This is a genomic window from Variovorax paradoxus, assembly GCA_016806145.1.
Classification (GTDB): Bacteria; Pseudomonadota; Gammaproteobacteria; order Burkholderiales; family Burkholderiaceae_C; genus Variovorax.
Map to the genome: position 1 here is coordinate 2,830,569 of CP063166.1, position 56,426 is coordinate 2,886,994.

Genomic DNA, 56,426 nt, shown 5'->3' on the forward strand with positions numbered 1-56,426 from the left:
GAGGGCTCCACGGCCCCATTTTCCCTCGACAGAGGGGTGTCACATCGATGTCACACAAGCTTTCTAGAGTCCGTCGCAAGCCCGCAAGGGGACTACTTCTTACTTCTAAAGGAAGCTTCATGAAAACGACGTTCAAATTTGCAACCGCCGGCCTCGTCGCCGCGGTTTTCGCTCTTCCCGCGTTCGCCCAGGACGTGACCGGTGCCGGCGCCAGCTTCCCCGCACCGCTGTATGCCAAGTGGGCTTCGGACTTCAACAAGGCCACCGGCGTCAAGATCAACTACCAGTCGGTCGGTTCGGGCGCCGGCCTGAAGCAGATCGAAGCCAAGACCGTCGACTTCGGCGCGTCGGACGCTCCCCTGAAGGACGAGGAACTCCAGGCCAAGGGCCTGATGCAGTTCCCCACCGTCATCGGCGGCGTGATCCCGGTCGTGAACATCCAGGGCATCAAGCCCGGCGAACTCAAGCTCAGCGGCCAAGTGCTGGGCGACATCTACCTCGGCAAGATCACGAAGTGGAACGACCCCGCGATCAAGGCCCTGAACGGTTCGCTGAACCTGCCCGACGCCGCCATCGCCCCGGTTCGCCGCGCCGACGGTTCGGGCACCAGCTTCCTGTTCACCAACTACCTGTCGAAGGTCAACGCCGAGTGGAAGAGCAAGGTCGGCGAAGGCACGGCCGTGAACTGGCCCACCGGCGCGGGCGGCAAGGGCAATGAAGGCGTCGCCGCCTTCGTGGGCCGTCTGCCGAACTCGATCGGCTACGTGGAATACGCCTACGTCAAGCAGAACAAGATGACGTACGCCCAGCTGCAGAACGCCGCCGGCAACTTCGTCTCGCCCGACGACACCGCCTTCAAGGCCGCCGCCGCCGGTGCCGACTGGAACAAGAGCTTCTATCAAGTGCTGACGAACCAGTCGGACAAGGGTGCATGGCCGATCACCGGCGCCACCTTCATCCTGCTGCACAAGACGCAGGACAAGCCGGCCAACGCCACCACCGTGCTGAAGTTCTTCGACTGGGCCTACAAGAGCGGCGACAAGACGGCCGACGACCTGGACTACGTGCCGATGCCCGACGCCGTGAAGGCCACGATCGCCAAGGCCTGGGGTGAGGTGAAGGACGCTTCGGGCAAGCCCGTCGCCTTCAAGTAAGCCTTCTCCTTCCCGATCAGAAAAAGAAAACACGGCGCGTCCATGAGCAGCAATCCGCTCGATGGCGCGCCGCTTTCGTCCTTGCCGGAGCGACACGTGTCATCCACTTTCCCCGCCGCCGCCACCGCGCTCGATCTTTCCGCCGAGCAGGGCCGCACCACCGCACCGCCGCCGATGAAGGCATCGCGCTCCGGTCCCATGGTCGATCGCCTGTTCGGCCTGGCCGCCAAGGGTGCCGCGCTGCTGACGCTCGCGATGCTGATCGGCATCCTGCTGTCGCTGATCGTCGGTGCCTGGCCCGCCATCACCAAGTACGGCCTCGGCTTCCTCACGAGCAGCGTGTGGGACCCGGTCCAGAACGAATACGGTGGCCTCGTGATGATCTACGGCACGCTGGCCACCTCGGCCATCGCCCTGGTGATCGCGGTGCCCGTGAGCTTCGGCATCGCGCTCTTCCTCACCGAACTCTCGCCCGGCTGGCTCAAGCGCCCGCTGGGCACCGCCATCGAACTGCTGGCCGCCGTGCCCTCCATCGTGTACGGCATGTGGGGCCTGCTGGTGTTCGGCCCCATCCTCTCGACCTGGGTCCAGCAGCCGCTGCAGAAGCTGCTGGCCGGCGTGCCCTATCTCGGCGCGCTGGTGTCCGGTCCCCCGGTGGGCATCGGCATCCTCTCGGCCGGCATCATCCTCGCGATCATGATCATCCCGTTCATCGCCTCGGTGATGCGCGACGTGTTCGAGGTCACGCCCCCGCTGCTCAAGGAATCGGCCTACGGCCTCGGTTCCACCACCTGGGAGGTCGTCTCCAAGGTCGTGCTGCCCTACACCAAGGCCGGCGTCGTCGGCGGCATCATGCTCGGCCTGGGCCGCGCGCTCGGCGAGACCATGGCCGTCACCTTCGTGATCGGCAACATGAACCAGCTGAACTCGCTGTCGGTGTTCGAGGCGGCCAACAGCATCACCTCGGCGCTCGCCAACGAGTTCGCCGAAGCCGGCGCCGGCCTGCACCAGGCCGCGCTGATGTACCTGGGCCTCGTGCTGTTCTTCATCACCTTCGTCGTGCTGTCGCTGTCGAAGGTGCTGCTGGCGCAGATGAAGAAGAGCGAAGGAAAGAAGTCGTGAGCACAAGCCAATCCCTCATCAACGCCAAGACCCTGGCCGAAACCCGCCAGGCCCGGTTCGCTTCGCGCAACCGCGTCAACAAGATCGCCCTCACGCTGTCGCTCGCCGCGATGGTGTTCGGCGTGTTCTGGCTCGTCTGGATCCTCTGGGAGACGCTGCGCCTCGGCATCGGCGGCCTGTCGATCGCGGCCTTCACCGAGATGACCCCGCCGCCGAACGAAGCGGGCGGCATCCTGAACGCGATCTTCGGCTCCTTCGTGATGGTGCTGCTGGCGACCTTCGTCGGTACGCCGATCGGCATCATGGCCGGCATCTACCTGGCCGAGTACAACCCCAAGGGCATGCTGTCCTCGGTCACGCGCTTCGTCAACGACATCCTGCTGTCGGCGCCGTCGATCGTGATCGGCCTGTTCGTCTACGCGGTGGTCGTGGCCTACTTCAAGAACTTCTCGGGCCTGGCCGGTGCGCTGTCGCTCGCGCTGATCGTGATCCCGGTCGTGATCCGCACCACCGAGAACATGCTGCAGCTGGTGCCCCCGGGCCTGCGCGAAGCCGCCTACGCCCTCGGCACGCCGAAGTGGAAGGTGATCCTGAGCATCACGCTGCGCGCCGCGCGCGCCGGTGTCGTGACCGGCATCCTGCTGGCCGTGGCCCGCATCGCCGGCGAGACCGCGCCGCTGCTGTTCACCGCGCTGAACAACCAGTTCTGGACCGCCGACGTGACGCAGCCGATGGCCAGCCTGCCGGTGACGATCTTCAAGTTCGCCATGAGCCCCTACGAGAACTGGCAACAGCTCGCCTGGGCTGGCGTGTTCCTGATCACCGTCGCGGTGCTCGCCCTCAACATCCTGGCGCGGGTCCTCACGCGCTCCAAGCACTGAAGCCGACGCGGCTTTCATGCACACAGCACAGAACGAACAAGAGAAACGCAACATGGCACCCATCACCGCTCCCACCGTCGCCGCATCGCCCGCGAAGATCTCGGTCAAGAACCTGAACTTCTACTACGGCAAGTTCCACGCGCTCAAGGGCATCAACCTCGAGATCCCCGAGAACAAGGTCACGGCCTTCATCGGCCCCTCGGGCTGCGGCAAGTCGACCTTGCTGCGCACCTTCAACCGCATGTTCGAGCTCTATCCCGAGCAGCGCGCCGAAGGCGCCATCGAGCTCGACGGCGAGAACCTGCTGACCAGCAAGCAGGACGTGGCGCTGATCCGCGCCAAGGTCGGCATGGTGTTCCAGAAGCCGACGCCGTTCCCGATGTCGATCTACGACAACATCGCCTTCGGCGTGAAGCTGTTCGAGAACCTCTCGGCCAGCGACATGGACGACCGCGTCGAATGGGCGCTGAAGAAGGCGGCCCTGTGGACCGAGGTGCGCGACAAGCTGCAGCAGAGCGGCTCGGGCCTCTCGGGCGGCCAGCAACAGCGCCTGTGCATCGCGCGCGGCATCGCGATCAAGCCCGAAGTGCTGCTGCTCGACGAACCCTGCTCGGCCCTGGACCCGATCTCGACCGCCAAGATCGAGGAACTGATCGCCGAGCTGAAGAACGAATACACGGTGGTCATCGTGACCCACAACATGCAGCAGGCCGCCCGCTGCAGCGACTACACCGCCTACATGTACCTGGGCGACCTGATCGAGTTCGGCGCCACCGAGCAGATGTTCTTCAAGCCGCAGCGCAAGGAGACCGAGGACTACATCACCGGCCGCTTCGGCTGATGCAACAACGCAAAGAGGACGACACCATGACTGAAAAACACCTCTCCAGCCAGTTCGACAGCGAACTCAACGGCGTCTCGTCGCGCGTGATGGAACTCGGCGGCATGGTCGAGTCGCAGATCCACCAGGCGATCTACGCGCTGCTGCAGTTCGATTCGGACGCGGCCGACCGCGTGATGGAAACCGAGCACCGCGTGAATGCGATGGAGATCGAGATCGACCGCGAGCTGTCGTCGATCATCGCGCGTCGCCAGCCGACCGCGCGCGACCTGCGCCTCTTGATCGCGATCTCGAAGACCACCGCGAACCTCGAGCGCGTGGGCGACGAGGCCAACAAGATCGCGCGCATGGTCAAGTCGATCATCGAGAGCGGCGCGTCGCGCATGCTGCCGACCACCGAGCTGCGCATCGCGGCCGACCTGGCGTCGAACCTGCTGCGCACCGCGCTCGACGCGTTCGCGCGCCTCGACACCGCCGCGGCGCTGTCGATCCTCAAGGACGACGACCTGATCGACAAGGAGTTCGACGGCTTCGTGCGCAAGCTGGTCACCTACATGATGGAAGACCCGCGCACCATCTCCGCCAGCCTCGACCTGCTGTTCCTGGCCAAGGCCATCGAGCGCATCGGCGACCACGCCAAGAACATCGCCGAGTTCATCATCTACATCGTCAAGGGTGCCGATGTGCGGCACACTTCGATGCAGGAAATCGAGTCGGCGCTGCAGTAACGGCCAGTACGACTGCGGCAAGACTCCCAAGAAAGCATGAAAAAACCCCGAGTCCTGATCGTCGAAGACGAGTCCTCGATCGCCGAGCTGATCGCCGTCAACCTCCGCCACAACGGCTTCGAGCCGATCTGGTCGGAGGATGGCGCGGCCGCCCAGCGCGAGATCGATGCCTTCCTGCCGGACCTGATCCTGCTCGACTGGATGCTGCCGGGCCAGAGCGGCCTGCAGCTCGCGCGCCAGTGGCGCAAGGACCCCCGTACCAAGGCCGTCCCGATCCTGATGCTGACCGCGCGCGGCGACGAGCCCGACAAGGTGGCCGGCCTCGATGCCGGTGCCGACGACTACATCACCAAGCCGTTCTCCACCCAGGAGATGCTGGCGCGCATCCGCGCCGTGCTGCGCCGCCGCGCGCCCGAGGTGGTGACCGAGCGCGTCGAGATCGGCGAGCTCGCGCTCGACACCGCCACCCACCGCGTGACCTGGCAGGGCAATGCGCTGAAGGTCGGTCCGACCGAGTTCAAGCTGCTGGCCTACCTGATGCAGCACGCCGAGCGCGTCCATAGCCGGGCCCAGCTGCTCGACAAGGTGTGGGGCGACCACGTCTACATCGAGGAGCGCACGGTCGACGTGCACGTCAAGCGCCTGCGCGAATCATTGGGTGCGGCCTCGCCGATGGTCGAGACGGTGCGCGGCGCCGGCTACCGCCTGACGGCCCAAGCCACCGTTTGACCGCCGTGAGCGTCTCCGCCCGCGGGCGCGGATAATCGCCCGCCATGCCGTTTCGTATCGCTACATTTTTAATAGCGTCTCTCCTCGGCGGAGCGGGCGTTACAGCCTTTTTCGGCTGGAAACTCGGCTGGCTCGGCGCCTGGGCCGGCGCGGTGGTCTGGCTGGGCTTCGATGCCTGGCGCGCCAAGCGGCTGCTGCTGATCCTGCGCAACGACGCGGTGGGCCTGCCCAGCCGCGGCGTCGGCATGTGGGGCGAGCTGGCCGAGCGCATCCGCAAGCTGCTGCGCGACCGCGAGCAGCAGATCCGCCAGGCCGAGGACCGGCTGCATGAGTTCCTGGCCGCGATCCAGGCCTCGCCCAATGGCGTGGTGCTGCTCGACGAGCAGGGCCGCATCGAGTGGTGTAACCAGACCGCGGCGGCGCAGTTCGGCATCGATGCCGAGCGCGACCTGCTGCAGCACCTGGCCAACCTCGTGCGCGATCCGGCTTTCGTCGCCTACCTCGCGTCGTGGAACTACAGCCGCGACGTCGTCATCGACGGCCACGGCCTGGGCGCCCAGCGCAGCCATCCGGTGCGGCTGTCGGTGCAGGTGCATCCCTACGCGGGCAACCGCCGCATGCTGCTCACGCGCGACATCACCGCGCTCGAGCAGGCCGAGGCGATGCGGCGCGACTTCGTGGCCAACGTCTCGCACGAGATCCGCACGCCGCTCACGGTGCTGGCCGGCTTCGTCGAGACGCTGCAGAACCTGCCGCTCGATGCCGACGAGCGCGCGCGCTACCTCGGCCTGATGGGACAGCAGTCGCATCGCATGGAAACGCTGGTCAACGACCTGCTGACCCTGTCGCGGCTCGAGGGCAGCGCCGCGCCCGGCGGTACCCAGTGGACCCGCATCCGCGCCTTGCTCGCGCAGTGCGAGGACGAGGGCCGTGGCCTGTCGGGCCGGCTCTCGCCGCAGCTGGGCCACAAGCTGTCGTTCGCCATCGATGCCGATTCCGAGGTGTCGGGCGCAGCCACCGAGCTGCAGAGCGCGATGTCGAACCTGCTGAGCAACGCGATCCGCTACACGCCCGGCGGCGGCGAGGTGGCGGTGAGCTGGCGCGTGCTGCCCGACGGCCGCGGCGAGTACGCGGTGAAGGACACCGGCCCGGGCATCGCGGCCGAGCACATCCCGCGGCTGACCGAGCGCTTCTACCGCATCGACCGAAGCCGCTCGCGCGAGACCGGCGGCACCGGGCTCGGGCTGGCGATCGTCAAGCACATCGCCCAGCGCCATGGCGCGGAGCTGCGCATCGAGAGCACGGTGGGCAAGGGTTCGCGCTTCGCGCTGCTGTTCCCGGCCACGCGCGTGCGCGAGGCACGGGTGATGGCGCGGCAGCCGGCCTGAACGGCCGCGGCGCTTTCACCGTTCAGCCGCTCAGCCGCGCACGCGGTGCGCCATGGTCCAGCGCAGCAACGCGCCGAACAGCAGCGCCGTGACGGCCAGCGCCGCGGCGCCCATGATCCAGAACGCCAGCGGCGACTGCATGGCCGGCCAGGGGCCGAGCCCGCGGTAGGCCAGCAGGTAGCTGCCGCCCAGGCCCACGACCCACAGCAGCGTGCAGTAGATCGCCAGCGGCGCGAGCGTGACCCGGTAGCAGCGCAGCACGAACACGCACAGCGTCTGCAGCGCATCGGCGAAGTGGTAGAGCGCCACCACGAGCAGCAGAGCGCCCGCGAGCGCGATCACGGCCGGCTTGTCCGAGTACACGGCCGCGAGCTGGAAGCGCAGTCCCCACATGGCGAGCGCGAACAGCAGCGCGCACAGCACCGTCAGCTCGAAGCCGGTGCGGCAGGCGCGCCGCGCCAGCACCGGATCGCCGGCGCCGAGCCAGAAGCTCACGCGCGCGCTGGTGGCGATCGCGAGCGACAGCGGCACCATGTAGGCCACGGCCAGCAGGTTGGCGGCGATCTGGTGCGCGGCGGCCGCGGTGGTGCCCAGGCGCGCGATGAACAGCGCCATCAGCGTGAACGAGGTGACCTCGACCAGCACCGCGAGCCCGGCCGGCACGCCCAGGCGCGCAAACTGGCCGATCTGCGCCCAGTCGGGCTTCTCGATCGATTGCCAGAGCCGGTAGCCGCGGTAGAACGGACTGGTGCGCAGCAGCCACACGGCGCAGCCGAGCATCGCCCAGTTGACGACCAGCGTGGCCCAGCCGCAGCCGACCAGGCCCATGGCCGGCAGGCCCGCGCCGCCGAAGGTGAACCAGACCGACAGCGGCAGCTTGATCGCCAGCGAGCCCAGCTGCAGCCAGGTCACGAGCTGCGGCTTGCCCAGGCTCTGGCTCAGCGTGCTGAAGAGGCGGAACAGCAGCGCGGGTGCGAGCCCGAAGGCCAGCACCATCAGGTAGGCCTCGACCTCGCCGCGCATCGCGGGCGGCACCTGGGTCCATTGCAGCGCCGGGCCCGGCAGCAGCAGCAGCGCCATGCCCACCACGATCGCCAGCCCCGCGAGGTAGAGCGACTGCCGCACCGAGCGGCCCACTTCGGCGCCGCGGCCGCCACCGTGCAGCTCGGCCCACACCGGCAGCAGGGCCTGCAGCACGCCCATGAGCGAGACGTAGACGCTGACGAAGATGGCGGCGCCGACCGACAGGGCGGCCAGCGCGTCCTCGGAATAGCGGCCGGCCACGATGGTGTCGGTCACGCCGAAGGCCATCACGGCCAGCTGGCCGACCAGCACCGTGCCCGCGTGGCGGGCGATCAGTCCGCGTTCGCCCCTCACCGCGGCGCGATCTTCTCGTACAGCAGCAGGTCGTCGGAGGGACTGCTGGGGCGGCGCAGGGTCCCCGCGAAGCGCCATTGGTCGAGCGAGATGATGGTGTGCAGCCGCTCGATGGTCTCGGGGGCCACCAGCAGCCACGGGCAGTCGGTGCCCAGCAGCAGCGGCTGCAGGTCGAAGCGGCCGTGGTACTGCAGCGCCGCGATGTGGGCGCGGCTCAACGCCAGCTCGGCCACGCACTTGGGATGGCCCACGCGCTCGGTCACGGCGCGCACCTGCGGCGCGTAGCTGCGCGCGTAGTCGATCGGCGGCAGCCACAGCGTCATCAGCAGCATCCAGCACAGCGCGGTACCGCCAGCCGGCAGCACCAGCGTCTTCCAGAGCGCCGCGCGGTGGCGGCCGGTGCGCCAGCGCACCAGCCAGCACCAGGCGATGGTGGCGGCGAGCGCGAGCACGAAGGCGATCGGCGAGAACTCGGGCACGAAGCCCGGCACCAGCCGCGCCACGCTGGCCGCGGGCTTGGGCGGGTAGCCGGTCTGCATCGCGATCCAGTAGATCCAGCCCAGCAGCGCCAGGCCGCTGAAGAAGAGCAGGGTGAACCAGTCGACCAGCGCCGCCACGCTGCGCCGGAAGGTCGGCAGCGCGAAGGCCGCGAGCGTGGCCATCGCGGGCAGCGCCAGCATCAGCGAGCGGTCGGAGTAGTCGGTGGTCCAGGTGGCGGCCAGCGGCACCAGCGCGAACCAGAACGGCAGCGCCACGTGGCGCGCCGCGAGCTGGCGGCGCCAGCGCCACAGCGTCCACAGCGCGAGCGGCCAGGCCGGCCAGGTGAACCACAGCAGCAGCCGGGCCTGGCTGCGGATGTCGCTCGCGATCGAGGTGCCGGGATGGGCGCCGGGCAGGTCGATCTTCCATTGCAGCAGGCCGAGGCCGATCGCGAGCGCCGCGGCCAGCAGCGTCACGCCGGCCATGGTGAACAGCGCACCGCGCGTGTAGCCCGGGCCTTCGTCCTCGCCCATGCCCGACCAGCCGGTGCTCGCGGGCTCGGCGGCGCGGCGCATGCGGCGGCGCTCGTAGGCGATGAACAGCACGCTGCCGGTGGCCAGCGCCAGGCCGACGGTGGGGCCGCCGCTGAGCGTCATGCCCAGCGTGCCGACCACCAGCGCGATGACCGGCCCGGCGCGCCGGTAGGGCAGGGCCGCCACGCCGTAGAACAGGTGCGAGGCGAAGTAGAGCTGTGCCAGCGCGGGCGTGGTTTCATGGCCGAGCTGGGCCAGGCCCAGGCAGGCGATCAGCGCGAGCAGGGCGCCGTCGGCCATGGCGCGCGCGTAGTCGGTCGGCCGCGCCTCGCCGCCGAAGGCGAAGGCCACGGGCTGGGCGCGCGCGGTGCGCGCCAGGTAATAGACCGCGTACCAGGTCGCGGTGAAGGTGCCCCACAGCAGCAGCGCGAACACGATGCGCACCGCGAAGTCGGGATGCAGCCAGGCGGGCGCGATCTTGATCGCCAGCGCGCCGATCCAGTACGGCACCAGCGCGGGCGTTTCGGGCGCGATGCCCAGCAGCCGCGGATCGAACCAGCGCGCGATGCCCTCGGTGCTGCGCGCCAGCTCGGCCATGTAGCCGAAGGCCGTGATGTCGGCGCTCTTCCAGGGTCCCCGGCCGACCAGACCCGGCAGCAGGTAGGCGGCGCACAGCAGCAGCAGCGCGATGCGCGGCAGCCGGCGCACGGCATTCTGGGCAACGATCGCGGGCGTGGGCTGGTTCAAAGGGCGATGGACGGCGGCGGGTGGGGGAAAGAAAAAGGGCAGCGCGGTAAACCGGGCTGCCCTCGACGCCAGGCCTGAGCCTGGGTGCGTGCCTTACTTGGAGGCAGCGGCGCCGGTCGTCTTGCCGAAGCGGTTGCGGAACTTCTCGACGCGACCGCCCATGTTGTCGACCGACTTCTGGGTGCCGGTGTAGAACGGGTGCGATTCGCTGGTGGTGTCCAGCTTGAACAGGGGCAGCTCGCGGCCGTCGTCCGCCTTGGCGGTTTCCTTCGTGTTCACGCAGGAACGGGTCACGAACTTGAAGCCGTTCGACATGTCGACGAACAGGACTTCGCGGTAATTCGGGTGGATGCCTTCTTTTGCCATGGTCTTTCCTTGGGGGTCGATGCGAGAGCCACTGGCGGGCAGGACGCCGGCCGCACTTTTCGCGAAGCCGCCGATTATCGCATACTGGGCCGATGGCGGCCACTTCGGCCCGTCCCCAGCGAAACCAGCCCTCCCATGACCTCCAGAACCCTGCGCGCCGGCCTCGTCGGCTACGGCTTCGCCGGCCAGACCTTCCATGCCCCCGTGCTCTCGGCCGTGCCCGGGCTCGAACTGGCGGCCGTGGCCAGTTCCCAGCCGCACAAGGTGCATGCCGACTGGCCCGGCGTGGCCGTGGTGCCCGACACGGCGGCGCTGGTCGCGCGGCCGGACATCGACCTCGTCGTGGTCGCCACGCCGAATGCCCAGCACCATCCGGTCGCGAAAGCGGCGTTGCTGGCCGGCAAGCACGTGGTGGTCGACAAGCCCTTCACGCTCGATGCCGCCGAGGCGCGCGAGCTCCAGTCGTTGTCCGAGCGCAACAAGCTGGTGCTCGCGGTCTACCAGAACCGCCGTTTCGACGCCGATTTCCTGACCCTGAAGGAACTGCTGGCCAGCGGCGAGCTGGGCCGCCCGGTCTATTTCGAGTCGCATTTCGACCGCTACCGGCCCGAGGTGCGCGAGCGCTGGCGCGAGCAGAAGGTGCCGGGCGCGGGCATCTGGGTCGACCTGGGCGCGCACCTGGTCGACCAGGCGGTGCAACTGTTCGGCATGCCCGACACCCTGCAGCTCGACACCGCCGTGCTGCGCGACGGTGCCCAGGTCGAGGACTACTTCCACGCGGTGCTGCGCTACGAGTCGGGGCCGCGTGCGCCGCTGCGCGTGGTGCTGCACTCGACCACGCTCGCGGCCCACGCCGCGCCGCGCTACCTCGTGCACGGCACGCGCGGCAGCTACGTCAAGCACGGCGTCGATCCGCAGGAGGATGCGCTGCGCGCCGGCCGGCGGCCGCCGATGGCGGGGTGGGGCGCCGATCCGCTCGATGGCGAACTCGTGCTGCCCGCGGCCGACGGCATGGTGGCGAAGCGCGCCCGGCCCACGCGCGCGGGCGACTATGTCGCCTACTACGCGGCCGTGCGCGACGCGATCCTCGGCCAGGGCCCGAATCCCGTGCCGCCCGCGCAGGCGGTGGCGCTGATGGAACTGCTCGATCTCGGCCGGCGCAGCGCCGAGGAAGGCCGCGCGCTGCCGGTCGCGCGCCCATGAAAAAAGCGCGCTGCATCTTGCGATGCAACGCGCTTCTTGGGAGGCGAGCTTCGGTCGAAGACCGGCTCAACCCCCGCGACGCATCATGTCGAAGAACTCGACATTGGTCTTCGTCGCCTTCATGTTCTTGAGCATCAGCTCCATCGACTCGATCTCGTCCATGTTGTACATGAGCTGGCGCAGGATGCGGGTCTTCTGCAGGATCTCGGGCGCGAGCAGCAGCTCCTCGCGGCGCGTGCCGCTGCGGTTGAGCTGGATCGAGGGGAACACGCGCTTCTCGTAGAGGCGGCGGTCGAGGTGGATTTCGGAGTTGCCGGTGCCCTTGAACTCTTCGAAGATCACTTCGTCCATGCGGCTGCCGGTGTCGATCAGCGCGGTGCCGATGATGGTCAGCGAGCCGCCTTCCTCGACATTGCGCGCCGCGCCCAGGAAGCGCTTGGGACGCTGCAGTGCGTTGGCATCGACACCGCCGGTCAGCACCTTGCCCGACGAGGGCACGACGTTGTTGTAGGCGCGTGCGAGACGCGTGATCGAGTCGAGCAGGATCACCACGTCCTTCTTGAGCTCGACCAGGCGCTTGGCGCGCTCGATCACCATTTCGGCCACGTGCACGTGGCGCGCGGCAGGCTCGTCGAAGGTGGAGGCGATGACCTCGCCCTTCACCGTGCGCTGCATTTCGGTCACTTCTTCGGGGCGCTCGTCGACGAGCAGCACCATCATGTGGACCTCGGGGTAGTTGGCGCTGATCGCGTGCGCGATGTGCTGCATCATCACCGTCTTGCCGCTCTTGGGCGGCGCCACGAGCAGGGCGCGCTGGCCCTTGCCGATGGGCGCGATGATGTCGATCACGCGGCCGGTGATGTTCTCTTCGCCCTTGATGCCGTCGCGCTCGAGGCGCATCTGTTCCTTGGGGAACAGCGGCGTCAGGTTCTCGAACATCACCTTGTGCTTGTTCTGCTCGGGCGGTCCGCCGTTGACGGCGTCGAGCTTGGTCAGCGCGAAGTAGCGTTCGCCGTCCTTCGGAATGCGCACCTCGCCCTCGATCATGTCGCCGGTGTGCAGGTTGAAGCGGCGCACCTGGCTCGGGCTGATGTAGATGTCGTCGGTGCTGGCGGTGAAGCTGGTGTCCGGGCTGCGCAGGAAGCCGAAGCCGTCGGGCAGGATTTCGAGCACACCGTCGGCGAAGACCTGTTCGCCGGCCTTCGCGCGCTTCTTGATGATCGCGAACATCAGCTCCTGCTTGCGCATGCGGCCGACGTTTTCGATCTCAAGGGCTTCGGCCTGCTTGAGGACTTCAGACACGTGGAGTGCCTTGAGTTCGTTTAAGTGCATGGAACGACCCCTTGCGGGGGCAATCGAGGGGAAACGGAGAACAGGGGGGTGGTTCGATGTGAGACGAGAACTGCCTCACTGACCGGGGAACTCGAACCGGCTACCTGAAAGGGCCGGCGATCTGCTGGTGATTATGACAGGAAAAACGCGCCGGCCAACGCGTTGCGCGCTGGCCGGTTAGAAAGCACTCAGGCGAGTTGCTGGTCGATGAAGGCGGTGAGCTGGGCTTTGCTCATGGCGCCCACCTTGGTGGCAGCGAGCTGGCCGTCCTTGAACAGCATCAGCGTGGGGATGCCGCGAATGCCGAACTTGGCGGGGATGTCGCGGTTCTCGTCGACGTTGAGCTTGGCGATCTGCAGCTTGCCTTCGTAGGCGCTCGACACCTCGTCGAGGATCGGGGCGATCATCTTGCAGGGGCCGCACCATTCGGCCCAGTAGTCGACCAGCACGGGCTGGCTGGACTTGAGCACGTCGGCTTCGAAGGAGGAATCGGAGATGTGTTTGATCAGCTCGCTGGCCATGATGGAGTCCTTGTGCGCGGGGAGTTTCGGTGCAGCTACAGTGCGGGTCATTGTGACAGAAACCAAGGGGTGACGTGGCATGCACGAAGGCTATGGCGCCGATAGCCAGAGCCCTCGTCGCGACCCGCCCCCGCCACCGAATCCCCCGCGACAGAACATGAACGAAGGCCATCCCGTCCAGGCCCTGTGGTGCGACCCTGCCGATGGTGTGGTCGCGCGCATCGTGCGCGTGCTCGCCGAACGCCAGGCGCATGCGGCGCGCACGATGGTGCTGGTGCCCTATGCGCAGCTCATGGGCGTGGCGCAGGCCATGTGGGCGCGCTGCGGTTCGCCGGGCTTCGTGCCGCGCTTCGAGACCACGCGCAACTGGGCGCGCAGCGCGGGCGGCTTCGTGCCCTCGGACTACGACATCGCCTTCGACATGGCGCGCGACCTCGTGACCGCGCAGGGCCTGCTCTCGCAGACCGGCTTCGGCGCCGAACGCTTCGCGCTCGCGGGCCGCGTGGTCGAGCTGGCCTATCAGCTCGCGCCGCTCGCGGCCGCGGTCGCGCCCGAGGAACGCGGCAGCACCTGGGCCGAGCGCGCCGCGGGCGTGGCCGATGCGGGCAGCGAATCGGAGTGGTTCCGCATCGAGAGCGCACTGATCCGCATCGCGGTCGCCTGGGCCGCGAACGCGAGCTATGCCACCGACGTGCTGCTGCGCGAGCCCGCGCGCGCGCAGATCGACGTGCTGATCGTGCTCGAGGGCTTCCAGACCGATCCGCTGACGCAGACCCTGTGCGGCCTGTGGGGCGAGCGCGCCGTGCGCCTGTCGCTGGTGCCGGCCATCGCGCCGCGCGGGCAGTCCGCGGCCCATGTGGCCATCGATCCCGAGGACGAGGCCGAGCTCGCCGCGGCCTGCGCGCTGCGCCACCTGGCCGAGGGCCGCAGCCCGGTCGCGCTGGTCGCCACCGACCGCGCGCTCACGCGCCGCATCGGCGCGCGGCTCAAGGGGCAGGGCGTCACGGCGCAGGACGAGACCGGCTGGAAGCTCTCGACCACGCCGGCCGCCGCCATGCTGATGAGCGCGCTGCGCGCCTGCGCGCACGACGCCGGCAGCGACCAGGTGCTCGACTGGCTCAAGAGCGGCGACGACGGCGATGCGCTCGCGGTGCAGGGACTCGAGTCGCGGCTGCGGCGCGAGGGCGTGCGCGACTGGTCGGCCTGGTGCGCGCAGGCCGCGCGCAGCGAGAAGCCGCAGGACGTCGCGCTGATGCCCTTCACGAACGAGATCGAGGCCCGCCGCGCGCCGATGGCACGTGCGCGTCCGCTCGCCGAATGGCTGGTCGCGCTGCGCGCGCTGCTCGAGGCGGCCGGCCAGTGGGAGCCGCTCGAAGCGGACCTCGCGGGCGGCAAGGTGATCTCGGCGCTGTGGCTCGATGCCGGCGCGCACGGCGACGACGAGGCTTTTCCTGGAGGCCGCCACACGCTGTCCGAGTTCACGGCCTGGGTGCGCGACGTGCTCGAGGACGAGAGCTTCGTGCCGCCCGTCATGGGCGAGATACCGCAGGTGATCGTGCTGCCGCTGCACCAGCTGCTGGGCCGGGCCTTCGGCGCGATCGTGATCCCGGGCTGCGACGACCGCCGCCTGCCCGCATCGCCCGAGCCGCCCGGCAACTGGAGCGCCGCGCAGCGGCTCGAGCTCGGCCTGCCTTCGCGCGAGGCGCTCGAGGCGGCGCAGCGCGCGGCCTGGAACGCGGCCCTGTGCAATCCCTGGTGCGAACTGCTGTGGCGCAGCGCCGATGCCAGCGGCGAGCCCGTGCGGCCCAGCCCGCTGGTGCAGGGCCTCGAGCTCGACCACGCGCTCGCGTTCACCGACGATCCGCGCATGCGGCGCGAGGTGCCCGTGCGTCCCACCCTCTATCCGATGCCCTCGGGCGCGCTGCTGCCGCTGCGCAACGTGTCGACCAGCGTCTACGAGGACCTGCGCCGCTGTCCCTATCGCTTCTTCGCGCTGCGCCAGCTCGGCCTGCGCAGCGCCGACGAGCTCGATGCCGAGGTCGACAAGCGCGACTTCGGCAACTGGCTGCATGCGGTGCTCGGCCACTTCCACGAGACGCTGCAGCAGACGCCCACGCGCGACGCCGGCGAGCGCCTGCGCTTCATCGAGGACGCGGCCGTGCGCGCCACGCGCGAGTACGGCCTGTCGGACGCCGAGTTCCTGCCCTTCGCCGCGGCCTGGCCCGCGGTGCGCGACGGCTACCTCGACTGGCTCGCGGGCCACGAGGCCGCGGGCGCGGTCTTCGTCGAGTCCGAACCCTGGAAGGAGCAGCCGCTGGGCGCGTTGCAGCTGGTGGGGCGGCTCGACCGCATCGACCGCATGCCCGACGGCCAGCCCTTCGTGATCGACTACAAGACCGAGTCCTCGGCCGTGACCAAGGAGCGCGTGAAGGAGCCGACCGAGGACACGCAACTGGCCTTCTATGCCGCGCTGGTGGCCGACGACACGCTGCGCGCGGCCTACGTCAACGTGGGCGAGAAGTCCTCGGGCACGCAGACGGTGGAGCAGCCGGTGGTGGTGCAGGCGCGCGATGCGCTGGTGGCCGGCATCCTCGACGACTTCCGGCGCATCGCCGAAGGCACGCCGCTGCCGCCGCTGGGCGAGGGCACGGTGTGCGAGCACTGCACCGCGCGCGGCCTGTGCCGCAAGGATTTCTGGAGCGACGATGCCGGCGCCGCCGTGCTGCAGGGGAGCACGCCATGAACGGCGCCGCCTACGAACACAACGGCCAGCGCGTGCCGCGCGAGGCCTTCTACACCGTTGCCTGCGATCCGCGGCGCTCGGTGGCGGTCGAGGCCTGCGCGGGCGCGGGCAAGACCTGGATGCTGGTGTCGCGCATCGTGCGCGCGCTGCTCGACGACGGTGCCAACGCCTGCCAGCCGCACGAGATCCTCGCCATCACCTTCACCAAGAAGGCGGCCGGCGAGATGCGCGAGCGGCTCGACCAGTGGCTCGAGACCTTCGCCGAGCGCGAGCCCGAGAAGCTGGTCGAGGAACTCGTGATGCGCGGCATGCCGCCGGCCGAGGCGCTGGCCGCCGCGCCGCGTCTCAAGGGCCTGTATCGGCACCTGCTCGAAGGCGGCCGGCCGGTGCAGTTCCGCACCTTCCACGCCTGGTTCGCGGGCCTGCTGCGCAATGCGCCGCTGGCGGTGCTGCGCGAGCTCGGCCTGCCGTCGAACTACGAACTGCTCGAGGACGATGCCGAGGCGCGCTCGCGCACCTGGCGCCCCTTCTTCGAGGCCGTGACCGCCGACCCCGACGCGCTGGCCGACTACTACGCGGTGGTCGCCACCTACGGCCGCTCGCAGACCGCCAAGGCGCTCGGCGAGGCGCTCACGCGGCGCGTGGAGTTCTCGCTCGCCGAACCGGCCGATGCGGTGCGGCATTTCGCCGACCTGCATCCGGCGCTGGCCGGCTTCGACACGCCCACCGACGCGCTGCGCGGCGAGGCCGTGCGCCGGCGCTGGCTCGACCGCGCCGCCGCGCTGGGCCGCGAGACCAACAAGACGCCGCAGAAGGCGGCCGAGGCCGTCGTCGACATCTTCGGCATCGGCGAGCCGGCCGAGTCCGCGCTGCCGGCGGCGCTCGCGCTGCTGCGCAAGAGCTTCTTCGTCGCGACCGAAGACCGGCTCAACAAGAACCTGCAGAAGTACCCCGCTGCGCAGGAGGCCGAGGCCGAGCTGCAGCTGCTGTGCGCCGCGCAGGCCCAGCACGCGGCCTGGCTCTACCAGCAGCGCATGACGCGGCTCACGCGCCTGTTGATCGATGCCTTCGCGGGCGTCAAGCGCGCCCATGGCTGGGTCGACATGAACGACGTCGAGCAGGCCGCGCAACTGCTGCTGGGCCAGTCGGCGCTGTCGGGCTGGGTGCAGGAGCGGCTCGATGCGCGCATCGCGCACCTCTTGATCGATGAGTTCCAGGACACCAACCCGCTGCAGTGGCAGGCGCTCTATGGCTGGCTCAGTGCCTACGTGGGCGCGGGCGGCAGCGCGCCGCGCGTGTTCGTCGTGGGCGATCCGAAGCAGAGCATCTACCGCTTCCGCCGCGCCGAGCCGCAGGTCTTCATCGCCGCGAAGAAGTTCGTGCGCGAGGGTCTCGGCGGCGAGCTGCTCAACTGCGACCACACGCACCGCAATGCGCGCGCCGTCGTGGGCCTGGTCAACCAGGCGATGCTGGCCGCGCAGGAGGCCGGCGAGTTCGACGGCTTCCGTGCCCACACCACCGAGCGCAGCGACGAAGGCGCGTTGCTGAAGCTGCCGGCCATCGAGCGCGATGCCGCCGAGGCCGTGGCCGAAGCGGCACCGGCCGACGACGGCATGCTGCACTGGCGCGACAGCCTGGTCACGCCGCGCGTGCTGCCCGAGGAGCAATTGCTGCAGAAGGAATGCGAGCAGGCCGCGCGCTGGATCGCGCAGCTGATCGCCGACGGCACGCCGCCGCGCCAGATCATGGTGCTGTCGCGCCGCCGCAGCCGGCTCGCGGCCATGCAGGACGCGCTGCGCCAGCGCCACATCCCGGTGCAGCAGCCCGAGAAGAACGAGCTGCACGATGCGCCCGAGGTGCAGGACATGGTGGCGCTGATCGATGCGCTGGTCTCGCCCGCGCACGATCTCTCGCTGGCGCGCGCGCTCAAGTCGCCGCTGTTCGGCATCGGCGACGACGATCTGGTGCAACTGGCGCTGCGCCAGCGCGCGCTGCCGGGCTGGAGCTGGTTCCGGCTGCTGCAGACCGGCGAGGACCTGCCGGCCGCGCTGGCCGAGGCCGCGCCGCGTCTCAAGCGCTGGCAGCGCTGGCTGGCCACGCTGCCGCCGCACGATGCGCTCGACGCGATCTTCCATGAAGGCGACGTGCTCGCGAAGTTCGGCGCGGCCGTGCCCGCCGCGTTGCGCCAGGGCGCGCTGGCCAACCTGCGCGGGCTGCTGGCCGCGTCGCTCGATATCGATGGCGCGCGCTTCGTCACGCCCTATGCGCTGGTGCGCGCGCTGCGCGCCGGCGGCGTGCGCGCCCCGTCGGTGGCCGCGCCCGAGGCGGTGCAGTTGCTGACGGTGCACGGCGCCAAGGGGCTCGAGGCCGACACCGTGCTGATGCTCGACTGCGACTCGCCGCCGCCGCGCGCTCAGACCATGGGCGTGCTGGTCGAGTGGAAGGGCGGCGACCGCGTGCCGACGCGCTTCGTCTTCCTCGCGAGCGAGAAGACGCCGCCGGCCTGCGCGGCATCGCTGCTGCTCGACGAGCAGCGCGCGCGCCACCGCGAGGAACTCAACGGCCTCTATGTCGCGACCACGCGCGCCCGCGCGCGGCTGGTGCTGTCGTCGGTGCGCCCCGCGCGCGTCAACGAGGGCAGCTGGTGGGCGCGGCTGGCCGAGGCCTGCGAGACCGTCGATGCCGACGAGCCGCTGGTGGCCCCGCTCGCGGCGCAGGCGCATGCCGTGTTCGCGATCCACGAGCTGCCGCCGTTCGCTTCCGCGACGCCGCCGGTGCCCGTCGCGCGCAAGGAAAAGGCGGCCACCCTCGATGCGCGCGCCGCGGCCTTCGGCCAGGCGATGCACCGGCTGCTCGAATGGTCGGTGCCCGGCGAGCCCTTGGCCGCGGCCCATGTGCGCGCGGCGGCGCAGGAGTTCCTGCTCGACGCGCAGCAGGCGCGCGGCGCCGCGGCGCTGGCCGCGCGCATTCGCGCCGGCGCGGGTGCCTGGGCCTGGGACCTCGAGGCCATCGACTGGCACGGCAACGAGGTCACGCTGGTGCACGAAGGCGACACGCTGCGCATCGACCGGCTGGTGCGCGAGCGCGCCAGCGGCACCTGGTGGATCCTCGACTACAAATCGGCCGCAAGGCCCGAGCGCGATGCCGCGCTCATCGCACAGATGCAGCGCTACCGCGCCGCCGTGCAGCAGGCCCATCCCGGTGCCACGGTACGCGCCGCGTTCCTGACCGGGCAGGGCGAACTGGTGAACCTCGAATGACTTCTTCTTCCACCGTCGCCGTGATCGGCGGCGGCCCCGCCGGCCTGATGGCTGCGGAAATCCTCTCCGCGGCCGGTGCGAACGTGCACCTCTACGACGCCATGCCTTCGGTGGGGCGCAAGTTCCTGCTCGCGGGCCGCGGCGGGCTCAACCTCACGCACTCCGAGCCCTTCGAGGCCTTCGTGGGCCGCTTCGGCGAACGCCGCGCCGAACTCGAGCCGATGCTCGCGGCCTTCGGTCCCGCGCAACTGCGCGATTGGGCCGCGGGCCTGGGCATCGAGACCTTCGTCGGCAGCTCGGGCCGCGTGTTTCCCACCGACATGAAGGCCGCGCCGTTGCTGCGTGCCTGGCTGCACCGGCTGCGCGAGGCCGGCGTGCAGTTCCACATGCGGCATCGCTGGATCGGCGATGCCGCGGTGTCGCCCGGCGTATTGCGCTTCGAAACGCCCGCGGGCGAGGTCGAGGCCTCGGCCGATGCGGTGGTGCTCGCGCTCGGCGGCGCGAGCTGGGCGCGGCTCGGCTCCGACGGCGCCTGGGCGCCGCGGCTGCAGGCGCAGGGCGTGGCGGTGGCGGAGCTGCAGCCCGCCAACTGCGGCTTCGACGGCAGCGGCTGGAGCGCGCATTTCTCGGAACGCTTCGCGGGGCAGCCCTTCAAGTCGGTGGCCGTGTCGTTCACCGACAGCCGCGGCCGGCAGTTCGCGCGCAAGGGCGAGTTCGTCGCCACGGCCGGCGGCATCGAGGGCAGCCTCGTCTACGCCGTCTCGGCCCTGCTGCGCGACGAGATCGCCGCGAACGGCAGCGCCACATTGCTGCTCGACCTGCTGCCCGACCGCAGCGCCGAGCAGGTGCTGGCCGCAGTCAAGCATCCGCGCGGCGCGCGTTCGCTCGGCAGCCATCTCAAGAGCCGGCTCGGCCTCGAGGGCATCAAGGCCGGCGTGCTCTACGAGGTGCTGAGCCGCGAAGCGATGCACGATCCGCTGCAGCTCGCGCAGGCGATCAAGGCCGTGCCGCTGCGGCTGGTGGCCGCGCGCCCGGTCGACGAGGCGATCAGCACCGCGGGCGGCGTGCGCTTCGAGGCGCTCGATGCGCAGCTGATGGCGAGCGCGCTGCCCGGTGTGTTCGTGGCGGGGGAGATGCTCGACTGGGAAGCGCCGACCGGCGGCTACCTGCTCACGGCCTCGATGGCCAGCGGCGTCGCGGCCGCGCGTGGCGTGCTCGCGCGGCTGGGGCTGTCGTGAGGCTTTGGATTTTTGGCGCGGCTCCCGTTCCGGGGTGGAACGAGAGCGCCGAAGAAGTTGACGAGCCTTACCCCTGGCACTGACTACGCAGTTAGGGCTGCTTGGTTCCCCACCTGACCCGGTTGGCCACTTCACCATGCAGGGAGGCCCGTCAGCGGCGATTCTAACCTCGCTCGCGTTGCCCCCTTCGCCGGGGCGGTGAATCGATCGATGAGAAACATCGAGGAGGCGGACGCCGAAGGCCCCCTTCGCGGCTTTTAGAATGGGCGCAATGTCCTATATCGTGCTCGCCCGCAAGTTCCGTCCGAAAACCTTCGCTGAGATGGTCGGTCAGGGGCACGTGGTGCAGGCGCTCGAGAACGCGCTCACCACCCAGCGCCTGCATCACGCCTACCTGTTCACCGGCACGCGCGGCGTGGGCAAGACCACCGTCTCGCGCATCCTGGCCAAGTCGCTCAACTGCCAGGGCCCGGACGGGCAGGGCGGCATCACCGCCACGCCCTGCGGCGTGTGCCAGGCCTGCCGCGACATCGACGCCGGCCGCTTCGTCGACTACACCGAGCTCGACGCGGCCTCGAACCGCGGCGTGGACGAGGTGCAGTCGCTGCTCGAGCAGGCGGTCTACAAGCCGGTTCAGGGCCGCTTCAAGGTCTTCATGATCGACGAAGTGCACATGCTGACCAACACCGCGTTCAACGCGATGCTGAAGACGCTCGAGGAGCCGCCCGAGTACCTCAAGTTCGTGCTGGCCACCACCGATCCGCAGAAGGTGCCGGTCACGGTGCTGTCGCGCTGCCTGCAGTTCAACCTGCGCCCGATGGCGCCCGAGACGGTGCTCGAGCACCTGACCTCGGTGCTGCAGACCGAGCAGGTGCCGGCCGAGCCGCAGGCGCTGCGCCTGCTCGCGCGCGCGGCGCGCGGCTCGATGCGCGACGCGCTCTCGCTGACCGACCAGGCGATCGCCTTTGGCAACGGCGAGCTGGTCGAGGTCGGCGTGCGCCAGATGCTCGGCAGCGTCGATCGCGGCCATGTGTTCCGCCTGATCGAGGCGCTCGCGCAGGGCGACGGCAAGACCGTGGTCGAGACCTCCGAGGCGCTGCGCATCGACGGCATGTCGGCCGCTTCCACGCTCGAGGAGATGACCGCGGTGCTGCAGGCCATGGCGGTGCTGCAGGCCGTGCCTTCGCGCGCCGAGGCCGCCACGTCCGCCACGGATCCCGATGCGGCCGACACCGCGCGGCTCGCGCTGCTGATGCCGGCCGACGAAACGCAACTGCTCTACAGCCTGTGCCTGCACGGCCGCGGCGAGCTCGGCCTCGCGCCCGACGAATACGCCGCGCTCACGATGGTGCTGCTGCGGTTGCTGGCGTTCAAGCCTGCGCAGAACGCGGCCGGCTCGGCCTCCGCGGAAAAAAAAACTCTGAATGAAGCCCCGGCGGCGGCGCCGGCACCCGTTGCCGCCCCCGTGCAGCCGCCGCGGCCGATCCCGGTGCGCAGCATGTCGGCCGAAGTGCCGCGTCCGGCGCCCGTTGCCGTACCCGCGCAACCGTCGACCGCCGCCCCCGCGGGCCACCGCCTGCCGGTCGTCGACCAGCCCGTGCGCCGCTCCGAGGCGCGTCCGCCGGAGGACGTGCCCGAATCCGATCCCGCCCAGGTGGTCGCCGTGCCGATGCGCGTGCAGCCGCCGCCCGGCGCGCGCGACACGCCGCGCGATGGCGCCCAGGCCCCGGCCGCGCCGATCCCGCCGAGCGAGGAGGGCGACTTCTGGTTCGCCACCGTCACGCAGCTGATCGCGGCCGAGAGCATCGCCGCGCTCACGCGCGAACTCGCGCTGCAGTCGCAGCTGGTGGCGCGCGACACCGACCAGTGGCTGCTGCGCATCGAGCGCGAGTCGCTCAACCAGCCCTCGAGCCGCGAGAAGCTGATCGCCGCGCTGGCCGCCATCGGCCACGAGGTCAAGCTCGCGATCGAGGTCGGCGGCGTGGTCGACAGCCCGGCCCGCCGCAACAAGGCCGCTGCCGACGAGCGCCAGCGCATCGCCGAGGAGGCGATCCGCAGCGATCCCGAGATCCAGGCCCTGATGCGTGACTTCGACGCGAGGATCGTGCCGGGCTCGCTCAAACCGGCCTGAGCGGACGGGCCACGCGCAGCGGCGACAATCGGCCGTGGCCCTTGCGGCGGCGAGGCTTCGCCGCCCTCCGCGCTTCCATCTCTTATCCTTCCCCATCCACCCAACCGATCCACAGGACCAACGATGTTCAACAAAGGACAACTGGCCGGCCTCATGAAGCAGGCGCAGGCAATGCAGGACAACCTCAAGAAGGCCCAGGAAGAACTGGCCCACATCGAGGTCGAGGGCGAATCGGGCGCCGGCCTCGTCAAGGTCGTGATGACCTGCAAGCACGACGTCAAGCGCATCACCATCGACCCGAGCCTGCTGGCCGACGACAAGGACATGCTCGAGGACCTCGTGGCCGCCGCCTTCAATGCCGCCGTGCGCAAGGCCGAGGAGACCAGCGAGCAGAAGATGGGCAAGCTGACCGCCGGCATGCCGGGCCTGCCCCCGGGCATGAAGCTGCCGTTCTGATGCCGCCGCGCCACCAAGGCTGACGTGTCCGACGCCGGTTCCCTCGACGCGCTCGTCGATGCGCTGCGCCGCCTGCCGGGCGTGGGCGTCAAGTCGGCCTCGCGCATGGCCTTCCACCTGCTGCAGCACGACCGCGAGGGCGCGCAGCTGCTCGCGCGCGCCCTGCAGCAGGCGGCCGGGCAGGTGCGCCATTGCGAGCGCTGCAACACCTTCACCGAGATGCCGGTGTGCAACGTCTGCCTCGACGTGCGGCGCGACCCGACCAAGCTCTGCGTGGTCGAGACGCCGGCCGACCAGGCCGCGCTCGAACGCACCAACGCCTTCCGCGGCTACTACTTCGTGCTGATGGGCAAGCTCAGTCCGCTCGACGGCATCGGTCCCAAGGACCTGGGCCTGCAGAAGCTGTTCGAGCGCGCGCTCGACGGCACCGTGGCCGAGGTGATCCTCGCGACCAACTTCACGGCCGAGGGCGAGGCCACGGCGCATGTCATCGGCGATGCGCTGCGTCAGCGCGGCCTCACGGTCACGCGGCTCGCGCGCGGCGTGCCCGCGGGCAGCGAGCTCGAGTACGTGGACCTCGGCACCATCGCGCACGCGCTGGTCGACCGGCGCTGATCCCGCGGCGGCCACCGCCGCAGCGCGGCGCCCATACCGCGCCGCGCACCCAGGAGATTCCGGAGACACCATGACCCTGTCGCTGCTCACCGTCGCCCACTGGTGCGTCTTCATCGCCTGCGGCCTGCCGTACCTCGCGGCCTGGATCGCCAAGGCCGGCGCCTTCCGTCCCAGCGACAACGCGCAGCCGCGCGACTGGGCCGCGAAGCAGGCGGGCTGGCGCGCGCGCGCCAATGCCGCGCAGGCCAACAGCTTCGAAGGCCTGCCGTTCTTCATCGGCGCGGTGCTCATCGCGCACCAGCTCGGCGCCGCGCAACTGTGGATCGACCGCCTCGCGATCGCCTACGTGCTGCTGCGCGTGGCCTATCTCGCGCTCTACATCAAGGGCATCCCGGCGCTGCGCAGCGCGGTCTGGGCGGCTGCGTTCGTGGTCAACATCGCGATCCTGTTCCTCGCGAAGTAGCGCGGCCGAAGCAGGCCTTTTTCACTCTGTGAGAGGCCTTCATGCTTACGTGAAAACCCGCACGGGATGACCCCGATGCAGCGACCCTGCGCGCGCCCCTAAGCTCGATTCACTTTCGACGCACCCCAGAGCCACCCCAAGCCGCCGCAGGCCACGTTCCATGCTTCACCGCCGCACCCTCATCTCCGCCTCGGCCATCGCCGCCGCCACCATCGCGTTGCCGCGGGTGTTCGCGCAGCCGAAGCTGGAGAAAACGAAGATCTCGATCGCGGTCGGCGGCAAGGCGGCGTTCTACTACCTGCCGCTCACCATCTCCGAGCAGCTCGGCTACTTCAAGGCCGAGGGGCTCGACGTCGAGATCTCCGACTTCGCGGGCGGCGCGCGTGCTTTGCAGGCGGTGGTCGGCGGCTCGGCCGACGTGTGCTCGGGTGCCTACGAGCACACCATCAACCTGCAGGCCAAGAACCAGTTCTTCCAGGCCTTCGTGCTGCAGGGCCGCGCGCCGCAGATCGCGATGGGCGTGTCGACCAAGAACATGTCGAGCTACGCCGGCATCGCCGACCTCAAGGGCAAGAAGATCGGCGTCTCGGCGCCGGGCTCGTCGACCAACATGGTGGCCAACCTCGTGCTCTCGCGCGGCGGCCTCAAGGCCAGCGACGTGAGCTACATCGGCGTGGGCGTCGCCGCCGGCGCGCTCACCGCGCTGCGCTCGGGCCAGATCGACGCCATCAGCAACACCGACCCGGTGATGACCATGCTCGAGCAGAAGGGCGACGTGAAGATCATCAGCGACACCCGCACGCTCAAGGGCACGCAGCAGGTGTTCGGCGGGCCGATGCCGGCCGCCTGCCTCTATGCGCCGGTCGACTTCGTGCAGAAGAACCCCAACACCTGCCAGGCGCTGGCCAACGCGATCGTGCACGGCCTCAAGTGGCTGCAGACCGCGGGCCCGGGTGACATCATCAAGACCGTGCCCGAGACCTACCTGCTCGGCGACCGCGCGCTCTACCTCGCCTCGTTCGACAAGGTGCGCGAATCGATCGCGCCCGACGGCATCGTGCCGTCCGAGGGACCCAAGACCGCGCTGGCGGCGATCGCGAGCTTCGATACTTCCGTCAAGGCCGACAAGATCGACCTCGCGAAAACCTACACCAACGATTTCGCACGGCGAGCGAAGGACAGGTTCAAGGCCTGACCTCGATGTCCCGCGACCCGGCTTCGGCCGGGTTTTTTCTGGGGGACGCGCACCGCCAGCCATCCAGTTCCGCCATGTCCGACCACGCACTCGAACTCCTCTCGATCAGCTGCATCTTCCATTCGAAGGACGACCCCGGCCAGCGCTACACCGCGGTGGCCGACACCACCTTGCGCGTGCGCGCCGGCGAGTTCGTGTCGGTGGTCGGTCCCACGGGCTGCGGCAAGTCGACCCTGCTCAACATCGGCGCGGGGCTGCTGCAGCCTTCGTCCGGCACGGTCAAGGTGTTCGGCCAGCCGCTTTCGGGCATCAACGCGCGCGCGGGCTACATGTTCCAGACCGAGGCGCTGATGCCCTGGCGCAGCGCCATCGACAACGTGATGGTCGGGCTGCAGTACCGCGGCATGGCCGATGCGCAGGCGCGCCGCGAGGCCGAGGCCTGGCTCGCGCGCGTGGGCCTCTCGGGCTTCGGCGACCGCTATCCGCACCAGCTCTCGGGCGGCATGCGCAAGCGCGTGGCACTGGCGCAGACGCTGGTGCTCGACCCCGACATCATCCTGATGGACGAGCCGTTCAGCGCGCTCGACATCCAGACCCGCCAGCTGATGGAGAACGAGGTGCTCGACCTGTGGAGCGCGAAGAAGAAGGCCGTGCTGTTCATCACCCATGACCTCGACGAGGCGATCGCGATGAGCGACCGCGTGGTGGTGCTCTCGGCCGGGCCGGCCACCCATCCGATCGGCGAGTTCGAGATCGACCTGCCGCGTCCGCGCGACGTGGCCGAGGTGCGCACCCAGCCGCGCTTCGTCGAGCTGCACACCCAGATCTGGGAAGTGCTGCGCGACGAGGTGCTCAAGGGCTACGCGCAGCAACTGAAGAAGGCCGCATGATGTCGCGCCTGGCCCTCAACGAACGCAACGCGCGCTTCTGGCAACTGGTGCTGCTGGTGGTGATCCTCGTGGGCTGGCACCTGGCCTCGCGCAACCAGCAGGTGGCCTTCTTCCTCGGCGAGCCGATCCAGGTGGCCGGTCGCATCTGGAGCTGGTTCCTGCCCTTCGAGGTGCCGGCGAACCCGCTGTTCCCCGACGGGCTCAAGGGCAATGCCGACATCTACCTGCACCTGGGCACCACGCTGCTCGAGACCGTGCTGGCCTTCGGCATCGGCACCGTGCTGGGCCTGGGCTGCGGCCTGTGGCTGGCGCTCGCGCCCACCGCGAGCCTGATCCTCGATCCCTACATCAAGGCCGCCAACTCGATGCCGCGCGTGATCCTCGCGCCGATCTTCGCGCTGTGGTTCGGCCTCGGCATCTGGAGCAAGGTGGCGCTGGCGGTCACGCTGGTGTTCTTCATCGTGTTCTTCAACGTCTACCAGGGCGTGCGCGAGGTGAGCCCGGTGGTGCTGGCCAATGCGCGCATGCTGGGCGCCAACCAGCGCCAGCTGCTGCGCACCGTCTACCTGCCGAGCGCCACCAGCTGGGTGTTCTCGAGCCTGCACACCTCGGTGGGCCTGGCCTTCGTGGGCGCGGTGGTGGGCGAGTACCTGGGCTCGGCGCGCGGTGTCGGCTACCTGATCCTGCAGGCCGAGGGCACCTTCGACGTCAACACCGTGTTCGCGGGCATCGTGGTGCTGACGGCCTTCGCGCTCGCGCTCGACGCGCTGGTGGGCCTGATCGAGAAGCGGCTCATGAAGTGGCAGCCGCGCAGCGGCGAGACCGAGAAGCTCTGACCGCGCGGCGGCCCGAGAACGAGCTTGGGCGCCCTCAGGCGTTCTTGCCGTGCGTCTCGGCATTGACCTGCACCAGCGCGCGGCCCGCGAAGATGCCGCCGGCCATCTCGAGCACCACGCGCTCCGCGTCGCGCCGCCGCAGCTCGTCGATCACCTCGTCGGCCTCGGTGTCGGAGGCGCCGAGCGCCAGCACGCCCTGGCGGCCGAAGGCCATGGCCGATTCGAAGGTCTCGCGGATCTGGAAGTCGACGTTGAGCTTGCCGATCTCGAGCATGTGCTCGCGGTCGTAGGCGCGCACCAGCAGCTGCGCATGCGGGAACTCGGCCTTGAGCAGCTCGACGATGCGCGTGGTCGCGGCCTTGTCGTTCACGCACACCATGATGACGCGCGCGCCGTGGGCGCCGGCGGCATGCAGCACGTCGGCGCGCGAGCCGTCGCCGTAGTAGACCTTGAAGCCGAACAGGGCGGCGACGCGGATCGCCTCGGTGTCGGTGTCGATGATCGAGATCGACGCGCCGCGCGCCAGCGCGCCCTGCACCGCGATCTGGCCGAAGCGGCCGAAGCCGATCAACAGCACGTTGCCGACCAGGTCCTCGGCCTTGTCGATGCCGTCCATCGACGCGGCCGCGGCCGGCGCGAAGCGGCGGTGCGCGAGCACCACCAGCGGCGTGAGCGCCATCGAGAGCACCACCACCGCCGTCATGTTGGCGTTGACCACCGGGCTGATGACGCCCGCGGCGAGCGCGGAGGAGAACAGCACGAACGCGAACTCGCCGCCCTGGGCCATCAGCACCGCGCGGTCGAGCGCGTCGGCGCGCGAGCTCTTCGCGAGCCGCGCCACCGCGTAGATGCACAGCGACTTCACGACCATCATCGACAGCACGCCGGCCAGGATCAGCTGCCAGTTGCGCGCCACCACCGCGAGGTCGAGCGACATGCCCACGCCGATGAAGAACAGGCCGAGCAGCAGGCCGCGGAAGGGCTCGATGTCGGCCTCGAGCTGGTGGCGGAAGGTGGACTCGGACAGCAGCACGCCCGCGATGAAGGCGCCCATGGCCATCGAAAGGCCACCGAGTTGCATCAGGAGCGCCGCGCCCAGCACCACCAGCAGCGCGGCGGCGGTCATGACCTCGCGCGCCTTCGAGTTGGCGAGCACGCGGAACAGCGGGTTCAAGAGCCAGATGCCGGCCGCCACCAGCGCCGCGAGCGCGGCCAGCGCGATGCCCACGCCGACCCAGCGCGAGCCGGCCTCGACCGCGTGCTGCGTGGCGTCGGCCGGCGCGATGAAGGCCACGATGGCCAGCAGAGGCACGATCAGCAGGTCCTCGAACAGCAGCACGGCGACGATCTTCTGGCCGCGCGGCGCCGCGATGTCGCCGCGTTCGCCGAGCAGCTGCATCACGATGGCGGTGGAGGTCAGCACGAAGCCCATCGCGCAGACGAAGGACACGGCGAGCGGGAAGCCGAAGGCCATGCCCACGCCGGTCAGCAGCAGGCCGCAGACCACCACCTGCAGGCTGCCGAGGCCGAAGATGTCGCGCCGCATGCTCCACAGGTGCGAGGGCCGCATCTCGAGGCCGATCACGAACAGGAACATCACGACGCCGAGCTCGGCCGTGTGCAGGATGGTCTGGGGATCGGTGAAGAGGCCGAAGCCGAACGGGCCGATGGCCAGACCCGCGGCCAGGTAGCCGAGCACCGAGCCGAGCCCGATGCGCTTGAACAGCGGCACCGCGACCACCGCGGCCCCCAACAGCGTGACGACCTTGACGAGATCGCCCGCGCTTCCTTCCACTGCCATGTCGTGGCCCTCCTGATCTAGTTATCCATGACCGGCGCCGCGAAAGGCGATGCGCCGGTCTTGCCGCCGCTTCAGCGCTTCTTTTTCGACGGCGTGCCGCCGCGCTTCTCGCGCACCACCTGCTTGCTCGGCGCGCTGGCCGGCACCTTGCTCACGTTGCTGCCGCGCTTGACCTGGACCACCGGTCGGCCGCGCGCGTTGCTGCGTGCCGCGGGACCGGCACCCGAGCCGACGCGCGCGGCCGGGGCGGCACGCACCGGCAGGTAGACCACCACGCTGATGCCGCGCTTGAAGGCATGGTTGGGCTTGACGTCGTTCCACTCGGCGACGTTCGCGGGCTTGAGGTTGTAGCGGCGCGCGATGCTCGCCACGTTGTCGCTGCGGCCGGCCTTGACGGTGGTGCGGCGCGTGACGATCTCGGGCTGGAAGCTCAGGTGGCCGCTGTCGGCCACCACCGCCGCCACGTCCTCCTTGACGCGCGCGCCGCGCGGCACGATCAGCGTGGAGCCGGCCTTGATCAGCATGCGCGGCGGCACGTTGTTGAGCGCGCGCAGGTCCGACTCGCTCATGCCGGCGCGCTGGGCGGCGTCGGCCACGGTCATGGTGGTGGGCACGACCCAGGCGGTCCAGCTCGCGTACTGGCCCTGCGTGTAGGCGTCGAAGTTGCGCTGGAACACGGCGGCGTTGTCCCAGGGCAGCAGGATCTCGGAGGTGCCGGCGGCGATCAGCACCGGCTTGTGGGCGGCCGGGTTGAGCGCGCGGAAGTCCTCGATGCGCACGTCGGCGAGCTTGGCGGCCAGTTCCACGTCGAGGTCGCGCGTGAGCGGCACGGTCTGGAAGTAGGGGTGGTTCGCGATTACCGGCAGCTCGGCGTTGAAGGCCTGCGGGTTGGCGACGATGTTCTTCACCGCCTGCAGCTTGGGCACGTACATGCGGGTCTCGGCCGGCATCGTGAGGTCGCTGTAGGTGGTGGGCAGGCCCAGGCGCTGGTTCTTGGCGATGGCGCGGCTCACGCTGCCTTCGCCCCAGTTGTAGGCGGCCAGCGCGAGCTGCCAGTCGCCGAACATGTTGTAGAGCTTCTGCAGGTAGTCGAGCGCGGCGCGCGTGGAGGCCACCACGTCGCGGCGGTCGTCGCGGAAGATGTTCTGCTTGAGGTCGAAGTCGGTGCCGGTGGCCGGCATGAACTGCCACATGCCGGCCGCGCGCGCGCTCGACACGGCCTGCGGGTTGAAGGCGCTCTCGATGTAGGGCAGCAGCGCCAGCTCGGTGGGCATGTTGCGCCGCTCGAGCTCCTCGACGATGTGGAAGATGTACTTGTTCGAGCGCTCGGTCATGCGCTGGATGTAGTCGGGCCGGCTCGCATACCACTGCTCGCGATCGCGCACCAGGTCGCTGTCGAGGTCGGGCATCTTGAAGCCGCGGCGGATGCGGTCCCACATGTCGGCCGGCGGGGCCAGCGTGACCACGCTCTGCGAGCGCGCCTCGCTGCTGGCGATGGGGGCGAGCTGGCCGCTCGGGTAGATGGGCGCGGCGCGGCCGGCGGCGAGGGAGCCGGTGCCGCCGGCGGTGGGGGGAGAGGAGGGGGAAGGGGAGGAAGACGAGGAAGAGGGGGTGCCGGTGCCCGCGCAGCCGGCGAGCAACAGGATGCCTGCAAGGCAGGCGGCAGCGGTGAGTTTCATCGGAAGTCGTTTTTCCATTGGCGCAGCGCGGCGAACACGTCGGCTTCGCCCGCTTCGGGGGACAGCTCGGCATGCGCGCGCACCGCTCGAAGGACAGTGGCTTCGCGGCTGCGAAGAAAGGGGTTGATCCGGCGTTCGAGGGCCAGCTGCGACGGCAGCGTGGGCTCGCCCTGGGCGCGCAGGCTTTCGCAACGCGCCCGGTACTGAGTCAGGTCGGTGTTGCCGGGTTCCACCGCCTGGGCGAAGCGCAGGTTAGAAAGTGTGTATTCGTGGGCGCAGCATACGCGGGTGTCGCCGGGCAGCGCGGCGAGCGCGTCGAGCGAGGCCAGCATCTGCGCGGGCGTGCCCTCGAACAGACGGCCGCAGCCGCCCGAGAACAGGGTGTCGCCGCAGAACAGCAGCGGCGCGCGGCCCTCGGCCGCCGGCAGGAAGTAGGCGATGTGGCCGGCCGTGTGGCCAGGCACGTCGATCACCTCGAAGCGCAGGCCCAGCGCGTCTGCATGATCGCCCTGCACCAGCGGCGCGTAGGGCTCGGGGATGCGCTCGTGCCTCGGCCCCCACACCGCGGCGCCGGTGGCGGCGCGCAGTTCGGCCACGCCACCCGTGTGATCGGCGTGATGGTGCGTGACTAGAATCGCGGCCAGTTGCAGCTTGCCGCTTGCCAGTGCGTCGAGCACCGGCCGGGCATCGCCCGGGTCCACCACGATCGCGTTGGACCCGTCCTGCAGCATCCAGATGTAGTTGTCGGCGAAGGCGGGCAGCGGAACGAGGGTCATGAGCGGTCAAATTATAGGTTTGCAGGAGTGGTTCGCGACCCCCCCCGGACGCTACCTTCTCGCCTGGGAACAAGCCCAGTTCGACCAGGCCGTGGCCGACGTTTTCGGCTACCACGCGCTGCAGCTCGGGGCCGCCCAGGTCGAGGGCCTGCGCGCCAACCGCATGCCGCACCGCTGGCTGGCGCTCGACGACCCGGCGCACCTCGCGCATGCGCCGCAGGCCGTGCTGCTGACCGATTTCGCGGCGCTGCCGTTCGCGGCCAACAGCCTCGACCTGGTGGTGCTGCCGCATGCGCTCGAGCTCAGCCCCGATCCGCACGCCACCCTGCGCGAGGTCGAGCGGGTGCTGGTGCCCGAGGGCCGGGTGGTGATCTGCGGGCTCAACCCGACCAGCCTCTGGGGCATGCGGCAACGCCGCGCGCACCTGTACCGGCGCCTGGGCTTCGGCGAACTCTTCCTGCCCGAGGGCGGGGAGTTCATCGGCTACTGGCGCATGCGTGACTGGCTGCGCCTGCTGAGCTTCGAGGTCGAGTCGGGCCGCTTCGGCGTCTACCGGCCGTCCGCGCGCAGCGAGGCCTGGCTCGAGCGCAGCCGCTGGATGGACGTGGCCGGCGAGCGCTGGTGGCCGATCTTCGGCGCGGCCTACTTCCTGGTGGCGGTCAAGCGCGTGCGCGGCATGCGCCTCTTGAGCCCCGAATGGCGCCGCGCCAGCGCCCGCGCCACGGCGCCGGTGCCGATCGCGGGCAAGGTGCACCGGCAGGGACGCCGCGCCGACGGCGAATGACGTGAATGAATATCGACAGTGAAGAAATGAAGGAACAGAGAGCTTGAACGAAGTCGTGATCTACACCGATGGTGCCTGCAAGGGCAATCCCGGCCCCGGGGGCTGGGGCGCCTGGCTCAAGTCGGGCCCCACCGAGAAGGAGCTGTTCGGCGGCGAGCTGAACACCACCAACAACCGCATGGAGCTCACGGCCGTGATCGAGGGCCTGGCCGCGCTCAAGCGGCCCTGCAAGGTCACGCTCTACCTCGACAGCCAGTACGTACGCCAGGGCATCACCGAGTGGATCCGCGGCTGGAAGGCCAAGGGCTGGCTCACCTCGACCAAGCAGCCGGTGAAGAACGTCGAGCTCTGGCAGCGGCTGGACAAGCTGGTGCAGGAGGGCGGCCACGCCATCGAGTGGCGCTGGGTCAAGGGCCATTCGGGCGACCCGGGCAACGAGCGCGCCGACATGCTGGCCAACAAGGGCGTGGACAAGGCGCTCGGCCGCGGCTGAGCGCGCGGCTGGACACGCGGAGACTACGGGTCAGCCCTCAGAGGGAAGCGGGGCCCGCACGCTAGAGTGCGCGGGCAGGCCTCGGCAAGGGCATGGATGTTGCTTGAGGCGTTGCGATGGCCATCGCGAGATGGTTTCCAACCCTTCGCTCGCAGCATGCACCTCGACTACTCCACCGACACGGTCGACGACGCCCAGCGCTTTGCCTACTGGAGCGACGTGGTGTGCCAGCACCTGATCCCGGCCAAGAGCGTGGTGCCCGACCGCCAGCATTTCAACGCGCGCTTCAGGCTGCGCTCGCTCGGCAAGCTCGCGCTGGCCGAGATGTCCTCGCCGCGCCATGTCTGGGAGCGCGATGCCCAGCACCTGCGCAGCGGCCCCAACGAGGACTTCATGCTGAGCCTGATGGTGTCGGGCCACGGCGTGCTCTCGCAGTCGGGGCGGGAAGTGGTGCAGCGCAACGGCGACATCGTGCTCTACGACGCCGCGCGCCCCTTCAGCTTCGACCTCGCGCCCGAGTCCACGCTGCTGGTTCGCATTCCGCGCCGGCAACTGCTGTGCCGCTTTCCCGAGGCCCACAACCTCACGGCGATGCACCTGGCCGAGGGCCATCCCACGGCGCGGCTGCTCGGCCACATGATCCGCGAGGCGGCGAAGCTCGAGCTCTCGGGCAGCGAGGCCATGGAGGCCAGCCTCGCGGGCTCGATGCTCGACATGCTCTCGGCCGTGCTGCAGGTGCAGAGCGACGGCGCCGAGGCCGCGCTGTCCTCGCATGCCCAGCTCTACCAGCGCACGCGCGAGTACATCGCCGCGCACCTCGACGACTGCGAGCTCGACGTGGAGCAGATGGCCGCGGCGCAGCACGTGTCGGCGCGCACGCTGGCGCGCGTGTTCGCCGAGTACGGCAGCACGCCGATCCAGCACCTGTGGAAGCAGCGGCTCGAGGCCAGCCATGCGGCGCTCAGCGAAGGCCGGGTGCGGCAGGTCACGCAGGCCGCGTTCCAGCACGGCTTCAGCGACCTCTCGCATTTCTGCCGCGTGTTCAAGAAGGCCTACGGCGTGACGCCGCAGACCCTGCTGCGCCGCCACTGAGCACGGCCGTCCGCCGCGGCTGGCGGTTCCAGCCCATCGCGATGGCAGGCGCAGCCAAGCCGCGAACCGCGTCGTTGCCTATCGTGAAGCCAGCCCCCCGACGGGCGCTTCACGCAAGGAAACGACGATGCCTTCCTCCCCCTCCGATCCATCCGATCCATCCGATCCATCCGATCCATCCGGTACACCGCCGGCGATCGACACCGCCGCGCTGGCGCGCTGCGCCGGCCTCGAGCTGAGCCCCGAGCGGCTGGCCGCGGTCGATGCCGTGCTGCAGGCCTGGATCCCCGCCGCCCATGCGCTCAGCGCGCAGATGAGCGATCCCGCGCGGCAGGCGCTGATGCCGGTCACGGCCTTCACGCATGCGCACGAGCTGCCGGAGGAAGCTGCATGAACGACATCGCGAACCTGGGCCTCGCGGAAGCGGCGCGCCTGGTGCGCGCGCGCAAGGTCTCGCCCGTGGAACTGGTCGAGGCCTCGCTCGCGCGCATCCGCGTCCACGACGGCGTGCTCAAGTCCTTCATCACCGTGTTCGAGGAACAGGCGCTGCAGGTCGCGCGCGCGGCCGAGATGCTGTCGGCCGCGGGCCACGAGCTCGGTCCGCTGCACGGCGTGCCGCTGGCGCTCAAGGACAACGTCGCGCTGCGCGGCAGCCGCACCACGGCCGGCAGCAAGCTGCTGGCCGACTGGCTGCCCGAGGCCGACGCCACTGTCGCCACACGGTTGCGCCAGGCCGGCGCACTGTTCATCGGCAAGACCAACATGCACGAGTTCGCCTGGGGCGGCACCTCGGCCAATCCGCATTACGGCGCGGTGCGCAACCCCTGGGACACCGATCGCTTCCCGGCCGGCTCCAGCGGCGGCTCGGCCGTGGCGGTGGCCGCGCGCCTGTGCTTCGGCGCCATCGGCACCGACACCGGCGGCTCGATCCGGCTGCCCTCGGCCATCAACGGCATCGTCGGGCTGCGGCCCACCTACGGCCGGGTCAGCAACCACGGCGTGATCCCGCTGGCCTGGAGCATGGACACGGTGGGCCCGATGGCCCGCAGCGTGGAGGACTGCGCGCTGATGTTCGGCGCCATCGCGGGCTTCGATCCGAAGGACGCGGCCAGCGCGCCGCGCGCGGTGGACGACTACCTGCAGGACCTCGAGGGCGGCTGCCGCCACCTGCGCATCGGCATCGTGCCGGGCTACTTCTTCGAGCACCTGCAGGCGCCGGTGCACGACGCCGTGAAGGCGGCGATCGCGGCCTTCGTCGAACTCGGCGCGCAGGTGGTCGAGGTCGACATCGGCCACATCCACGGCAACATCTCGGCCCAGCTCACCATCGAGTCGGCCGAGCCCAGCACCTACCACCAGCGCAACCTGCGCGAGCGGCCCGGCGACTACGGCGACGACGTGCGCACCCTGCTCGAGGCCGGCGAGATGCTGCTGGCCACCCACTACCTGCAGGCGCAGCGCTACCGCGCGCTGCTGCGCGCCGAGTTCCTCGAGGCCTTCCGCCGCGTCGACGTGTTCGTCTGTCCCTCGCTGCCCTTCGCGGCCACGCGCATCGGCGAAACCAGCGTGGAGATCGAGCCGGGCCGGCCCGAGGACATGCTGTCCGCGATCATGCAGTTCACCGGCGTGGCCAGCCTCACGGGGCTGCCCTCGCTCAACGTGCCCTGCGGCTTCGATCCCGACGGCCTGCCGATCGGCATGCAACTGATCGGCCGGCCCTTCGCCGAGGCCGCGCTGCTGCGCGCGGGCCATGCGTTCCAGCAGGCCACCGATTTCCACCGACGCGCGCCCGCGCTGGCCTGAAAGCGCCAACCCACCCACCGACTGGCCGCGCCAGCACATCGCGATGGCGCTGCGAGCCAAGCCGCGAAGGCGGTGCTTCTATACCTTCGACGTCGGCGTCTTCCTACAGGCCGAACCCTTTTCCATCCACAACGAACGGAGCCTCCACACCATGCCGAACACCGATCTGCACTACCTCGAACTGCTCGAAGTCGGCCGCCTGATCCAGTCGAAGGAACTCTCGAGCGTCGAGGTCACGCAGGCCCAGCTCGATCGCATCGGGCAGGTCGACGGCGGCCTGCGCAGCTATGTGCGCGTCATGGCCGATTCGGCGCTCGCCGAGGCGAAACGTGCCGACGCCGAGATCGCGCGTGGCGAATCGCGCGGCCCGCTGCACGGCGTGCCGGTGGCTGTGAAGGACCTGTGCTGGACCGCGGGCGTGCCCACGGCCGCGGGCATGACGCTCTACCAGGACTTCGTGCCCGAGGTCGACGGCACCGTGGTGCGCAAGCTGCGCGAGGCCGGCGCGCCGATCCTCGGCAAGCTGCAGCTCACCGAGAGCGCCTATGCCGACCACCATCCGAGCGTGTCGCCGCCGGTCAATCCCTGGAACGCGGCGCACTGGCCGGGCGTGTCCTCGAGCGGCTCGGGCGTGGCCACCGCGGCGGGCCTGTGCTACGGCTCGCTGGGCACCGACACGGGAGGATCGATCCGCTTTCCCTCGGCCGCCAACGGCCTCACGGGCCTGAAGCCGACCTGGGGCCGCGTGAGCCGCCACGGCGCCTTCGAGCTCGCCGCCACGCTCGACCACATCGGCCCGATGACGCGCAGCGCCGCCGATGCCGGCGCGATGCTCGGCGCCATCGCGGGCGCCGACGCGAACGATCCCACCGCCAGCCTGCTGCCGGTGCCCGACTACCTGGCCGACATTGGCCGGGGCCTGGCCGGGCTGCGCGTGGGCATCGACCTGCGCTGGGCCACCGAGGGCGTGGACGCGCCGACGCGCGAGGTCTTCGATGCCGCCGTCGCCGCGGTGAAGACGCTGGGCGGCGAACTGCGCGAGGTGCGCTTTCCCGATCCGGCGCAGGCGCTGGCCGACTGGTTCCCGCTGTGCGGCATCGAGGCCGCGGTGGTGCACGAGAAGACCTATCCGGCGCGCAAGGAGATGTACGGCCCGGCCGTGGCCGGCCTGATCGAGCTGGGGCTGGCGCAAAGCGGCACCGACTACCAGAAGATCGTGCTGCATCGCCACGATTTCAGCGGCCGCGTGCGCGCGATGTTCGAGGACATCGACCTGCTCTTGATCCCGGCCACCGGCATCGCCTCGCCGACCATGGAGCGCATGGCGCAGATGGGCGTCGACGCCGAGCTGATGGCCGCGATGCTGCGCTACACCTGTCCCTTCGACATGACCGGCAGCCCCACGATCACGCTGCCCGGCGGCTTCACGCCCGCGGGCATGCCGGTGGCCTTCCAGTTCGTGTCGCGCCACTTCGACGAGGCGCTGCTGGTGCGCGCCGGCGCGGCCTTCCAGCAGCTCACCGACTGGCACCGCCGCCACCCCGCGCTGTGAGCGCCGCGGGCTTCCCATTCCTTCGTTCTCCCTCGTTCTTTTCTCCTTCCCTCGAAAGCACCACCATGACACTACGCAATGCGCTTCTCTCCCTGGGCTGCACGCTGGCGCTGGCCACCTCGGCGATGGCCGCCGATCCGCTGAAGATCGGCCTGATGGAAGACGTCTCGGGCGACCTCGCCGTGCTCGGCAAGCCCAAGCTCAACGGCTCGCTGCTGGCCGTGGAGGAGATCAACAAGGCCGGCGGCATCATGGGCCGGCAGATCGAGCTGATCCACCTCGATCCGCAGGGCGACAACGCGCGCTACCAGGAGTTCACGCGGCGCCTCCTGAGCAAGGACAAGGTCGACCTGCTGATCGGCGGCATCACCTCGGCCTCGCGCGAGGCGGTGCGCCCGATCGTCGACCGCACGCAGACGCCGTACTTCTATACCAACCAGTACGAGGGCGGCGTGTGCGACGCCAACATGATCAGCATGGGCGCGGTGCCCGAGCAGCAGTTCTCCACGCTGATCCCCTACATGGTCCAGACCTTCGGCAAGAAGGTCTACGTGGTGGCCGCCGACTACAACTTCGGCCAGATCTCCGCCGAGTGGAACCGCACCATCCTCAAGGACCTGGGCGGCACCGTGGTGGGCGAGGAGTTCATCCCGCTGGGCGTGTCCCAGTTCGCGCAGACGATCCAGAACATCCAGAAGGCCAAGCCCGACTGGCTGCTGATGCTCAACGTGGGCGCGGCGCAGGACTCCTTCTTCGAGCAGGCCGCGGCCGCCAAGCTGAACCTGCCGATGGGCTCGTCGGTGAAGGTGATGCTGGGCTTCGAGCACAAGCGATTCGCGCCGCCCGCGCTCAACCGCATGCATGCCACGGCCAACTGGTTCGAGGAGATCGACACGCCCGCGGCCACCGAGTTCAAGAAGCGCTGGCACGCCAAGTTCCCGAACGAGCCCTACATCAACGACATGGGCTACAACGCCTACAACGCGCTCTACATGTACAAGGCGCTGGTCGAGAAGGCCAAGTCGACCAAGCTGGCCGACCTGCGCAAGGTGATCGCCACCGGCGACGCCTGCATCGAGTCCGCCGAGGGCAAGATCTGCATCGATCCCAAGAGCCAGCACGTGTCGCACCAGATGCGGCTGATCTCGGTCGACGACAAGCATGCGGTGAAGGTGCTCAAGGACTACGGGACCATCCAGCCCTACTGGCTCGGCCAGATCGGCTGCGACCTGACGAAGAAGAACGACCGCAAGCAGTACACGCCCTCGGACCTGCCGAAGAAGTCCTGAGCGCGTTTGCAGCAGCCAGCCACTGACCGGGAGCCGCGGTGTTCGCCGAAATCTTCTCCTTCCTCTACCAGTTCGCCGACGTGTTCGCGTTCCTCATCCTTTCCGCGGCCGGCCTGGCCGTGGTGTTCGGGATGATGGGCGTGATCAACATGGCGCACGGCGAGTTCATCATGTGCGGCGCCTACGTCACCGTGGGCCTGGTGCACGGCGGGCTGCCGCTGCCGCTCGCGCAGCTGTGCGGCACGCTCGCGGCCGGCCTGATCGGCATGGCCGTGGAGTGGAGCCTGGTGCGCAAGCTCTACAAGCGGCCGCTCGACTCGCTGCTCGCCACCTTCGGCCTGAGCCTGATCGTCACGCAGGGCATGCTGCTGGTGTTCGGCTCCACGCTCGCGGGCGTGGGCACGCCCGAGGGCAGCTTCAGCGTGGGTGGCTACAGCTTCTCGGTCTACCGGCTGGTGCTGTTCGCGGCCGCGGTGGCGGTGCTCGGCGGCATCTACCTGGTCTTCATGCGCACCCGCTTCGGCGTGCATGCGCGCGCCACCATGCAGAACGCCTCGATCGCGCAGGCCACCGGCGTGCGCGTGGGCCGCGTGTACGCGCTGAGCTTCGGCATCGGCGCCGGCCTCGCGGGGCTGTGCGGCGCGCTCTATGCGCCGACCATGACCCTGATCCCGACCATGGGCGCGGCCTTCCTGGTCGAGAGCTTCGTCACCGTGGTGGTGGGCGGCGCCAACGTGCTGCTGGGCACCGCGCCGGCCGGCATCCTGCTCGCGGTCATCCGCACCGGCCTCAACGGCTGGGGCGGCCAGATCGTGGGCCAGATCGGGATGCTGCTGGCGGTGATCGTGGTGATCCGCATCCTGCCCGAAGGGGTGTCGGGCTGGCTGGCCCGGCGCACCCGCTGAACGGCGTCTTCCCCTGCACGGAGTCCTTCTCGCATGTTCCAACTCATCAACGGGCCGCAGACGCTGGGCGCCAGCCGCGTCTTCTGGCTTCCCTTCCTCGCCGTGCTGGTCCTGGTGCTCGCATACCCGGCCGTCGCCGATTCGTACGACGTCGGCAACATGGCCTACCTGCTGACCTGGACCTTCATGGCCATGGGCCTGTGCCTGGTCTGGGGCTACGGCGGCATGCTGTCCTTCGGCCAGACCTTCTTCTTCGGCGTGGCCGGCTATGGCTATGGCGTGCTGGCCACCAACCTGGGCGGCGAGTCGGGCACCACCTTCCTCGCGCTGGTACTGGCCCTCGGCCTGGCCGCGCTGGCGGCGGCGGTGCTCGGCTACTTCATGATCTGGGGCCGCGTGGGCGGCGTGTTCTTCGGCATCGTCACGCTGTCGGCCACGCTGGTGCTGGCCTTCTTCCTCGGCCAGACGGCCGGGCCCGAATGGCACATCGGCAACGCGCGGCTCAACGGCTTCAACGGCATGAAGGACATGGCGCCGCTGAACATCCCGTGGTTCGGCGGCGAGCCGCTGTTCTTCGAGGGCGTGGCGCTGTACTACCTGGTGGTGGCGCTGATCCTCGTGGTCTACCTGGGCCTGCGCATCCTGCTGAACTCGCGCTTCGGCAACGTGGTGGTGGCGGTGCGCGAGGATCCGCAGCGCGCCGAGCTGCTCGGCTACGACGTGCGCAAGTACCAGCTCGCCACCTTCGTCATCGGCTCCGCGCTGGCGGGTCTGAGCGGCGTGCTCTACACCTCCTGGGGCCAGTTCATCACGCCCGCGAGCATCGGCCTGCCGGCTGCCGCGATGCCGATCGTCTGGGTCGCGTTCTCGGGCCGCGGCGACATCACGGCCACGCTGGTCGGTTCCTTCCTCGTGCTCTGGGCCTTCCAGGCGCTGACGGTCTACAGCCAGCAGGCGGCGCTGCTGCTGATGGGCGCGATGCTGCTGTGCACCGTGATGGTGGCGCCGCAGGGCTTCGTGATCGGCGTGGCGAACGCGGCGCGGCGGCTGTTCGCGCGGCGCGGCGCGGCCAAGCCTGCGGCGCCATCGAAGCTGCCCGAAGCCACGACCGCGGAGGTGCGCGCATGAACGAGGTCTTGTTGCAGACCCACGGCCTGTCGAAGCGCTTCGGCGGCCATGCGGCCGTGTCGGAGGTCGACCTCTCGGTGCGCCGCGGCGAGATCCATTGCCTGATCGGGCCCAACGGCGCGGGCAAGAGCACGCTGTTCAAGCTGATCGTCGGCACCCACGAAGCGAGCGAGGGCCGCATCGAATTCCAGGGCCGCGAGGTGACGGACGAGCGGCCCTACCAGCGCGTGCAGCAGGGGATGAGCATCAAGATGCAGGCGCCCAGCGTGTTCCGCGAACTGCCGGTGCGGCAGAACATCCACATCGCGCTGCAGCACCATGCGCGGCTGGCCGAACTGCGGCGCGAGGAGGACCGGCTGCTCGAGCTGCTGGACCTCGCGGCCGATGCTGACAAGCCCGCGGGCGAGCTGGCCCACGGCCAGCAGCAGTGGCTGGAGATCGGCATGGCGCTGGCGCTCAAGCCAGTGCTGCTGCTGATGGACGAGCCCACGGCCGGGCTGTCGCCCGAGGAGACCTTCAAGACCGGCGAGCTGATCCAGAAGCTCAATGCCGAGGGCATGACGGTGCTGGTGGTCGAGCACGACATGGCCTTCATCCGCCAGATCGCGCAGCGCGTGACCGTGCTGCATTTCGGCAAGGTGTTCGCCGAGGGCTCGATCGCCGAGGTGATCGCCGATCCGCGCGTGGCCGAGATCTACCTGGGGAAGACGCATGAACACCACTGAGACCGTGCTCGAGATCCGTGGCCTGCAGGCCGGCTATGGCGCCACGCCGATCCTCCAGGGTGTCGACCTGACGGTGGGCAAGGGCGAGATCGTGGCGCTGATCGGGCGCAACGGCGTGGGCAAGACCACCACCATGCGCTGCCTCATGGGCCTGCTGCGCACGCGCGGCGGCGGCATCCGCTTCCTGGGGCGCGACATCGAGACCCTGGCCAGCGATGCGCGCGCGCGGCTGGGCATCGGCTACGTGCCGCAGGGGCGCGAGGTGTTCCCGCGCATGACGGTGGCCGAGAACCTGATGGTCGGCGAGCTGATCGGCGGCCCGCGCGGCCGCAAGCAGCCCGAGCTGGTCTACCAGTACTTCCCGCGCCTGGCCGAGCGGCGCGACCAGCTCGCGGGCACCATGTCGGGCGGCGAGCAGCAGCAGCTCGCCATCGGCCGCGCGCTGGTGGGCAACCCGGCGCTGATGCTGCTCGACGAACCCTCGGAAGGCATCCAGCCCTCGATCGTGCAGCTGATCTGCGACGTGCTGCGCGCGATCCGGCGCGACCTCGGCACCACCATCCTCTTCGTCGAGCAGAACCTCGACACCATCCTCGACGTGGGCGAGCGCGCCTATGTGATGGAGAAGGGCCGCATCGTCGGGCGCATCGAGCCCGGCGCCATGAACGCGCAGGCGGTGCGCGAGCACCTCTCGCTGTGAAGCAACCCACAAGGAGACACATCCCATGAGCTGGCTCGAACGATCGATCATGCAGACGCGCGGCGAGGGCCGCAGCCGTAGCGTGGCCACCCACGAACTCACCGAGGCGAAGCAGGGCACCTACCACTTCACCATCGGCCCCTACACCCAGCCCGTGCTGACGGTGAAGCCCGGCGACCGCATCGTGGTCGAGACGCGCGATGCCTTCGACGGCAAGGTCAAGACCGAGCAGGACCTGCCCTCGAAGGTGCTGACCATGCCCTTCGTCAATCCGCAGAACGGCCCGATCATGGTCGAGGGCGCCGAGCCCGGCGACGCGATCGCGGTGCACATCGAATCGATGGCGCCGCGCGGACCCAACCCGCGCGGCACCTGCTGCATGATCCCGGACTTCGGCGCGCTGAGCGGCACCGCCTTCACCGCGCTGCTCAACCAGCCGCTGCCCGAGACCGTGCGCAAGATCGACGTGGACGAGGAGGGCGTGTACTGGAGCAAGCGCGTCACCCTGCCGTACCGCCCGCACATCGGCACCCTGAGCTGCTCGCCCGAGCTCGATTCCATCAACAGCCTCACGCCCGACCAGCACGGCGGCAACATGGACCTGCCCGACATGGGCCCGGGCAGCATCACCTACCTGCCGGTGCGCACGCCGGGCGGGCGGCTGTTCATCGGCGACGCCCACGCCTGCCAGGGCGACGGCGAGGTCTGCGGCACCGCGGTCGAGTACCCGAGCCTCACGACCATCCGCGTCGACCTGATCAAGGGCTGGAAGCTCGAGTGGCCGCGGCTGGAGACCGAGGCCATGATCATGGCCATCGGCAGCGCCCGCCCGCTCGAGGACGCCACCCGCATCGCCTACAAGGAACTGGTGCTGTGGATGGAGGCCGAGTACGGCTACGACCGCTGGGACGCCTACATGATGCTGAGCCAGTGCGGCAAGGTGCGGCTGGGCAACTTCGTGGATCCGAAGTACACGGTGGGGGCGGGGATCTCGAAGGAGTATCTGGCGCCCTGAGTCCGCTCAGGCCGCGGGCCTGGCGCGCCGCTTCGGCGCCATCGTCGCGGCCCCGCGCCGCACCGCCTCGGCGAACTCGGCCAGGATCGGCGGGCGCTCCATGCCGTCGCGGCGCAGGAACAGGCCGAAGGACGGCAGGCTCACCTTCGGCGCGACGGCGAGCCGCCGCACGCCGCCGCGCGCGATCTCGTCGATCGCATGCTCCAGCCGCACCGCGCACAGCAGCGACGGATCGCGCCGCAGCACCGCGCCGACCGTGACCGACGACAGGGCCTCGACGACCGGCATCGGCGGCGTCGCGCCATCGTTGAGGAAGGCCGTCATGAAGGCCTGACGCACCAGCGTCTCGCGCGGCGGCAGCACCCAGGAGGCCTGGGCCAGGTCGGCCCAGCGCAGCTTGCGCCGGGCGCCGTCGTCGTTGCCGGGGTGAGCGGTGGAGGCAAGCACGCAGAGTTCGTCCTCGAGCAGCACCACGGGCTCGAGCCGCGGCGCGATGTCGCTCGCGGACAGCTCGGGCGTGATGGCGCCGAAGACGCAGTCGAGCTCGCCCTCGAGCAGCCGCTCGATCAGTTCGTGGACGCGGCCCTCGCGCAGCAGCACGGCGGCGCCCGGCACGCGTCGGCGCAGCTCGGCGATGGCGGCCGGGATGGTGGCGGTGACGGAGGGCGCGCCGACCCGCAGCACCGCCGCGGCGCCGCCCTGCAGCGCGTCGACGTCCTCGGTGGCGCGCGCGAGTTCGTTGAGCACCGCCCGCGCGCGGAACACGGCGCTCGCGCCCAGCGCGTTGGCGTGGATGCCCTGGTGGCTGCGCTCGAACAGCCGCGCGCCGAAGCAGCCCTCGATCTCGCCGAGCATCTTGCTGATCGCGGGCTGGCTCAGGTGCAGTCGTGCCGCCGCGCCGCGCATGGTGGCGGTCTCGGAGAGCGCGGCGAGCAGCTCGAGGTGCCGCAGGCGCAGCTTGCGCACGAGATGGTGGGTCTTGGCGTCCATGGGCATTCCCGGTGTCGGAGGCGATAGCTGATCGTGATCGCTCCCTCACGATTATCGAATTTTCAAGAATAGGGGAAGGGGATAAGGTCCGGGCCGATGAACACCGAGACAACGACCGATACAACGACCGAGACAACCGGCCCCGCGGCACCGCTGGCGGGCGTGCGCGTGATCGACATGGGGCAGTACATCGCCGGCCCGGGCGCGGCGATGGTGCTGGCCGAGCTGGGCGCCGAGGTCATCAAGATCGAGCCGATCGCGGGCGACCAGGCGCGCCACATCGGGCGCTACGGCGAGTCGATGATCCGGGCCTACAGCCGCGGCAAGCGCTCGATCGCGCTCGACCTCAAGAGCGAGGCCGGGCGCGCGGTCGCATGGCGGCTGATCGAGGGCAGCGACGTGCTGATCCAGAACCTGCGCCCGGGCGCGGTGGAAGCCCTGGGCTTCGGGCCGGAGCCGGTGCGCGAGCGCTTCCCGAAGCTGATCTACCTCTCGATCTCGGGCTTCGGCAGCCGCGGGCCCTCGAGCGCGCGTCCCGGTTACGACGTGGCCGCGCAGGCCGAGAGCGGGCTGATGTCGGTGACGGGCGAGCCGGACCGGCTGCCGCAGAAGGTGGGCGTGCCGGTCATCGACGCGGCCGCGGGGCACCTGGGCGCGCAGGCGGTGCTGGCGGCGCTCTATGGCCGCACGCGCACCGGCCGGGGCGAGACGCTGCGCACCTCGCTGCTGGAGGTGGCGCTGCACCTGCAGGCCACCACCTGGTGCGACTACCTGGGCGGCGCGCCCGAGCCGACGCGCATCGGCGACGGCCAGCCGAACAACGCGCCGGCCGCGGAGGTGGTGCCCACGCGCGACGGGCACATCGTGCTGTCGGCCTATGCGGACGAGCACTGGGCGCGCTTCTGCCGCGTCGTGGGGCGCGAGGCGCTCGCGGACGATCCGCGCTTTCGCAGCAACGCGCTGCGCGTGCGGCACCGCGCCGAGCTGCGCGCGGTGCTGCGCGAATGCCTGTCCGCGTTCACGAGCGAGGAGTGCGTGGCGCTGCTGAGCCGCAACCAGATCGTCGTCGGCGCGGTGCGCAGCTACCGGCAGGTGCTCGACAGCGAGGACGTGCAGGCCAGCGGCATGCTGGTCGACGCGGTCGCGGCCGACGGCAGCCGCTACCCCTCGCTCGCCTTGCCCTACAGCCTGGGCGACGCGCCGCGCGCCCGGCCGCGCGCCGCCTCCGCCTGCGGCGCGGACACCGACGAGGTGCTGGGCGCGCTGGGCTTCGGCGCGCAGGAAATCGCTCAACTGCGCCGCGACGGCGCCGTGGCCTGAGCGCCGGATGAGAGACGAAAACACCATGGACCTGTTCACACACCCCGACGAAGCCGCGGTCGTCCAGACGCTGCCGCTGTTCGAGATGATGCGCATGCGCGCCGCGACCACCGCGCGCTGCCATCCACGACTGGGCTTCGCCGCGACGGAACCGGGCACCGGCATGCGCTGGGTCAACCAGTTCACCCACACGCACCGCCGCCTCGGACCCGAGGACCGGGAGGTGGTGAGCCCGAACAACGACACCGTCTACAGCAACGCCTGGCTCGACCTCCGCGAGGGGCCGGTGGTCATCGAGTCGCCCGACATGGGCGAGCGCTACTGGACCCTCGGGCTGCTCGATGCCTGGACCAACCCCTTCGCCTACGTGGGGCGGCGCACCACCGGCAACCGGGCGCAGCGCACGCTGGTCCATGCGCCGGGCTGGCGCGGCGCCGTGCCCGAGGGCATCACGCACACGATCCGCGCGGCGGGCGACGACGTCTGGCTGATCGGCCGCATCCTCGTGGAGGACGACGGCGCCGATGCCGAGCGCGTGCGCGCATTGCAGGCGGGCCTGCGGCTCGTGCGGCTCGATGGCGCGGACGCTGCGATGCGCGTGGACACCGTGCTCGACGGCCGCGACACGCGCATCCCCGCGCCCGAGCTGTATCGACAGGTCGTGGAGGCCGCGCTGCGGCGCAATCCCGTGCCCGAGGGCGAGCGGCTCGCATGGCCGCCCGCGGCCGGCGCGCTCGAGGCCGCATTGCCGGCCGTCTACGAAGGCCTGCGCAACGCCGGCCAGCCGCACGACCTCGGCGGCGGCTGGGCCATCCCGGTCTTGGTGCGCACGCACTGGGGCGACGATCTGCCGACGCGCGCGCGCATCGCGCGCAACTTCATCGGCGCGCTCGGCATCGATGAGGCGATGTACCCGACGGCCGAGGTCGACGCGCGGGGCGAGCCGCTTGACGGCTCGCGGTGCTACGAGCTGCGCTTCGCGCCGGGCCGGGTGCCGAAGGTGGGCGCCTTCTGGTCGCTCACGATGTACCGGCGCAGCGACTGCCTGTTCGTGGCCAACCCGATCGCGCGCTATTCGATCGGCGACCGCACGCCGGGCCTGTGCCACGAGGCCGACGGCAGCCTCGCGATCCGGCTGCAGGCCGACGATCCCGGGCCGGGCATGAACTGGCTGCCCGCGCCGCGCGACGAGCGGTTCTATGTGGTGCTGAGGCTCTATCAGCCGCATGCCGACCATCTAGCGCTGCGCTTCGACTATCCGCCGATCCGGCAGGCTTGAGACACGACGAACGAACACACTTAGAAAAATGGAGACGACACGCATGACGACCCTGAACCGCCGCCACCTTCTCGCCGCGGCCGCCGGCCTGGCGCTGCCCTGGAGCGCACCGGCTTTCGCGCAGGCCTGGCCCGCGCGGCCGATCCGCATGATCTCGCCCTATGGCGCGGGCGGCTCCAACGACATCCTCACGCGCGTGCTCGGCGACTTCCTCGGGCGCCGGCTGGGCCAGGGCATCGTGGTCGAGAACAAGGCGGGCGCGGGCACGCGCATCGCCAACGACTTCGTGGCCAAGGCGCCGCCCGACGGCTACACGCTGCTGCATGCCGCCGCGCCGATCGCCATCGGCGAGGCGCTGTACAAGGACCTGCCGTACGACGTGCACAGGAGCTTCGCCGCCATCGCCAGCACCGCGATCGCGCCGCTGTTCCTGGTGGTCAATGCCCAGGCGCCCTACAAGACGTTGGCCGAGTTCGTGAAGCACGCGAAGGCGCAGCCCGGGGGCGCGACCTTCGGCTCGCCGGGCGCGGGCTCGGCGCCGCACCTGACGGCCGAGCTGCTGCTGCGCGCCGCGGGCGCCAAGGGCGTGGTGGTGCAGTACCGCGGCGACGCACCGGCCTACACCGAGCTGCTGGCCGGGCGCATCGACGCCACCCTGACCGCCATCTCGACCGCGGTGCCGCACATCCAGGCCGGCAAGCTGCGGGTGCTGGGCGTGGCCAACGAGGAGCGTTCGCCGCTGTACCCCGATGCGCCGACCCTGCACGAGCAGGGCCTGCCCTCGGTGGTGGGCTACGGCTGGTACGGCATGCTGGCGCCCGCGGGCACGCCGGCCGCGATCGTCGAGCGCCTGAATGCCGAGATCAACGCGGCCGTGGCCGACGCGGACGTGCGCCGCAAGGCCGAGGCGGCAGGACTGCAACTGCGTGGCGGCAGCGCCGCAGAGTTCAGCGCGTTCATCGGCAGCGAGACGCGCAAGTGGGCCCAGATCATCAAGGCCGCGAACATCACGGCGGAGTGAAAAGGCCCTAGACGATCCCGTCGAACATCATCACGTCGACCTCGTCGCCCGCGGCCACCGGGCCCTGGTCGTGGTGCAGCACCACGAGCCCGTTGGCCTCGACCATCGAGCTGAGCACGCCCGAGCCCTGGTTGAGCGCCACCCGCACCTCGGGCAGCGCACCGGGCACCGACTGCACGAAGCCGCGCTGGTACTCGGTGCGGCCCGGCTTCTTGCGGATCGGCCCGAGGCTGCGCGCGCGCAGCAGCGGCGGGTGCGCGGCAGCGGCGGCATGGCAGCCCATCATGCGCAGCAACGCGGGCCGCACGAAGGCGAGGAAGGTGACCATCACGGCGACCGGATTGCCGGGCAGGCCGAACAGCACGGCGGATTCCGAGCCCTGGGGCTCGCGCGGGATCAGGCCCACGGCCATCGGCCGGCCCGGACGCATCGCGACGCGCCAGAAGGCGATGTCGCCGAGCTGCCGCATCACGTCGCGCGTGTGGTCGGCCGCGCCGGCGCTGACGCCGCCGCTGGTGACGATGGCATCGGCCTCGCGCGCGGCGCGCTGCACGGCCGCCGCCAGCGAAGCGGGATCGTCGCGCACCAGGCCGAGGTCGATCACCTCGCAGCCCAGCCGCTCGAGCAGGGCGGTGACGGTGTAGCGGTTGCTGTCGTAGACCGCGCCCTCGCGCGGCGCGTCGCCGACCTCGAGGATCTCGTCGCCGGTCGACAGGCAGGCCACGCGCAGCCGGCGCAGCACCGGCACGCCGGTCAGGCCCAGGCTCGCGACCATGCCGAGCGCGGCGGGCGACAACCGCTGGCCGCGGCGCAGCGCGGGCTGGCCCTGCATCAGGTCCTCGCCCGCGAGGCGGCGGTTGTCGCCGCGGCGCACCACGCGCGCGGGGAAGCTCAGGCGATCGTCCTCGACGCGGCAGAACTCCTGCGGGATCACGGTGTCGAGCCCGGTGGGCATGACGGCGCCGGTCATGATGCGCACCGCGTCGCCCGCGGCCAGCGCGCCGCGCCAGGTGGCGCCGGCCAGCGCGGTGCCGACGATGCGCAGCGAGACCGAGGCATCGCTGGGCGCGTCGTCGCGCAGCAGCGCGCCGTCGAAGGCGAAGCCGTCCATGGCGGAGTTGTCGTGCGGCGGCACGCTGACGGGCGAGACGATGTCCTCGGCCAGCACCCGCCCGAGCGCCTGGCGCAGGCCGAGCTGTTCATGCTGCGCGACGACGGCGCCCTCGACCAGCCGCTCGATGAAGCCGCGCACGCCGTCGACGCCGAGGTCCTGGGGGTCGTGGCCGGCGAGGCCGGCGGCGATGTCGGCGATGCGGCCCATCGGAGCGCTCATCCGCCGATGTAGCTCATCTCGACGCGGCGCTGCGTCTTGGCGCCGCCGTCGTCGGGGCCGCGCAGCGCGCGCAGTTCCGAGTAGCGGTCGGCGCGGCCCTGCCAGACATGGCCGATGGCCGATGCGATCTCCTCGTCGCTGGCGCCGCCGCGCAGCAGCGGGCGCAGGTCGTGGCCGGCGCTCGCGAACAGGCACAGGTAGAGCTTGCCCTCGGTCGACAGCCGCGCGCGGCTGCAGTCGTGGCAGAAGGCCTGCGTGACGCTGCTGATGACCCCGATCTCGCCGCGGCCGTCGGCATAGGCCCAGCGCTGGGCGGTCTCGCCGGCCGCGCTGGCCTCGAGCGGGCGCAGCGGGAACTCGGCGCCGATGCGCGCGACGACCTCGGCCGAGGGCAGCACCTCGTCCATGCGCCAGCCGTTGGTGGCGCCGACGTCCATGTACTCGATGAAACGCAGCACGACCTTGCCGTCGAGCTGGTCGCGGAAGTGGCGCGCCATCGGCAGGATCTCCTGCTCGTTGGTGCCGCGCTTGACCACCATGTTGACCTTGATCGGGCCCAGGCCGGCGGCATGCGCGGCCTCGATGCCGGCGAGCACGTCGGCGACGGGAAAGTCGACGTCGTTCATGTGGCGGAACACGGCGTCGTCGAGGCTGTCGAGGCTCACGGTCACGCGCTGCAGGCCGGCGGCCTTGAGCGCGGCGGCCTTGCGCTTGAGCAGCGAGCCATTGGTGGTGAGCGTGAGCTCGAGCGGCTCGCCCGTGGGCGTGCGCAGCGCGGCGAGCTGCTCGATCAGGCCCTCGATGTTCTTGCGCAGCAGCGGCTCGCCGCCGGTCAGCCGGATCTTGCGCACGCCGTGCGCGGCGAACTGGCGCGCCAGCCGCGTGATCTCCTCGAAGCTCAGCAGCGCACTGTGCGGCAGGTACTGGTAGTCCTTGTCGAACACGTCCTTCGGCATGCAGTAGCTGCAGCGGAAGTTGCAGCGGTCGGTCACGCTGATGCGCAGGTCGGTCAGCGGCCGGCCCAGGCGGTCGTGCAGCACGCCGGTGGCGGGCAGCGCAACGCCGGGCACGACGGGGGCGGGGCGCGCGCGGCCGATCTCGGCGATCGGGATGACGGTGCTGTGGCTGCTGCGGTTGTTCATGGGGCGGAAGCTCCGATTTTGCGCCATGGGCCAAGGGCCCGTGCCGCGCAGGCTACTGGATCGCGCCGCGGCGGACCTTGCCCGCGGTCAAGCTTCGGCGATTCGGAGCCGTTCAACCGCGGCAGAGCTTGAGGTTGGTGCGGGTGGCGCGCACTACCGGCAGGTAGATCTCGGCGTCGGCCGGCGGGTACTCCTCCTGGATCTGCTCGTCGCTCTTGCCCGCGCTTTCGGCCAGCGGCGCCAGGGTCTGCAGGCAGGCGGCGCGGTCGCCGAGCTTGTACTGGGTCAGCGCGAGGTCGTTGCGCATCCAGCCCTTGCTGATCCAGTCCAGGGTCTTGTCGCACTGGCTGAGCACCGGCGCCAGCGTGGTGAGGGCGGCGGCGTAGTCGCGCGCGTCGTAGCGGCGCTTGAAGCTTTGGCGCGAGGCGGCCACGGCCCGGTCGGTGCAGGCCGGGGCCGGGCGGGTGTAGGTGCCCTCGAAGGTGGCGCGGGCGCCGCAGCTGTCGCGGCACTGGTCGACGCCGTTGCTGCCGACCTTGACCGTGCCGCCGTCGACGGTGAAGTTCACCACGCAGCTCGAGTCATCGAGCTTCGCCGTGCCGCGCGCGAGCGTGCCGTCGAGGGCGCAGGTGTGGGCGTTGGCGCCGATGGTCGTGATGTCGAAATGGCCGTTGGGCTTGATGCGCAGCGCGCCGTTGCCGCCCTGGTAGATGTACTCGCCGGGCGGCGGCGAGGCGAAGTCGGCACGGGCGAGGCCGGCGGCGGCGAGCGCCAGCACGGGGAGGAGGCGGACGAAGGGCAGGGGGCGTGGAGCGTTCATCGGGCGTTCTTTGCGCGGGCGGCGACGGCCCGGCCAGTGTATCGGCCGCAACCCGTCTGGCGGGTTCTCGTCATTCCCATGCCGCCTGTCTGGACATGGACAATGCGAACTATTATCATTTGTGCGCCTGAGTACGTAGCGAATGGACGACGCAAAGGGCTTCTTTCAACCAGGAGCTTTGTCATCGTGCCCTACGTTCTTCCCGCCTTGCCCTATGCCTTCGACGCGCTCGAGCCGCACATCGACGCGCAGACGATGGAAATCCACCACGGCAAGCACCACCAGACCTACGTCAACAACCTCAACGCCGCGCTGAAGGACACGCCGCACGAAGGCCAGCCGGTCGAGGCGCTGATCGCCGGCGTCGAGCAATTGCCCGAGGCCCTGCGCGCGCCGGTGCGCAACAACGGCGGCGGCCACGCCAACCACGGCCTGTTCTGGACCGTGATGGCGCCCGTGGGCCAGGGCGGCGGCGGCTTGCCCGAAGGCGAGCTCGCCAAGGCCATCGATGCCGACCTCGGCGGCTTCGAGGCCTTCAAGGAGGCCTTCACCAAGGCCGCGCTCACGCGCTTCGGCAGCGGCTGGGCCTGGCTCACGGTCACGCCCGCCGGCAAGCTCGCGGTGGAGAGCAGCGGCAACCAGGACAGCCCGCTGATGCGCGGCATCGGCTCGGGCAACGCGGCGATCCTCGGGCTCGACGTGTGGGAGCACGCCTACTACCTCAAGTACCAGAACCGCCGCCCGGAATACATCGCGGCCTTCTACAACGTCGTGAACTGGGCCGAGGTGGCCCGTCGCCATGCCGCGGCGCTGCGCGGCGGAAATCCCGACGCATGAACCCCGCCAGCTCCGAGCAACCGGCCGCGGCCCCCGCCATGCACGGCCCGCGTCCCGCCCGCAGCGCGCGCGAATGGCTCGGGCTGGCGATCGTGGCGGCCGGCGCGCTCGTCGTGGTGGCGCACTTCTGGCGTTTCGTGACCGCCGACCCGGTGGTCTGGAACGCGCTCCTCGGCGGCTCGGTGGCGGCCTTCGCCACGGCGCTGGGCACCACGCCCGTGATCTTCTCGCAGCGCCTGCCCGACCGCGTGCAGGACACGCTGTTCGGCTTCGGCGCCGGCGTGATGCTCGCGGCCTGCGCGTTCTCGCTGATCATTCCGGGCCTCGAGGCCGCCAAGTCGATCGGCGTCTTCGGCGGCGGCGACTGGGCGGCCGGTGGCGTGATCGGCAGCGCGATCCTGCTCGGCGGCATCGCGCTGATGGTGATGGACCGCGTGCTGCCGCACGAGCATTTCATCAAGGGCCGCGAGGGGCAGGCGGCGCGCCAGATCCGGCGCACGTGGCTCTTCGTGTTCGCGATCGCGCTGCACAACGTGCCCGAGGGGCTGGCGATCGGTGTCGGCTACGCGGCCAACAACGGCCTGCGCGCCGACGCGCTGGCCACCGGCATCGCGATCCAGGACGTGCCCGAGGGCCTGGTGGTGGCGGTGGCGCTGCTGGCCGCGGGCTACAGCCGCATGTTCGCCGTGCTGATCGGCATGGCCTCGGGCCTGGTCGAGCCGCTGGGCGCGGTGCTCGGCGCGGCCGTGGTCGGCCATTCGGCGATGCTGCTGCCCTGGGGGCTCGGCTTCGCTGCGGGCGCGATGCTGTTCGTGATCAGCCACGAGATCATTCCCGAGTCGCACCGCAAGGGGCACGAGGCCTTCGCCACCGGCGGGCTGATGGTGGGCTTCGTGCTGATGATGCTGCTCGATACGGCGCTAGGCTGAGCGGCTGCTAGCCGCAAGAAAAAACGCGACGGGCCTGGCGGTCCGCCGCGTTTTTTCTTGAAGGGAGGCGATCTCAGCCGTGCTTCACCGCCACCGTCTTCAGCGTGGTGAAGCCGTACAGCGCCTCGAAGCCCTTCTCGCGGCCGTAGCCCGAGGACTTCACGCCGCCGAAGGGCAGCTCGACGCCGCCGCCGGCGCCGTAGTTGTTGATGAACACCTGGCCGCTGCGCACGCGCTTGGCCATGCGGAACTGGCGCGCGCCGTTCTCGGTCCAGATGCCGGCGACCAGGCCGAACTGGGTGGCGTTGGCAAGTGCCACCGCTTCGTCCTCGTCGGCGAAGGCCATGGCGGCGAGCACCGGGCCGAACACTTCCTCCTGTGCGAGGCGGTGGGTCACCGGCACGTCGCGCAGCAGCGTGGGTGCCTGGTAGAAGCCGGTCTCGGGCGCTTCGTCGACCACGATGCCCTGCGCCACCATCGGGATGCCGGCCACCTGCGCGTCGCTGAGGAAATCCCACACGCGCTGCTGCTGGGTCTGGCGGATCAGCGGACCGACGTCGAGGTCCATCGCGGCCGGGCCCACGCGCAGCGCCTCGAAGGCGTGGCCCAGGCGCTCGAGCAGCGGTTCGTAGATGGCCCGCTCGACCAGCACGCGCGAGCCGGCCGAGCAGGTCTGGCCGGCGTTCTGCACGATGGCGTTGATCAGCACCGGGATCGCCGCGTCGAGGTTGGCGTCGGCGAAGATGATCTGCGGGCTCTTGCCGCCGAGCTCGAGCGTGACCGGGCAATGCCGCTCGGCCGCCACCTGCTGGATCAGCGTGCCGATCTTCGGGCTGCCGGTGAAGCTGATGTGGTCGATGCCCTCGTGGCGCGCGAGCGCGTCGCCCACCTCGTGGCCGTAGCCCGTGACGATGTTGAGCGCGCCGGCCGGGAAGCCCACCTCGGCCGCGAGCTGCGCCACGCGGATCAGCGACAGGCAGGCGTCCTCGGCCGGCTTGACCACGCAGACGTTGCCGGCCGCGAGCGCGCCGCCCACGCTGCGCCCGAAGATCTGCATCGGGTAGTTCCAGGGGATCACGTGGCCGGTCACGCCGTGCGGCTCGCGCCAGGTGAAGACGCTATAGCCGTCCTGGTAGGGGATGGTTTCGCCGTGCAGCTTGTCGCAGGCACCGGCATAGAACTCGAAGTAGCGCACCAGCGCGAGCGCATCGGCGCGCGCCTGCTTCACGGGCTTGCCGCAGTCGCGCTGCTCGATGGCCGCGAGCTCGTCGACATGCTCGGCGATCTTCAGCGAGAGCTTGAACAGCAGCCGGCCGCGGTCGGCCGCGCTGACCTTGTGCCACACGCCCTCGAAGCAGTCGCGCGCGGCGCGCACCGCGCTGTCGATGTCGGCGGCATTGCTGCGCTGGATCTCGTCGTAGGGCTGGCCGTCGGAAGGGTCGATGACGGGGAGGGTGCGGCCGGAGGCCGAGGGAACGTCGGCGTTGGCGATGAAGTTGAGCTGCATGGGCCGGGATTCTGCGCGAAGCGGCGAAACCCCGCGCGGCGGTCAGCGCCCGGCCGCGGCCCTGGGCAGTGCCTTCACCGCATTGAGCATGCGCTCGACATGCTTGTCGGGATTGAGGTTCTGGTAGTACGACGCGACCTTGCCGTCGGGCGCGATCACGTACGACAGCCGGTTGGCGAAGTCGGGCCGGGTCTGCATCACCGCGTCGAAGGACTGGATCACGCTCTTCGACTCGTCGGAGGCCACCGGAAAGCGGCTCTGGCAGGACTTGACCGAGAACTTCGACAGCGTGTCAATGTCGTCGGCCGAGACGCCGATCACGGTCGCGCCCAGGGCCGCGAACTGGTCGATGGCCTCGGCGAAGGCATGGGCCTCGATCGAGCACTCGTTCGAGTCGGCGGCCGGGAAGAAGTACAGCACCACCGGTCCCTTGGCGAGCGCGTCGGCCAGCGAGTAGCGGAAGGTCTTGCCGCCGAGCGCGGCGGTGGCGGTGAAGCGGGGCGCGGGGTCGCCGATGTCGAGCGCCGCGTGGGCGGGTGCGCAGAGCGCCGCCGCGGCCAGGGTGAGGGTGAGGGTGAGGGTTCCGAATGCCGCGCGCGAGGAGGTCGGAAGTTGCATGGCGGTGTGCTCCGGTCGCTGTGGGGGCGGATTCTAGGACGATGCCGGCGCTGAAACCGGCGCGGCGTGCGCGCCGTACTTGCCGCAGGGGCCGCCATCGAAAAGAGGGAAGATGCGGCCCCGGGAGCGCGCTCATCGCGCCGATGGCGGGGAAGAACGGAATGACGACGAATGCCTGGATCCGGCGCGCGCTGCGCCTCGTGTACGCCCTTGGCGTGGCCGCGACGCTCGCCGCCTGCGGTGCGCTGCCGCCCGCGCGCGAACGGCCCGCCGAGCATGCCGCGGCCTTCGATCCCTCGACCCGGCTCGCGAAGATCGCCGAGGCCTCGACGCCGCCCGGCGAGCACTCGGGCTTCCGGCTGATGCCGCTGGGCGTGTATTCGCTCGACGCGCGCATCCAGCTCGCACAGCGGGCCCAGCGCTCGCTCGTGGTGCAGTACTACCAGCTCGAGAACGACGCCACCGGCCGGCTGCTGCTGCGCTCGCTGCGCGAAGCCGCCGCGCGCGGCGTGCAGGTGCGCCTGCTGGTCGACGACCTCTACACCATGAAGAGCCAGCAACTGCTGCTGGCGCTGGCCGCCGTGCCCAACGTGCAGGTGCGGCTGTTCAATCCCTTCTGCTGCGGGCGCGGCGGCGGGCTCTTGTCGCGCTTCGCGGCCTCGCCGCTGGAGATCGCACGGCTCAACCACCGCATGCACAACAAGCTGTTCATCGCCGACGGCGCGATGGCGGTGGTGGGCGGGCGCAACATCGCCGACGAGTACTTCGTGCTCAGCGAGGCGCAGAACTTCATCGACATGGACGCGCTGGTGGTCGGCAAGGTGGTGCCGCAGCTCGAATCGATCTTCGACACTTACTGGAACAGCCGGCAGGTCTGGCCGGTGGCCGACATCGTGACGGGCGAGGGCGGCCGTGCGCCGGGCGCGGCCGATTTCGATGCCTGGATCGGCATGGCCGCGCCGCCGCCGAAGATCGTGCTGCCGCCGGTCGACATCCTCGGCTACGGACCGATCGCCGAGGAGCTCGACGCGGGCCGCATGGGCCTGCTGTGGGGCGAGGCGCGCGCCATCGCCGATCCGCCGACCAAGCCGACCACCATGACCGCCGAGGAGGCCATCGCCACCAGCGTGACGATGAAGGTCTGGACCCTGATGCTCGACGCGCAGAGCGAGGTCGACCTGACCTCGCCCTACCTGGTGCCGGGCGAGCGCGGCATGGCGGCCTTCGAGGAACTGACGAAGCGCAAGGTCAAGCTCACGCTGCTGACCAACTCGCTGGCCGCCAACGACGAACCGCTGGTGCACACCGGCTACGTGCGCTACCGCGAACGGCTGCTGCGCAGCGGCGCCGACGTCTACGAGCTGAGCCCCAAGCGCACCAGCGCGGGCGAGCGCTTCGGCATGTTCGGCAAGTCGCTGGGCCGGCTGCATGCCAAGACCGCGGCCATCGACAAGCGCCGCATCTTCATCGGCTCGATGAATCTCGACCCGCGCTCGGCCAGCCAGAACACCGAGATGGGCGTGGTGGCCGACAGCCCGCAGCTCGCGCGCGAGATGCTGCGCGTGATCAACATCAGCAAGCTGCAGAACTCCTACCGGCTGCGGCTGGCCAAGGGCACCGGCACGCTGGAATGGCTCACGACCGACGGCGAGAAGGAGC

50 protein-coding genes and 1 other RNA gene (1 of these 51 only partly in view) are annotated in these 56,426 nt (G+C 70.2%); 36 read left to right on the forward strand and 15 right to left on the reverse strand.

All coding sequences use genetic code 11. The features are described from left to right. Nucleotides 1–119 precede the first annotated feature (119 nt). Genes pstS through phoR form a run of 7 tightly spaced genes read left to right on the forward strand, consistent with a single transcriptional unit; the run spans nucleotide 120 to nucleotide 6,843 of the window. A complete protein-coding gene (gene pstS / locus INQ48_13090; protein QRF60086.1) occupies nucleotides 120–1,154 on the forward strand; it encodes a phosphate ABC transporter substrate-binding protein PstS in 1,035 nt (344 codons plus the stop codon). Nucleotides 1,155–1,196: 42 nt separating this feature from the next. Continuing rightward, nucleotides 1,197–2,276 (forward strand): phosphate ABC transporter permease subunit PstC, encoded by a 1,080-nt coding sequence (gene pstC / locus INQ48_13095; protein QRF60087.1) that lies wholly within the window; start codon nucleotides 1,197–1,199, stop codon nucleotides 2,274–2,276. Beyond that, nucleotides 2,273–3,157 carry a phosphate ABC transporter permease PstA gene (pstA, locus tag INQ48_13100; protein ID QRF60088.1) on the forward strand — a complete coding sequence of 295 codons (885 nt, stop codon included), beginning with the start codon at nucleotides 2,273–2,275 and terminating at the stop codon, nucleotides 3,155–3,157. Before pstC ends, pstA begins: the two co-directional genes overlap by 4 nt. A gap of 52 nt (nucleotides 3,158–3,209) precedes the next feature. Continuing rightward, nucleotides 3,210–3,998: a phosphate ABC transporter ATP-binding protein PstB gene (pstB, locus tag INQ48_13105; GenBank protein ID QRF60089.1), complete on the forward strand. Its 789-nt coding sequence runs from the start codon at nucleotides 3,210–3,212 to the stop codon at nucleotides 3,996–3,998. 26 nt (nucleotides 3,999–4,024) lie between these two features. Further along, a complete protein-coding gene (gene phoU, locus INQ48_13110) occupies nucleotides 4,025–4,726 on the forward strand; it encodes a phosphate signaling complex protein PhoU (GenBank protein ID QRF60090.1) in 702 nt (233 codons plus the stop codon). 36 nt (nucleotides 4,727–4,762) lie between these two features. After that, nucleotides 4,763–5,455, forward strand: a complete 693-nt coding sequence (gene phoB, locus INQ48_13115; protein ID QRF60091.1) for a phosphate regulon transcriptional regulator PhoB — start codon at nucleotides 4,763–4,765, stop codon at nucleotides 5,453–5,455. 44 nt (nucleotides 5,456–5,499) lie between these two features. After that, nucleotides 5,500–6,843 carry a phosphate regulon sensor histidine kinase PhoR gene (gene phoR, locus INQ48_13120; GenBank protein ID QRF60092.1) on the forward strand — a complete coding sequence of 448 codons (1,344 nt, stop codon included), beginning with the start codon at nucleotides 5,500–5,502 and terminating at the stop codon, nucleotides 6,841–6,843. A gap of 30 nt (nucleotides 6,844–6,873) precedes the next feature. Here phoR and INQ48_13125 read toward each other — a convergent pair whose 3' ends face one another. From INQ48_13125 to INQ48_13135, 3 genes are all read right to left on the reverse strand, one after another. Beyond that, a complete protein-coding gene (locus tag INQ48_13125; GenBank protein ID QRF60093.1) occupies nucleotides 6,874–8,220 on the reverse strand; it encodes an MATE family efflux transporter in 1,347 nt (448 codons plus the stop codon). Beyond that, entirely contained in the window at nucleotides 8,217–9,980 is a 1,764-nt protein-coding gene (locus INQ48_13130; GenBank protein QRF60094.1) for a hypothetical protein, read from the reverse strand. The genes INQ48_13125 and INQ48_13130 overlap by 4 nt, the downstream gene beginning before the upstream one ends. A 93-nt stretch (nucleotides 9,981–10,073) precedes the next feature. Then, nucleotides 10,074–10,346, reverse strand: a complete 273-nt coding sequence (locus INQ48_13135) for a type B 50S ribosomal protein L31 (GenBank protein ID QRF60095.1) — start codon at nucleotides 10,344–10,346, stop codon at nucleotides 10,074–10,076. Nucleotides 10,347–10,481: 135 nt separating this feature from the next. Between INQ48_13135 and INQ48_13140 the strand changes: the two genes are divergently transcribed. Next, nucleotides 10,482–11,549, forward strand: coding sequence for an oxidoreductase (locus tag INQ48_13140; GenBank protein QRF60096.1), 1,068 nt, complete (start codon nucleotides 10,482–10,484; stop codon nucleotides 11,547–11,549). Nucleotides 11,550–11,615: 66 nt separating this feature from the next. Here INQ48_13140 and rho read toward each other — a convergent pair whose 3' ends face one another. After that, nucleotides 11,616–12,881 carry a transcription termination factor Rho gene (rho, locus tag INQ48_13145; GenBank protein QRF60097.1) on the reverse strand — a complete coding sequence of 422 codons (1,266 nt, stop codon included), beginning with the start codon at nucleotides 12,879–12,881 and terminating at the stop codon, nucleotides 11,616–11,618. A gap of 188 nt (nucleotides 12,882–13,069) precedes the next feature. After that, on the reverse strand, nucleotides 13,070–13,402 hold the full coding sequence (trxA, locus tag INQ48_13150; GenBank protein QRF60098.1) for a thioredoxin TrxA: 333 nt from the start codon (nucleotides 13,400–13,402) through the stop codon (nucleotides 13,070–13,072). A 157-nt stretch (nucleotides 13,403–13,559) separates the two neighbouring features. Here trxA and INQ48_13155 point away from each other — a divergent pair, with 157 nt between their 5' ends. Genes INQ48_13155 through INQ48_13165 form a run of 3 tightly spaced genes read left to right on the forward strand, consistent with a single transcriptional unit; the run spans nucleotide 13,560 to nucleotide 20,643 of the window. Next, entirely contained in the window at nucleotides 13,560–16,145 is a 2,586-nt protein-coding gene (locus INQ48_13155; protein QRF60099.1) for a PD-(D/E)XK nuclease family protein, read from the forward strand. Then, entirely contained in the window at nucleotides 16,142–19,405 is a 3,264-nt protein-coding gene (locus tag INQ48_13160) for a UvrD-helicase domain-containing protein (protein QRF60100.1), read from the forward strand. Before INQ48_13155 ends, INQ48_13160 begins: the two co-directional genes overlap by 4 nt. After that, nucleotides 19,402–20,643 carry a TIGR03862 family flavoprotein gene (locus tag INQ48_13165; GenBank protein ID QRF60101.1) on the forward strand — a complete coding sequence of 414 codons (1,242 nt, stop codon included), beginning with the start codon at nucleotides 19,402–19,404 and terminating at the stop codon, nucleotides 20,641–20,643. The genes INQ48_13160 and INQ48_13165 overlap by 4 nt, the downstream gene beginning before the upstream one ends. 56 nt (nucleotides 20,644–20,699) lie before the next feature. Here INQ48_13165 and ffs read toward each other — a convergent pair. Further along, an RNA gene (ffs, locus tag INQ48_13170) (signal recognition particle sRNA small type) lies at nucleotides 20,700–20,796 on the reverse strand. A gap of 118 nt (nucleotides 20,797–20,914) precedes the next feature. On the opposite strand from ffs, the gene dnaX reads away from it, so the two are divergent. The 7 genes from dnaX (at nucleotide 20,915) to INQ48_13205 (ending at nucleotide 27,229) form a co-directional block, all read left to right on the forward strand. After that, nucleotides 20,915–22,774: a DNA polymerase III subunit gamma/tau gene (gene dnaX, locus INQ48_13175; GenBank protein ID QRF60102.1), complete on the forward strand. Its 1,860-nt coding sequence runs from the start codon at nucleotides 20,915–20,917 to the stop codon at nucleotides 22,772–22,774. A gap of 123 nt (nucleotides 22,775–22,897) precedes the next feature. After that, nucleotides 22,898–23,230 carry a YbaB/EbfC family nucleoid-associated protein gene (locus INQ48_13180; GenBank protein QRF60103.1) on the forward strand — a complete coding sequence of 111 codons (333 nt, stop codon included), beginning with the start codon at nucleotides 22,898–22,900 and terminating at the stop codon, nucleotides 23,228–23,230. A 24-nt stretch (nucleotides 23,231–23,254) separates the two neighbouring features. Continuing rightward, nucleotides 23,255–23,845, forward strand: a complete 591-nt coding sequence (gene recR, locus INQ48_13185; protein QRF60104.1) for a recombination protein RecR — start codon at nucleotides 23,255–23,257, stop codon at nucleotides 23,843–23,845. A gap of 70 nt (nucleotides 23,846–23,915) precedes the next feature. Beyond that, on the forward strand, nucleotides 23,916–24,308 hold the full coding sequence (locus INQ48_13190) for an MAPEG family protein (GenBank protein ID QRF60105.1): 393 nt from the start codon (nucleotides 23,916–23,918) through the stop codon (nucleotides 24,306–24,308). Between the two features lie 160 nt (nucleotides 24,309–24,468). Beyond that, entirely contained in the window at nucleotides 24,469–25,503 is a 1,035-nt protein-coding gene (locus tag INQ48_13195; protein ID QRF60106.1) for an ABC transporter substrate-binding protein, read from the forward strand. A gap of 74 nt (nucleotides 25,504–25,577) precedes the next feature. Continuing rightward, nucleotides 25,578–26,393, forward strand: coding sequence for an ABC transporter ATP-binding protein (locus INQ48_13200; protein QRF60107.1), 816 nt, complete (start codon nucleotides 25,578–25,580; stop codon nucleotides 26,391–26,393). Continuing rightward, nucleotides 26,390–27,229, forward strand: coding sequence for an ABC transporter permease (locus INQ48_13205; protein QRF60108.1), 840 nt, complete (start codon nucleotides 26,390–26,392; stop codon nucleotides 27,227–27,229). The genes INQ48_13200 and INQ48_13205 overlap by 4 nt, the downstream gene beginning before the upstream one ends. 34 nt (nucleotides 27,230–27,263) lie before the next feature. On the opposite strand, the gene INQ48_13210 is transcribed toward INQ48_13205, so the two are convergent. The 3 genes from INQ48_13210 to gloB all read right to left on the reverse strand — a co-directional run bounded on the left by INQ48_13210 (nucleotide 27,264) and on the right by gloB (nucleotide 31,485). Beyond that, nucleotides 27,264–29,030, reverse strand: a complete 1,767-nt coding sequence (locus INQ48_13210) for a cation:proton antiporter (GenBank protein ID QRF60109.1) — start codon at nucleotides 29,028–29,030, stop codon at nucleotides 27,264–27,266. A gap of 71 nt (nucleotides 29,031–29,101) precedes the next feature. Continuing rightward, a complete protein-coding gene (locus tag INQ48_13215) occupies nucleotides 29,102–30,709 on the reverse strand; it encodes a transglycosylase SLT domain-containing protein (GenBank protein ID QRF60110.1) in 1,608 nt (535 codons plus the stop codon). Beyond that, nucleotides 30,706–31,485, reverse strand: coding sequence for a hydroxyacylglutathione hydrolase (gene gloB, locus INQ48_13220; protein ID QRF60111.1), 780 nt, complete (start codon nucleotides 31,483–31,485; stop codon nucleotides 30,706–30,708). The genes INQ48_13215 and gloB overlap by 4 nt, the downstream gene beginning before the upstream one ends. A gap of 19 nt (nucleotides 31,486–31,504) precedes the next feature. Here gloB and INQ48_13225 point away from each other — a divergent pair, with 19 nt between their 5' ends. From INQ48_13225 to INQ48_13280, 12 genes are all read left to right on the forward strand, one after another. Further along, nucleotides 31,505–32,269 carry a class I SAM-dependent methyltransferase gene (locus INQ48_13225; GenBank protein QRF60718.1) on the forward strand — a complete coding sequence of 255 codons (765 nt, stop codon included), beginning with the start codon at nucleotides 31,505–31,507 and terminating at the stop codon, nucleotides 32,267–32,269. Nucleotides 32,270–32,312: 43 nt separating this feature from the next. After that, nucleotides 32,313–32,762, forward strand: coding sequence for a ribonuclease HI (rnhA, locus tag INQ48_13230; GenBank protein QRF60112.1), 450 nt, complete (start codon nucleotides 32,313–32,315; stop codon nucleotides 32,760–32,762). Between the two features lie 156 nt (nucleotides 32,763–32,918). Beyond that, the gene (locus INQ48_13235; protein ID QRF60113.1) at nucleotides 32,919–33,854 is read left to right on the forward strand and encodes a helix-turn-helix domain-containing protein; all 936 of its coding nucleotides are present in this window, start codon (nucleotides 32,919–32,921) and stop codon (nucleotides 33,852–33,854) included. Nucleotides 33,855–33,981: 127 nt separating this feature from the next. Next, complete coding sequence (locus tag INQ48_13240) at nucleotides 33,982–34,248, forward strand: hypothetical protein (protein ID QRF60114.1); 267 nt, start codon at nucleotides 33,982–33,984, stop codon at nucleotides 34,246–34,248. Beyond that, nucleotides 34,245–35,657: an aspartyl/glutamyl-tRNA amidotransferase subunit A gene (locus INQ48_13245; GenBank protein QRF60115.1), complete on the forward strand. Its 1,413-nt coding sequence runs from the start codon at nucleotides 34,245–34,247 to the stop codon at nucleotides 35,655–35,657. Before INQ48_13240 ends, INQ48_13245 begins: the two co-directional genes overlap by 4 nt. 151 nt (nucleotides 35,658–35,808) lie before the next feature. After that, nucleotides 35,809–37,209 carry an amidase gene (locus INQ48_13250; GenBank protein QRF60116.1) on the forward strand — a complete coding sequence of 467 codons (1,401 nt, stop codon included), beginning with the start codon at nucleotides 35,809–35,811 and terminating at the stop codon, nucleotides 37,207–37,209. A 65-nt stretch (nucleotides 37,210–37,274) separates the two neighbouring features. Continuing rightward, nucleotides 37,275–38,498 (forward strand): urea ABC transporter substrate-binding protein, encoded by a 1,224-nt coding sequence (locus INQ48_13255; protein QRF60117.1) that lies wholly within the window; start codon nucleotides 37,275–37,277, stop codon nucleotides 38,496–38,498. A 38-nt stretch (nucleotides 38,499–38,536) separates the two neighbouring features. After that, entirely contained in the window at nucleotides 38,537–39,403 is an 867-nt protein-coding gene (locus tag INQ48_13260) for a branched-chain amino acid ABC transporter permease (GenBank protein ID QRF60118.1), read from the forward strand. Between the two features lie 33 nt (nucleotides 39,404–39,436). Continuing rightward, the gene (locus INQ48_13265) at nucleotides 39,437–40,531 is read left to right on the forward strand and encodes an ABC transporter permease (GenBank protein ID QRF60119.1); all 1,095 of its coding nucleotides are present in this window, start codon (nucleotides 39,437–39,439) and stop codon (nucleotides 40,529–40,531) included. After that, nucleotides 40,528–41,256: an ABC transporter ATP-binding protein gene (locus INQ48_13270; GenBank protein ID QRF60120.1), complete on the forward strand. Its 729-nt coding sequence runs from the start codon at nucleotides 40,528–40,530 to the stop codon at nucleotides 41,254–41,256. The genes INQ48_13265 and INQ48_13270 overlap by 4 nt, the downstream gene beginning before the upstream one ends. Beyond that, nucleotides 41,243–41,956, forward strand: a complete 714-nt coding sequence (locus INQ48_13275; GenBank protein ID QRF60121.1) for an ABC transporter ATP-binding protein — start codon at nucleotides 41,243–41,245, stop codon at nucleotides 41,954–41,956. The genes INQ48_13270 and INQ48_13275 overlap by 14 nt, the downstream gene beginning before the upstream one ends. Before the next feature lie 25 nt (nucleotides 41,957–41,981). Then, a complete protein-coding gene (locus tag INQ48_13280) occupies nucleotides 41,982–42,971 on the forward strand; it encodes an acetamidase/formamidase family protein (GenBank protein ID QRF60122.1) in 990 nt (329 codons plus the stop codon). A 6-nt stretch (nucleotides 42,972–42,977) separates the two neighbouring features. Here the strand turns inward: INQ48_13280 and INQ48_13285 are convergent, their stop codons facing one another. Next, nucleotides 42,978–43,961, reverse strand: coding sequence for a LysR family transcriptional regulator (locus tag INQ48_13285; GenBank protein QRF60123.1), 984 nt, complete (start codon nucleotides 43,959–43,961; stop codon nucleotides 42,978–42,980). A 96-nt stretch (nucleotides 43,962–44,057) separates the two neighbouring features. Between INQ48_13285 and INQ48_13290 the strand changes: the two genes are divergently transcribed. From INQ48_13290 to INQ48_13300, 3 genes are read left to right on the forward strand one after another with little or no spacing between them, the layout of a single operon-like run. Beyond that, the gene (locus INQ48_13290; GenBank protein ID QRF60124.1) at nucleotides 44,058–45,281 is read left to right on the forward strand and encodes a CoA transferase; all 1,224 of its coding nucleotides are present in this window, start codon (nucleotides 44,058–44,060) and stop codon (nucleotides 45,279–45,281) included. 25 nt (nucleotides 45,282–45,306) lie between these two features. Next, complete coding sequence (locus INQ48_13295; protein ID QRF60125.1) at nucleotides 45,307–46,560, forward strand: DUF1254 domain-containing protein; 1,254 nt, start codon at nucleotides 45,307–45,309, stop codon at nucleotides 46,558–46,560. Nucleotides 46,561–46,603: 43 nt separating this feature from the next. Further along, nucleotides 46,604–47,581 (forward strand): tripartite tricarboxylate transporter substrate binding protein, encoded by a 978-nt coding sequence (locus INQ48_13300; protein QRF60126.1) that lies wholly within the window; start codon nucleotides 46,604–46,606, stop codon nucleotides 47,579–47,581. A 7-nt stretch (nucleotides 47,582–47,588) separates the two neighbouring features. Here INQ48_13300 and INQ48_13305 read toward each other — a convergent pair whose 3' ends face one another. From INQ48_13305 to INQ48_13315, 3 genes are all read right to left on the reverse strand, one after another. Next, on the reverse strand, nucleotides 47,589–48,902 hold the full coding sequence (locus INQ48_13305) for a molybdopterin molybdotransferase MoeA (GenBank protein QRF60719.1): 1,314 nt from the start codon (nucleotides 48,900–48,902) through the stop codon (nucleotides 47,589–47,591). 8 nt (nucleotides 48,903–48,910) lie between these two features. After that, nucleotides 48,911–50,056 carry a GTP 3',8-cyclase MoaA gene (moaA, locus tag INQ48_13310; GenBank protein ID QRF60127.1) on the reverse strand — a complete coding sequence of 382 codons (1,146 nt, stop codon included), beginning with the start codon at nucleotides 50,054–50,056 and terminating at the stop codon, nucleotides 48,911–48,913. A 112-nt stretch (nucleotides 50,057–50,168) separates the two neighbouring features. Then, nucleotides 50,169–50,876, reverse strand: coding sequence for a hypothetical protein (locus tag INQ48_13315; protein ID QRF60128.1), 708 nt, complete (start codon nucleotides 50,874–50,876; stop codon nucleotides 50,169–50,171). A 186-nt stretch (nucleotides 50,877–51,062) separates the two neighbouring features. Here INQ48_13315 and INQ48_13320 point away from each other — a divergent pair, with 186 nt between their 5' ends. Then, a complete protein-coding gene (locus INQ48_13320; GenBank protein ID QRF60129.1) occupies nucleotides 51,063–51,713 on the forward strand; it encodes a superoxide dismutase in 651 nt (216 codons plus the stop codon). A gap of 38 nt (nucleotides 51,714–51,751) precedes the next feature. Beyond that, nucleotides 51,752–52,642, forward strand: coding sequence for a ZIP family metal transporter (locus INQ48_13325; protein ID QRF60720.1), 891 nt, complete (start codon nucleotides 51,752–51,754; stop codon nucleotides 52,640–52,642). 73 nt (nucleotides 52,643–52,715) lie between these two features. On the opposite strand, the gene INQ48_13330 is transcribed toward INQ48_13325, so the two are convergent. Further along, the gene (locus INQ48_13330) at nucleotides 52,716–54,149 is read right to left on the reverse strand and encodes an aldehyde dehydrogenase family protein (GenBank protein ID QRF60130.1); all 1,434 of its coding nucleotides are present in this window, start codon (nucleotides 54,147–54,149) and stop codon (nucleotides 52,716–52,718) included. Between the two features lie 42 nt (nucleotides 54,150–54,191). Further along, the gene (locus INQ48_13335; protein QRF60721.1) at nucleotides 54,192–54,710 is read right to left on the reverse strand and encodes a peroxiredoxin; all 519 of its coding nucleotides are present in this window, start codon (nucleotides 54,708–54,710) and stop codon (nucleotides 54,192–54,194) included. Nucleotides 54,711–54,928: 218 nt separating this feature from the next. Here INQ48_13335 and INQ48_13340 point away from each other — a divergent pair, with 218 nt between their 5' ends. Next, nucleotides 54,929–56,426 carry the 5' portion of a phospholipase D family protein gene (locus INQ48_13340; protein ID QRF60131.1) on the forward strand. It continues 89 nt past the right edge of the window, so 1,498 of the gene's 1,587 nt are visible here — the first part of the coding sequence; its start codon is at nucleotides 54,929–54,931; its stop codon lies beyond the right edge, outside the window.

What these genes read in the sequence shown, in the direction of transcription:
- pstS (QRF60086.1), top strand. Translation starts at nt 120, where the DNA reads ATGAAAACGACGTTCAAATTTGCAACCGCCGGCCTCGTCGCCGCGGTT.
- pstC (QRF60087.1), top strand. Translation starts at nt 1,197, where the DNA reads ATGAGCAGCAATCCGCTCGATGGCGCGCCGCTTTCGTCCTTGCCGGAG.
- pstB (QRF60089.1), top strand. Translation starts at nt 3,210, where the DNA reads ATGGCACCCATCACCGCTCCCACCGTCGCCGCATCGCCCGCGAAGATC.
- phoU (QRF60090.1), top strand. Translation starts at nt 4,025, where the DNA reads ATGACTGAAAAACACCTCTCCAGCCAGTTCGACAGCGAACTCAACGGC.
- phoB (QRF60091.1), top strand. Translation starts at nt 4,763, where the DNA reads ATGAAAAAACCCCGAGTCCTGATCGTCGAAGACGAGTCCTCGATCGCC.
- phoR (QRF60092.1), top strand. Translation starts at nt 5,500, where the DNA reads ATGCCGTTTCGTATCGCTACATTTTTAATAGCGTCTCTCCTCGGCGGA.
- INQ48_13135 (QRF60095.1), bottom strand. Translation starts at nt 10,346, where the DNA reads ATGGCAAAAGAAGGCATCCACCCGAATTACCGCGAAGTCCTGTTCGTC.
- INQ48_13140 (QRF60096.1), top strand. Translation starts at nt 10,482, where the DNA reads ATGACCTCCAGAACCCTGCGCGCCGGCCTCGTCGGCTACGGCTTCGCC.
- rho (QRF60097.1), bottom strand. Translation starts at nt 12,881, where the DNA reads ATGCACTTAAACGAACTCAAGGCACTCCACGTGTCTGAAGTCCTCAAG.
- trxA (QRF60098.1), bottom strand. Translation starts at nt 13,402, where the DNA reads ATGGCCAGCGAGCTGATCAAACACATCTCCGATTCCTCCTTCGAAGCC.
- INQ48_13155 (QRF60099.1), top strand. Translation starts at nt 13,560, where the DNA reads ATGAACGAAGGCCATCCCGTCCAGGCCCTGTGGTGCGACCCTGCCGAT.
- INQ48_13160 (QRF60100.1), top strand. Translation starts at nt 16,142, where the DNA reads ATGAACGGCGCCGCCTACGAACACAACGGCCAGCGCGTGCCGCGCGAG.
- INQ48_13165 (QRF60101.1), top strand. Translation starts at nt 19,402, where the DNA reads ATGACTTCTTCTTCCACCGTCGCCGTGATCGGCGGCGGCCCCGCCGGC.
- dnaX (QRF60102.1), top strand. Translation starts at nt 20,915, where the DNA reads ATGTCCTATATCGTGCTCGCCCGCAAGTTCCGTCCGAAAACCTTCGCT.
- INQ48_13180 (QRF60103.1), top strand. Translation starts at nt 22,898, where the DNA reads ATGTTCAACAAAGGACAACTGGCCGGCCTCATGAAGCAGGCGCAGGCA.
- INQ48_13190 (QRF60105.1), top strand. Translation starts at nt 23,916, where the DNA reads ATGACCCTGTCGCTGCTCACCGTCGCCCACTGGTGCGTCTTCATCGCC.
- INQ48_13195 (QRF60106.1), top strand. Translation starts at nt 24,469, where the DNA reads ATGCTTCACCGCCGCACCCTCATCTCCGCCTCGGCCATCGCCGCCGCC.
- INQ48_13200 (QRF60107.1), top strand. Translation starts at nt 25,578, where the DNA reads ATGTCCGACCACGCACTCGAACTCCTCTCGATCAGCTGCATCTTCCAT.
- INQ48_13205 (QRF60108.1), top strand. Translation starts at nt 26,390, where the DNA reads ATGATGTCGCGCCTGGCCCTCAACGAACGCAACGCGCGCTTCTGGCAA.
- INQ48_13210 (QRF60109.1), bottom strand. Translation starts at nt 29,030, where the DNA reads ATGGCAGTGGAAGGAAGCGCGGGCGATCTCGTCAAGGTCGTCACGCTG.
- INQ48_13215 (QRF60110.1), bottom strand. Translation starts at nt 30,709, where the DNA reads ATGAAACTCACCGCTGCCGCCTGCCTTGCAGGCATCCTGTTGCTCGCC.
- gloB (QRF60111.1), bottom strand. Translation starts at nt 31,485, where the DNA reads ATGACCCTCGTTCCGCTGCCCGCCTTCGCCGACAACTACATCTGGATG.
- INQ48_13235 (QRF60113.1), top strand. Translation starts at nt 32,919, where the DNA reads ATGCACCTCGACTACTCCACCGACACGGTCGACGACGCCCAGCGCTTT.
- INQ48_13240 (QRF60114.1), top strand. Translation starts at nt 33,982, where the DNA reads ATGCCTTCCTCCCCCTCCGATCCATCCGATCCATCCGATCCATCCGAT.
- INQ48_13245 (QRF60115.1), top strand. Translation starts at nt 34,245, where the DNA reads ATGAACGACATCGCGAACCTGGGCCTCGCGGAAGCGGCGCGCCTGGTG.
- INQ48_13250 (QRF60116.1), top strand. Translation starts at nt 35,809, where the DNA reads ATGCCGAACACCGATCTGCACTACCTCGAACTGCTCGAAGTCGGCCGC.
- INQ48_13255 (QRF60117.1), top strand. Translation starts at nt 37,275, where the DNA reads ATGACACTACGCAATGCGCTTCTCTCCCTGGGCTGCACGCTGGCGCTG.
- INQ48_13265 (QRF60119.1), top strand. Translation starts at nt 39,437, where the DNA reads ATGTTCCAACTCATCAACGGGCCGCAGACGCTGGGCGCCAGCCGCGTC.
- INQ48_13270 (QRF60120.1), top strand. Translation starts at nt 40,528, where the DNA reads ATGAACGAGGTCTTGTTGCAGACCCACGGCCTGTCGAAGCGCTTCGGC.
- INQ48_13275 (QRF60121.1), top strand. Translation starts at nt 41,243, where the DNA reads ATGAACACCACTGAGACCGTGCTCGAGATCCGTGGCCTGCAGGCCGGC.
- INQ48_13280 (QRF60122.1), top strand. Translation starts at nt 41,982, where the DNA reads ATGAGCTGGCTCGAACGATCGATCATGCAGACGCGCGGCGAGGGCCGC.
- INQ48_13285 (QRF60123.1), bottom strand. Translation starts at nt 43,961, where the DNA reads ATGGACGCCAAGACCCACCATCTCGTGCGCAAGCTGCGCCTGCGGCAC.
- INQ48_13290 (QRF60124.1), top strand. Translation starts at nt 44,058, where the DNA reads ATGAACACCGAGACAACGACCGATACAACGACCGAGACAACCGGCCCC.
- INQ48_13295 (QRF60125.1), top strand. Translation starts at nt 45,307, where the DNA reads ATGGACCTGTTCACACACCCCGACGAAGCCGCGGTCGTCCAGACGCTG.
- INQ48_13300 (QRF60126.1), top strand. Translation starts at nt 46,604, where the DNA reads ATGACGACCCTGAACCGCCGCCACCTTCTCGCCGCGGCCGCCGGCCTG.
- INQ48_13305 (QRF60719.1), bottom strand. Translation starts at nt 48,902, where the DNA reads ATGGGCCGCATCGCCGACATCGCCGCCGGCCTCGCCGGCCACGACCCC.
- moaA (QRF60127.1), bottom strand. Translation starts at nt 50,056, where the DNA reads ATGAACAACCGCAGCAGCCACAGCACCGTCATCCCGATCGCCGAGATC.
- INQ48_13315 (QRF60128.1), bottom strand. Translation starts at nt 50,876, where the DNA reads ATGAACGCTCCACGCCCCCTGCCCTTCGTCCGCCTCCTCCCCGTGCTG.
- INQ48_13325 (QRF60720.1), top strand. Translation starts at nt 51,752, where the DNA reads ATGCACGGCCCGCGTCCCGCCCGCAGCGCGCGCGAATGGCTCGGGCTG.
- INQ48_13330 (QRF60130.1), bottom strand. Translation starts at nt 54,149, where the DNA reads ATGCAGCTCAACTTCATCGCCAACGCCGACGTTCCCTCGGCCTCCGGC.